Annotated in this window: 50 protein-coding genes and 3 pseudogenes; 20 read left to right on the forward strand and 33 right to left on the reverse strand. The window is 60.2% G+C overall.

All coding sequences use genetic code 11. From position 1 onward, the window contains the following. Window positions 1-66 precede the first annotated feature (66 nt). The 3 genes and pseudogenes from AWB69_RS32955 to AWB69_RS32965 form a co-directional block, all read left to right on the forward strand. Window positions 67-441, forward strand: a pseudogene (locus AWB69_RS32955) (SRPBCC family protein); the annotation flags it as partial. An 81-nt stretch (window positions 442-522) separates the two neighbouring features. Next, a complete protein-coding gene (locus AWB69_RS32960; protein WP_197500377.1) occupies window positions 523-1,803 on the forward strand; it encodes a DmpA family aminopeptidase in 1,281 nt (426 codons plus the stop codon). A gap of 231 nt (window positions 1,804-2,034) precedes the next feature. Beyond that, a complete protein-coding gene (locus tag AWB69_RS32965) occupies window positions 2,035-2,700 on the forward strand; it encodes a c-type cytochrome (RefSeq protein ID WP_082913685.1) in 666 nt (221 codons plus the stop codon). A 539-nt stretch (window positions 2,701-3,239) separates the two neighbouring features. On the opposite strand, the gene AWB69_RS32970 is transcribed toward AWB69_RS32965, so the two are convergent. Then, a complete protein-coding gene (locus AWB69_RS32970; protein WP_197500378.1) occupies window positions 3,240-3,941 on the reverse strand; it encodes a glutathione S-transferase in 702 nt (233 codons plus the stop codon). Window positions 3,942-4,098: 157 nt separating this feature from the next. Here AWB69_RS32970 and AWB69_RS32975 point away from each other — a divergent pair, with 157 nt between their 5' ends. Further along, on the forward strand, window positions 4,099-4,674 hold the full coding sequence (locus AWB69_RS32975; RefSeq protein ID WP_197500379.1) for a TetR/AcrR family transcriptional regulator: 576 nt from the start codon (window positions 4,099-4,101) through the stop codon (window positions 4,672-4,674). Window positions 4,675-4,817: 143 nt separating this feature from the next. Next, window positions 4,818-5,162, forward strand: a complete 345-nt coding sequence (locus AWB69_RS47250; RefSeq protein ID WP_082913686.1) for a hypothetical protein — start codon at window positions 4,818-4,820, stop codon at window positions 5,160-5,162. A 111-nt stretch (window positions 5,163-5,273) separates the two neighbouring features. On the opposite strand, the gene AWB69_RS32980 is transcribed toward AWB69_RS47250, so the two are convergent. The 4 genes from AWB69_RS32980 to AWB69_RS32995 all read right to left on the reverse strand — a co-directional run bounded on the left by AWB69_RS32980 (window position 5,274) and on the right by AWB69_RS32995 (window position 9,547). Beyond that, window positions 5,274-6,608 carry a YncE family protein gene (locus AWB69_RS32980; RefSeq protein ID WP_062091012.1) on the reverse strand — a complete coding sequence of 445 codons (1,335 nt, stop codon included), beginning with the start codon at window positions 6,606-6,608 and terminating at the stop codon, window positions 5,274-5,276. Window positions 6,609-6,745: 137 nt separating this feature from the next. Beyond that, entirely contained in the window at window positions 6,746-7,657 is a 912-nt protein-coding gene (locus AWB69_RS32985; RefSeq protein ID WP_062091056.1) for a sterol desaturase family protein, read from the reverse strand. A 118-nt stretch (window positions 7,658-7,775) separates the two neighbouring features. Continuing rightward, complete coding sequence (locus tag AWB69_RS32990) at window positions 7,776-8,477, reverse strand: LytR/AlgR family response regulator transcription factor (protein WP_062091013.1); 702 nt, start codon at window positions 8,475-8,477, stop codon at window positions 7,776-7,778. Further along, a complete protein-coding gene (locus AWB69_RS32995) occupies window positions 8,465-9,547 on the reverse strand; it encodes a sensor histidine kinase (protein ID WP_062091014.1) in 1,083 nt (360 codons plus the stop codon). The genes AWB69_RS32990 and AWB69_RS32995 overlap by 13 nt, the downstream gene beginning before the upstream one ends. A 347-nt stretch (window positions 9,548-9,894) precedes the next feature. Between AWB69_RS32995 and AWB69_RS33000 the strand changes: the two genes are divergently transcribed. From AWB69_RS33000 to AWB69_RS33010, 3 genes are all read left to right on the forward strand, one after another. Beyond that, window positions 9,895-10,212, forward strand: coding sequence for a hypothetical protein (locus tag AWB69_RS33000; RefSeq protein ID WP_062091015.1), 318 nt, complete (start codon window positions 9,895-9,897; stop codon window positions 10,210-10,212). Between the two features lie 186 nt (window positions 10,213-10,398). Then, window positions 10,399-11,301 (forward strand): DMT family transporter, encoded by a 903-nt coding sequence (locus tag AWB69_RS33005; RefSeq protein WP_082913691.1) that lies wholly within the window; start codon window positions 10,399-10,401, stop codon window positions 11,299-11,301. A 168-nt stretch (window positions 11,302-11,469) separates the two neighbouring features. Continuing rightward, window positions 11,470-12,369: a DapH/DapD/GlmU-related protein gene (locus AWB69_RS33010; protein ID WP_062091017.1), complete on the forward strand. Its 900-nt coding sequence runs from the start codon at window positions 11,470-11,472 to the stop codon at window positions 12,367-12,369. A 79-nt stretch (window positions 12,370-12,448) separates the two neighbouring features. On the opposite strand, the gene AWB69_RS33015 is transcribed toward AWB69_RS33010, so the two are convergent. Further along, the gene (locus tag AWB69_RS33015; protein WP_062091018.1) at window positions 12,449-14,269 is read right to left on the reverse strand and encodes an ABC transporter transmembrane domain-containing protein; all 1,821 of its coding nucleotides are present in this window, start codon (window positions 14,267-14,269) and stop codon (window positions 12,449-12,451) included. Window positions 14,270-14,485: 216 nt separating this feature from the next. Here AWB69_RS33015 and AWB69_RS33020 point away from each other — a divergent pair, with 216 nt between their 5' ends. Next, entirely contained in the window at window positions 14,486-14,677 is a 192-nt protein-coding gene (locus tag AWB69_RS33020) for a hypothetical protein (RefSeq protein ID WP_062091019.1), read from the forward strand. Window positions 14,678-14,684: 7 nt separating this feature from the next. Here the strand turns inward: AWB69_RS33020 and AWB69_RS33025 are convergent, their stop codons facing one another. The 3 genes from AWB69_RS33025 to AWB69_RS33035 form a co-directional block, all read right to left on the reverse strand. Further along, a complete protein-coding gene (locus tag AWB69_RS33025) occupies window positions 14,685-15,365 on the reverse strand; it encodes an O-methyltransferase (protein ID WP_062091020.1) in 681 nt (226 codons plus the stop codon). 252 nt (window positions 15,366-15,617) lie between these two features. Continuing rightward, window positions 15,618-16,004, reverse strand: coding sequence for an ester cyclase (locus AWB69_RS33030; protein ID WP_062091057.1), 387 nt, complete (start codon window positions 16,002-16,004; stop codon window positions 15,618-15,620). Window positions 16,005-16,295: 291 nt separating this feature from the next. Next, window positions 16,296-17,195, reverse strand: a complete 900-nt coding sequence (locus AWB69_RS33035; protein WP_062091021.1) for a LysR family transcriptional regulator — start codon at window positions 17,193-17,195, stop codon at window positions 16,296-16,298. 117 nt (window positions 17,196-17,312) lie between these two features. Between AWB69_RS33035 and AWB69_RS33040 the strand changes: the two genes are divergently transcribed. Together AWB69_RS33040 and AWB69_RS33045 are read left to right on the forward strand one after the other, a co-directional pair. Continuing rightward, window positions 17,313-18,296 (forward strand): aldo/keto reductase, encoded by a 984-nt coding sequence (locus AWB69_RS33040; protein WP_062091022.1) that lies wholly within the window; start codon window positions 17,313-17,315, stop codon window positions 18,294-18,296. A gap of 145 nt (window positions 18,297-18,441) precedes the next feature. Then, on the forward strand, window positions 18,442-19,188 hold the full coding sequence (locus AWB69_RS33045; RefSeq protein ID WP_062091023.1) for an SDR family oxidoreductase: 747 nt from the start codon (window positions 18,442-18,444) through the stop codon (window positions 19,186-19,188). 91 nt (window positions 19,189-19,279) lie between these two features. On the opposite strand, the gene AWB69_RS33050 is transcribed toward AWB69_RS33045, so the two are convergent. Next, a complete protein-coding gene (locus AWB69_RS33050; RefSeq protein WP_062091058.1) occupies window positions 19,280-20,026 on the reverse strand; it encodes a glucose 1-dehydrogenase in 747 nt (248 codons plus the stop codon). Window positions 20,027-20,286: 260 nt separating this feature from the next. After that, window positions 20,287-20,904, reverse strand: coding sequence for a TetR/AcrR family transcriptional regulator (locus AWB69_RS33055; RefSeq protein WP_062091024.1), 618 nt, complete (start codon window positions 20,902-20,904; stop codon window positions 20,287-20,289). Between the two features lie 83 nt (window positions 20,905-20,987). On the opposite strand from AWB69_RS33055, the gene AWB69_RS33060 reads away from it, so the two are divergent. Continuing rightward, window positions 20,988-22,121, forward strand: coding sequence for an MBL fold metallo-hydrolase (locus tag AWB69_RS33060; RefSeq protein WP_062091025.1), 1,134 nt, complete (start codon window positions 20,988-20,990; stop codon window positions 22,119-22,121). A gap of 59 nt (window positions 22,122-22,180) precedes the next feature. Here the strand turns inward: AWB69_RS33060 and AWB69_RS33065 are convergent, their stop codons facing one another. Further along, on the reverse strand, window positions 22,181-22,726 hold the full coding sequence (locus AWB69_RS33065; protein WP_062091026.1) for a DUF1697 domain-containing protein: 546 nt from the start codon (window positions 22,724-22,726) through the stop codon (window positions 22,181-22,183). 15 nt (window positions 22,727-22,741) lie between these two features. Further along, window positions 22,742-23,434, reverse strand: coding sequence for an HAD family hydrolase (locus AWB69_RS33070; RefSeq protein ID WP_062091027.1), 693 nt, complete (start codon window positions 23,432-23,434; stop codon window positions 22,742-22,744). A 141-nt stretch (window positions 23,435-23,575) separates the two neighbouring features. On the opposite strand from AWB69_RS33070, the gene AWB69_RS33075 reads away from it, so the two are divergent. Further along, window positions 23,576-23,977 (forward strand): hypothetical protein, encoded by a 402-nt coding sequence (locus AWB69_RS33075; RefSeq protein ID WP_062091028.1) that lies wholly within the window; start codon window positions 23,576-23,578, stop codon window positions 23,975-23,977. 6 nt (window positions 23,978-23,983) lie between these two features. Here the strand turns inward: AWB69_RS33075 and AWB69_RS33080 are convergent, their stop codons facing one another. From AWB69_RS33080 to AWB69_RS33090, 3 genes are all read right to left on the reverse strand, one after another. Then, window positions 23,984-24,532 carry an AAA family ATPase gene (locus tag AWB69_RS33080; protein WP_062091029.1) on the reverse strand — a complete coding sequence of 183 codons (549 nt, stop codon included), beginning with the start codon at window positions 24,530-24,532 and terminating at the stop codon, window positions 23,984-23,986. 98 nt (window positions 24,533-24,630) lie between these two features. After that, entirely contained in the window at window positions 24,631-26,382 is a 1,752-nt protein-coding gene (locus AWB69_RS33085) for a methyl-accepting chemotaxis protein (RefSeq protein WP_062091030.1), read from the reverse strand. A gap of 272 nt (window positions 26,383-26,654) precedes the next feature. After that, window positions 26,655-27,620 (reverse strand): chemotaxis protein, encoded by a 966-nt coding sequence (locus AWB69_RS33090; protein WP_062091059.1) that lies wholly within the window; start codon window positions 27,618-27,620, stop codon window positions 26,655-26,657. Between the two features lie 540 nt (window positions 27,621-28,160). Here AWB69_RS33090 and fliM point away from each other — a divergent pair. From fliM to AWB69_RS33115, 5 genes are all read left to right on the forward strand, one after another. After that, entirely contained in the window at window positions 28,161-29,159 is a 999-nt protein-coding gene (fliM, locus tag AWB69_RS33095; protein ID WP_062091031.1) for a flagellar motor switch protein FliM, read from the forward strand. A gap of 81 nt (window positions 29,160-29,240) precedes the next feature. Next, window positions 29,241-29,501 carry a hypothetical protein gene (locus AWB69_RS33100; protein ID WP_062091032.1) on the forward strand — a complete coding sequence of 87 codons (261 nt, stop codon included), beginning with the start codon at window positions 29,241-29,243 and terminating at the stop codon, window positions 29,499-29,501. A 402-nt stretch (window positions 29,502-29,903) separates the two neighbouring features. Then, window positions 29,904-30,470, forward strand: a complete 567-nt coding sequence (locus AWB69_RS33105; protein WP_062091033.1) for a DUF2760 domain-containing protein — start codon at window positions 29,904-29,906, stop codon at window positions 30,468-30,470. Then, window positions 30,467-32,314: an Hsp70 family protein gene (locus tag AWB69_RS33110; RefSeq protein ID WP_062091034.1), complete on the forward strand. Its 1,848-nt coding sequence runs from the start codon at window positions 30,467-30,469 to the stop codon at window positions 32,312-32,314. The genes AWB69_RS33105 and AWB69_RS33110 overlap by 4 nt, the downstream gene beginning before the upstream one ends. A gap of 5 nt (window positions 32,315-32,319) precedes the next feature. Next, on the forward strand, window positions 32,320-35,082 hold the full coding sequence (locus AWB69_RS33115; protein WP_062091035.1) for an Hsp70 family protein: 2,763 nt from the start codon (window positions 32,320-32,322) through the stop codon (window positions 35,080-35,082). Window positions 35,083-35,119: 37 nt separating this feature from the next. On the opposite strand, the gene AWB69_RS50935 is transcribed toward AWB69_RS33115, so the two are convergent. The 16 genes and pseudogenes from AWB69_RS50935 to AWB69_RS33190 all read right to left on the reverse strand — a co-directional run bounded on the left by AWB69_RS50935 (window position 35,120) and on the right by AWB69_RS33190 (window position 52,496). Then, a complete protein-coding gene (locus AWB69_RS50935) occupies window positions 35,120-35,347 on the reverse strand; it encodes a LysR substrate-binding domain-containing protein (protein WP_407923068.1) in 228 nt (75 codons plus the stop codon). A gap of 319 nt (window positions 35,348-35,666) precedes the next feature. Next, window positions 35,667-36,512, reverse strand: coding sequence for an ATP-grasp domain-containing protein (locus tag AWB69_RS49770; protein WP_231937314.1), 846 nt, complete (start codon window positions 36,510-36,512; stop codon window positions 35,667-35,669). 276 nt (window positions 36,513-36,788) lie between these two features. After that, a pseudogene (locus AWB69_RS50940) lies at window positions 36,789-37,067 on the reverse strand (tetratricopeptide repeat protein); the annotation flags it as partial. 313 nt (window positions 37,068-37,380) lie between these two features. After that, entirely contained in the window at window positions 37,381-37,905 is a 525-nt protein-coding gene (locus AWB69_RS33130; protein WP_062091038.1) for a GlcG/HbpS family heme-binding protein, read from the reverse strand. A 210-nt stretch (window positions 37,906-38,115) separates the two neighbouring features. After that, a complete protein-coding gene (locus AWB69_RS33135; RefSeq protein ID WP_062091039.1) occupies window positions 38,116-39,996 on the reverse strand; it encodes a DUF3857 domain-containing transglutaminase family protein in 1,881 nt (626 codons plus the stop codon). 201 nt (window positions 39,997-40,197) lie between these two features. After that, entirely contained in the window at window positions 40,198-41,856 is a 1,659-nt protein-coding gene (locus AWB69_RS33140) for an AMP-binding protein (protein ID WP_062091040.1), read from the reverse strand. Between the two features lie 35 nt (window positions 41,857-41,891). Then, the gene (locus tag AWB69_RS33145; protein ID WP_062091041.1) at window positions 41,892-42,287 is read right to left on the reverse strand and encodes a RidA family protein; all 396 of its coding nucleotides are present in this window, start codon (window positions 42,285-42,287) and stop codon (window positions 41,892-41,894) included. Further along, window positions 42,284-42,748, reverse strand: a complete 465-nt coding sequence (locus AWB69_RS33150) for an acyl-CoA thioesterase (RefSeq protein ID WP_062091042.1) — start codon at window positions 42,746-42,748, stop codon at window positions 42,284-42,286. Before AWB69_RS33150 ends, AWB69_RS33145 begins: the two co-directional genes overlap by 4 nt. Next, window positions 42,748-43,953 carry an acyl-CoA dehydrogenase family protein gene (locus tag AWB69_RS33155; protein ID WP_062091043.1) on the reverse strand — a complete coding sequence of 402 codons (1,206 nt, stop codon included), beginning with the start codon at window positions 43,951-43,953 and terminating at the stop codon, window positions 42,748-42,750. The genes AWB69_RS33150 and AWB69_RS33155 overlap by 1 nt, the downstream gene beginning before the upstream one ends. 1 nt (window position 43,954) lies before the next feature. After that, a complete protein-coding gene (locus tag AWB69_RS33160; protein WP_062091044.1) occupies window positions 43,955-44,803 on the reverse strand; it encodes an enoyl-CoA hydratase family protein in 849 nt (282 codons plus the stop codon). 34 nt (window positions 44,804-44,837) lie between these two features. Continuing rightward, window positions 44,838-45,377 carry a MarR family winged helix-turn-helix transcriptional regulator gene (locus tag AWB69_RS33165; RefSeq protein ID WP_062091045.1) on the reverse strand — a complete coding sequence of 180 codons (540 nt, stop codon included), beginning with the start codon at window positions 45,375-45,377 and terminating at the stop codon, window positions 44,838-44,840. Continuing rightward, window positions 45,374-46,156 carry an SDR family NAD(P)-dependent oxidoreductase gene (locus tag AWB69_RS33170; RefSeq protein ID WP_062091046.1) on the reverse strand — a complete coding sequence of 261 codons (783 nt, stop codon included), beginning with the start codon at window positions 46,154-46,156 and terminating at the stop codon, window positions 45,374-45,376. The genes AWB69_RS33165 and AWB69_RS33170 overlap by 4 nt, the downstream gene beginning before the upstream one ends. Continuing rightward, window positions 46,153-48,483: a bifunctional salicylyl-CoA 5-hydroxylase/oxidoreductase gene (locus tag AWB69_RS33175; RefSeq protein ID WP_062091047.1), complete on the reverse strand. Its 2,331-nt coding sequence runs from the start codon at window positions 48,481-48,483 to the stop codon at window positions 46,153-46,155. Before AWB69_RS33175 ends, AWB69_RS33170 begins: the two co-directional genes overlap by 4 nt. A gap of 400 nt (window positions 48,484-48,883) precedes the next feature. Beyond that, entirely contained in the window at window positions 48,884-49,312 is a 429-nt protein-coding gene (locus AWB69_RS33180; RefSeq protein WP_062091048.1) for a VOC family protein, read from the reverse strand. Between the two features lie 466 nt (window positions 49,313-49,778). Continuing rightward, on the reverse strand, window positions 49,779-50,693 hold the full coding sequence (locus tag AWB69_RS33185; protein ID WP_062091060.1) for an alpha/beta fold hydrolase: 915 nt from the start codon (window positions 50,691-50,693) through the stop codon (window positions 49,779-49,781). A 438-nt stretch (window positions 50,694-51,131) separates the two neighbouring features. Then, on the reverse strand, window positions 51,132-52,496 hold the full coding sequence (locus AWB69_RS33190; protein WP_062091049.1) for an aldehyde dehydrogenase family protein: 1,365 nt from the start codon (window positions 52,494-52,496) through the stop codon (window positions 51,132-51,134). A 112-nt stretch (window positions 52,497-52,608) separates the two neighbouring features. Between AWB69_RS33190 and AWB69_RS33195 the strand changes: the two genes are divergently transcribed. Next, window positions 52,609-53,604, forward strand: coding sequence for a GlxA family transcriptional regulator (locus tag AWB69_RS33195; RefSeq protein WP_062091050.1), 996 nt, complete (start codon window positions 52,609-52,611; stop codon window positions 53,602-53,604). 246 nt (window positions 53,605-53,850) lie between these two features. Here AWB69_RS33195 and AWB69_RS33200 read toward each other — a convergent pair. After that, window positions 53,851-55,003 (reverse strand): annotated as a pseudogene (locus AWB69_RS33200) (ATP-binding protein). Between the two features lie 180 nt (window positions 55,004-55,183). Between AWB69_RS33200 and AWB69_RS33205 the strand changes: the two are divergent. Continuing rightward, entirely contained in the window at window positions 55,184-57,625 is a 2,442-nt protein-coding gene (locus tag AWB69_RS33205) for a hybrid sensor histidine kinase/response regulator (RefSeq protein ID WP_082913689.1), read from the forward strand. Window positions 57,626-57,671: the final 46 nt, after the last annotated feature.

A 57,671-nucleotide genomic window follows, 5' to 3' on the forward strand; every position in this document is an offset into this window, starting at 1 on the left:
GGCTACACCTAAACCCTAAAAATAGCCGAAACCCAATGCTAGCGGAGGTTTCGGCTAATTGATGGGGAAAAGTACGGACTAGCGAAGTGGCTTCCTCCCTACGGGTTCACCTGTCAGGTACACCACCTGGATGCCCGCGTTGGCGGCACCCACAAGATGTCCTTCCGTAACTTCAGCACCGGCAACAGCCATTCGTTCGGTGGTGAGTACCTCGAACTGGTGCCGTTCGAGAAGATCCGCTACTCGGACCAATTCGACAACGCGAACCTTCCCGGCCAGATGCACACCACCATTTCATTACGGCAGGTGTCCTGCGGAACCGAGCTCACCATCGTGCAGGAAGGCGTGCCCGAGGTCATTCCCGTGGAGATGTGCTACCTCGGCTGGCAGGAGTCGCTGGTTCAACTGGCGAAGCTGGTCGAACTCGATATCCCCGACTGACTACGCCGGCAAACGATGTTGCGACGGATTTTTGATGGAGCAACGTTAAAGGTTCGTTGAGGCACATTCACGGAAAGGGGTATGTCTGAAAGGCCAGCGATTACAGGCGATGAAGACGACATAGCTGCGTCGGCGCCAGGGCGCCGACGTTTTCTGGCAGGCCTGCTCATGATCGCGCCGGCATATGGGCTTGCCGCAAGCGCAACTGACACCCTCCCGAACAATGACAAGCGTTTTCCAACCGCCATGGATACTCCCGTGAACCTCCCACTCGCCGACCGCGTGCGCGCCCGTGACATTGGCATCCAACCCGGCATTCTTTCCCCGGGGCCGCTGAACGCAATAACGGATGTGCCCGGCATCATGGTGGGCCACGTTACGTTGAGCGAGGGTGACGCGACCAGGACCGGCGTCACTGCAATCGTGCCGCACGCGGGCAACCTGTTTCAGGACAAGGTCCCCGCGGGCTTTGCGCTCGGCAATGGCTTCGGCAAATTCGCCGGATCGACGCAGGTCGAGGAACTAGGTGAAATCGAAACGCCCATCGTCCTCACGAACACCCTTTCGGTGGCGGAAGGTATCGCCGGTGCAGTCGAATGGACCCTTGGGCAACCGGGTAACGAGCAAGTTGTGTCCGTCAATGCCGTGATCGGTGAAACAAACGACGGCTTTCTGAACGACATCCGTGGCCGGCATGTTACGAAGCAGCACGTGCTCCAGGCCATCGCGGCAGCAACCAGTGGCCCGGTGCCCGAAGGATGCGTTGGAGCCGGAACCGGCACACAGGCATTCGGCTGGAAAGGGGGTATTGGCACCAGTTCGCGCCTGCTGCCACGCAGCCTTGGCGGGTATGCGGTCGGCGTGCTTGTGCAGACCAACTACGGCGGCATCCTGTCAATCAACGGCGCGCCGGTCGGGAAGGAACTGGGACGCTACTACCTGAAAAACGCGGTTGACGATCACGGCGGAGATGGTTCAGTCGTGATTGTGGTCGCTACCAATGCACCCCTCTCGGATCGCAACCTCAGCCGTATGGCACGCCGGACATTTCTCGGGATTGCCCGTACCGGCTCGTCAATGGCAAATGGTTCCGGCGACTATGCAATCGCGTTCTCGACGGCCCAGTCAGTGCGTCGAACACGCGAGCAGCGTACGGCGGTGGGGACAGTCGAAGACCTGCCAAACGACGCGATGTCGCCTCTTTTCCAGGCGGTCTCCGAAGCCACTGAAGAAGCCGTCTATAACGCGATGCTCAAGGCCGTTTCCACTACAGGATTCCAGGGACATCGTCTGGATGCGATTTCACCGGCTGCGGTAAAAAACATCATTGACCGTCATGGTTTAAATGTCAGCAAGACTTAGTGGCGGAATAGACGAGCAATTCGCGCGAACGGCAGCTTCAACTCTCACTTGACCCAAGCTCCGAAGCAGACTCGCAACCGAACGTGCGAGCCTGCTGCGAGCAGATCAGTAATTGTCTTAGATAACAAATTCGTAATTCGCTTGACGCTCACTGGTCAGAATCATCCCCGCAGAATCGCCTCATAGCGTCGTTCACCAGATGCTTGTCCAGAGGATATCGGGAAGATCACGATGATGAGTTCACGTTCCATCAACATGCTGCGCGACGCCTTGCGCCCGCTTTCGGTTGCGGCGCTTCTCAGTTTCGCAAGCACCTGTCCTGCACAATCCGCAGTGAATGCGCAGGATACCGCCGGGGAGGCGAAAGCGCCGTCCATCGCATCCTGTGTCGCGTGTCACGGCGCATTGGGCGCCGGCACCGCAACGGGTGGACCGCGGCTTGCCGGCAAAGATCCAGATTATCTCGCGCACGCACTGTCAATGTTCAAGGCGGGCACGCGCGCAAGCGCTGTCATGCAGGGGGTCGCACACAATCTTTCCGACAGCGAGATACGCGAGCTCTCGATCTTCTTTTCGAGGCAGGACCCGCCGCTTGCCGAAGCTCCGCCGCCGCAGCAGAGCCTGGTGGTTGCCGGACAGCGGCTCGCCCAGATGGGTGCTGGATCAGGCATTCCCGCCTGTTTCAGCTGCCACGCGGCCGGTGGCAAAGGTAATGGCGCGCGATTTCCGGGCATCGCAGGCGAACCGGTGGCGTTTGTCGTTGCCCGGCTACACGAATTTCAGGCACGCGCGAAGGGGAAAACGCCGGCACCGGGCTCGATGACAGCCGTCGCGGCCACGCTGAACGACGCGCAGATCGAGGCGGCTGCAGCTTACCTTTCGGTAATCCAACCCTGACGACCGGCAAAGCGCGATCTGCGCGTCAACATTGCGTCGATTGACGTTGCGACTCAACGCCTGACAGCGTTTGCGACGGATATCCCCGTACCGCAACCCATGCCCTTTGAGTCCAGTACATATGCGATTTCTTGTGTGGAGTAACGTCGTCGTGATATCAGGTCTGTTAGTAATGCTTAGCGGCTGCGCCGTGAGTGGTGATGCCTCAAATTTGAGTGTAGCGCAGAGTCTGCAGCTACCGGAATCGTATCCTTGCCAGAACTTGCATGTTAAGGCGATGAGTTGCCCGCCCGGATAGGACGGCAGAGACACGCTCGGCTTCGTCAAAGTTCGCCGCAACCTGAATAGCATCAGGTGAACCGGGCATAGCAGCTTCCCCAGTCCTATTTGCGTTGCCCAATGCGCGCGTTGCTTAGGTGAGGACGCCCGTGCTTCGAAGTTCTTTGCATCCGCCGAGTATCAGAGTTGAACAAGGGTAAGGCGAGAGTTCCACCGGATCGCTATCTGGTGGAGCGAGCTTGCGTGCGGGACAACGGTTTTCAAACACACGCTTCGGTCGGTTCTGACATCGTCACACGGTTCTTCACGCTGGGACGCTCCTGCATCCTTGCGTACCAAGCTTGAAGCGCTTCGCACTCCGCAGGCGCCGGCAGATTCACCAGCCCTGCAAAGATCAAACCGCCTATGACCGTGATGTCGGCCATCGAGAAAACCTCACCGGCGACGAACGGCTGTCTTTCCAGAATGGCATTGAAGTAATGCATACCCCTTAGGGCTTTGTCGCGCTGACGGAAGCCCCACTCGGCGTTCTGATAAATCTCGACGTCGGGTCCAAGCCCCGGTGTGGCGTGGTGAAAATAAACACTGATGGCGTCGAGCAACTCCAACTCGGCGCGCTTGCTCATCATGTGAATCAAGCCCTTTTCGCGCGGTGTTTTACCGGTCAGTGTGGGAACGCCGTCAAGCGCGTCAAGGTATTCGGTAATGGCCGTGCACTCGGCAATAAAGGTCCCGTCGTCGAGTTTGAGCACCGGCAGCGTGCCTGAGTAATTCTTGGCGAGGAACCCAGCCGTCTTGTGCTCGCCTTTCCAAAGATCCACCGAGACAAACTGGACCCGCGATTGCAGGTTCTTCTCGGCCAAAGCTATGCGGACACGCGCCGGATAGGGGCCGGTGTGCCAATCGTAAATCTTCATCATGGCCAGTTTGGTTACGTCGAAATTGATGATGCCGGAACTCATTGATTGCCTCTCTATGGTTTGGTTACAGCGTGATTGCAACGGAAAAGATGACGCCGGAACTCATTATCTACGATCCTACCGAACGTTTGGTAGGTTGCAATATAGGAGTTATAATCGGTTGCGTCAATACCGTTTTTCATTTGCGAGGGCGGGATCAGTGAAGAATGAAGTGAGCTCGAACTCCCGGGAGAAAATCCTGGCGGCCGCCAAAAGGATCGCGCAGGCCCATGGCTACAGCGGGTTGAATTTTCGTGATCTCGCGGAAGATGTCGGCATCAGGGCTCCGAGCATCTTTCACCACTTTGCAAGCAAGGCCGATCTCGGCGCAGCGGTAGCGAGGCGTTATTGGGAAGACTCGGCGGCGTCTCTGGACGCGCTGCTGGCCGAATCCCAGGATCCGCTCCTCTGCCTGCGCGAATATCCCGATACATTTCGCAAGGCGCTCGAGAACGATAATCGCATGTGCCTCTGCAGTTTCATGGCCGCCGAATATGATGACCTGCCGGAAGCGGTGCAGAAAGAGGTCCAGATCTTTGCTGATGTAAATGTTGAGTGGCTGGCCAAGGTTCTGTCCGCTGCTGCCGTAGTCAGTTCCAAAGAGAGCGAACCGCGGGCTCGCGCCATCTTCGCCGCCGTCGGCGGCGCTCAGCTCATGGCGAGGAGCCGCTCGGATATCTCGCTCTATGACGCCTTGATCGAGAGCTATCGCGCGGCGGGTCTCCTACCGGCATAGCGGTGCAATCTTCCATGCCGTTCATTACGATTCTGCCGCGCGACATCGCTATCAGGATGACAAAATCAGGCATGTAAACTGCTACGGCTTATATGCCTAACGCATCAAGGGTGTCGATCAGGGACGAGAGCGGAGGCCTAAAAATGAACGTACTTGAATTGGCCCGTGAGTCGGGGTTGGCCGTTCTCCTGGACGGACGGATCGGATGTCAGGAATACACAAGCGTGTCCGGTTCGATCGATGCATTGTTGCGCTTCGCGGCGGTCGTGCGCATGGCTGCGCTGCGAGAACGCAAGCGCTGCCGGCGCCGCGCCAGTTGCGGTCGATTAGGAAGGCGTAAACAACAACTCTCAATGGACCTGCGGCTTCGCGAAGAAACTCCGCTAACGGACAAGCGCAAACGCCGCACTGTCAGTTATTTGCCGAACACCGCCAGCTGCCGAATGGAGTCGCATCTAAGGTCGCTGCGGCCTGCCCTGTGCCGATAGCACAGCGCAATTTGAGGGCTCGCTCCCGATCCGGGAGCGAGCCCTCTCTATATTGGAAAAGCGCATGGTGAGCTGCTTGCAGATTGCTGCCCCCTGCCCGCACCACGCCGCTCAGGTCTCCACGAGCAAGCCCTTACTCTTCATGAACACGGCGACCGCGGCGACCCGAATCTCCCCTGGCGGCTGCAAGGATGAAACGGACACATCGAAGTCTGCATGTTTGGCGCCGGCGGGAATCGTGATCCGTGACGCCACGACCGCGTCCGGGAACGCCCCGGTAAAACCCGGCCAAACGTACGTTGGCCGGGATAGCGCATGCTCAATAAAAACTCGCGCTGTCGTCGAGTTCCCTCTCACTACCGGCGACTGCACCTCGATATCCGTGAGCACTCCGATCTCTTCCCGATTGATTGGTGCACTTACGAACACCCCAACGAATTGAGGCACGACAAGGGGCGCCAGAACGCTCAGGTCGATCGTCTTGATCACCGTATTTTTATGCGGACCCTCAGTGGCAATCTGCACCAGACGCGCCGGCGTCGACGCGCTGGTCGGCGCACATAGTACCCAGACGTATCGGCTATCCGGCGTCACCGCGACAGCACAGGTACCGTCGAAGGCGGGGATCGATACCTGGCCCGTGCCCGGGTTGGCGGGATCAATCGCGCGCAGCGTATTGGCCGGTGCGCCGTGGGCCACATACACATGTTTGCCATCCGGTGCGACCGCGATGCCTTGCGGGTTCGCAGCGACGGCAAACGTGCTCGTCGCGAGCGAGCTTGCGTCAATAACGGAAACGGTGCCGTCGGCACCATTCGCTACGTACGCGTGCGCGCTGTCCGGCGTGACTGCCACACCCTGCGGGTTGTGACCGACCGGCACCAGGCCGACAAGCGCCGGGGATCCAGTGGGCGAGACTGTCGGGTTCAGTACCGAAACCGTGCCGTCCGTTGCGTTTGTGACATAGACCCGGGTGCCGTCCGGGGAGACCGCGACCCCATACGGACCGTTGCCAACACCCGTTCCGCCCGCGAAATCAAACCTGTTTATCGTATAGAGATTGTCGAACGCCAGAAAGGTCTGCCCGGCATCGGGTCCCACCGCCATACCCCCGCTCACCTCCGGCGGGGAGCCGCCGGATTCAAGCGGGAAACTTCCGAGGGTCGCCGCTTTCGGGTGGTGCTCCTGCATATCGATGACATAAGGAAAACAAGCCTCGCCTCCGGGCAGCGATGACCACGCCACTAGCGAGACCGAGGCGCCGCCGGGTCCGGCCGCAAGCGCGGTGACCTTCATGTCCACCGCAGGAAAGGTACCCCCGAGCTCGGGAATTTCTATTGTCAGTTCCGGCCGATGGTGTCCCGTTTCCGCGTCGAACACATAGACCGCACATCGCTTGGGATGCGACTGCAAATTGACCGGTACAAACACATGCGCGTGTTCCATGGCTTTTCTCCGACGAAGAGATGCAGTTCGTTCAGTCCCTCATGCAAAATAAAACGGCGATCCGTCATCTGATTCTAGGTCGGGATGTGGCAATGTACCGGAAGAAATCGGGTGCTAGAGTCGTCATCACTCATACCCTATTGCTGCCCCGCGCCGAAGAGCCGTGGATCTGCACGACGCCTTAGATCTTCGGTAGTTTCCCCTTTGTCATTTGGCCGCCAGCCAGGTGGCTTGGCTACGTAGCCATATACCTCGCGTATGGAACGCGCGGTCAAGAGGTCGCGCCACAACGCGCGCCAGTGATCGAACTCGATAGTCAACAAGTTATAGGTCGTCATCGGCTTGACCAGACCGAAGCGACATCGCACGCCGCGCTTTTCTGCAATGTAGGTACCGAATAGCCGATCGAACACGATCAGCACACCACCATAGTTTCCATCAAGGTATTCGAGGTTGGACGCGTGATGCACGCGATGTGCAGAAGGCGTGTTGAAGATCCATTCAAGCGGCCCGAGGCGTGGAATCCAGGTGACATGTAACCAGAACTGATAGAGCAAATTGAGCGTCAGCAGCATCAGCACAATCTTTGGTGGCATGCCAAATAGCGGCGCGAGCACGAAGAACAGCGTCGAACCGGTAAGACGGCCGGTCCAGCCAAAACGGTACGCAGCGGAAAGGTTGAGTTGATTGGGTGAATGATGGACGGCGTGGGTGCACCAGAACCAGCGCGTCCGATGAGCCGCACGGTGGAACCAGTAATAGCAGAACTCCTGACCAACGAAACAAGCCAGCCATCCGCTCCAATGGTTCATCGGCAACGTCCAGAGCCGGTGCTGCCAGAACCAGTCCATAAAATGGCTATAGAACGCCAGTGGCAACAACCAGCGCAACGGATACTCACGAACGAGAAAGTCGGCCACTGACACACTGGCTGCCTTCCAGTCGTAGCCTCGCCAGCCGTGCCGGACAGCAAGCACCAGTGCCTCGACCAATGAGGCAACGAGGATGCCGATATTTGCGTACTTGAGTAGGGTGAGCAACATAGCCATGGCCGGATCATCCATAGGGTGATGCCGGTCAGCGTAGTTTGACGCCCCTTGAGCCGCAACCGGACTGGGACGAACCGGGTCCGCCGTGGGGCGGATTGGGCGGGTTGGACGGTCTGCGCTATTGCTGAAGGCGTTGCATCAGCGTTTCCCGATGCTGCCGGCTGCAGGGCACCTCGACGCCACTGCGCAGCACGACTGTGGCATCGCCCTTCCCTCGTGGCCGCACAGCAAGCACGGCGGCCAGCGCCACCGCGGCGCCGCGGTGCGTGCGGACAAATGCGGGGTCGAGGTCATTGAGCAAGGCAGCAAGCGTGCGTCGTATCAGCAGGCTGCGTCCGGGCAGATGGATATTGACGTAGTTATCGGCGGCCTCCAGCCATTCGATATCCGCGCAGCGCACGACATGCGTTTGCCCGCGATCGGCGACCATCAGTTGCGCGGGCATGCCAACGCTCGGGCGCACTGCACCGCGGACCGGCTCGCGCAACCGCTGCACGGTGCGCGCGAGGCGCTCCGGCTCGACAGGTTTCAACAGGTAGTCGACTGCCTGGGCGTCGAATGCCCGCAACGCATACTGGTCGAACGCGGTCACGAATACCAGCGCTGGACCGTCGTCCGGCAAGGACGCCGCCACGTCGAAACCGTCGACCTCCGGCATCTGTACGTCGAGGAAGATCACGTCCGGCCGCAACTGCGCAGCCAGCATCAGCGCCCCCGCACCGTCGGCGGCGCCCGCCACCTCGACATCGGGAAACACCCGAAGCATACGCAGCAGCTTGCTGCGAGCGAGTTCCTCGTCGTCGACAATCAGTGCGCGCATGGCAGGCTCATCCCAACGATCAGGCCACCGCCAGGTCGCAATCGCAAGTCGAGACTTGCCTGGGTGCCGTACAACGATTGCAGACGGCGCTCGAAGTTGCCAAGACCCACACCACGATTTTCAGGAAGCTGCTGCAAATCACCATCGTCCTCAATCTCGATCTGCAGCCGGCTCACGCTATGCGTTATACGTATTGCGATGTGCGTCAACGCGCTGCGTCGTTCGACAACATGACGGAAGCAGTTCTCCAGCAGCGGTTGAAGTCCGAGCGTGGGGACCTGGCAACCCTGTGCCGTGGCATCGACTTCCCATGAAATCCGGACGCGATCGGCGAACCGCTGGACCATGATGTCGGCATAGGCGTGAAGCAGCATCAGTTCATCGGCCAGTGACTGTTCCGGACGCTGGCTCGCGTCGGTCGCCGCGCGCAACAAGGTCGCCAGACGGGTGAGCAGGATATCGGCCGCGTCGGGGTCCCGGTGGATCAGCGATGAAACGGTGTTCAGCGCGTTGAACAGAAAGTGCGGTTGCAGTTGCTGTGTCAGCTGTGCGAGTTGCGCCTGGCGCGCCAGGTTAGCCTGCTTTTCGGCCGTCAACCGCGCGTCGGCCCACGCCCCGTAGAAACGAAGGCCGAAAAGGATACCGCTGAACAACGCATAGAACACGACGAAGTTCGTCGCTTCGTAGACCATCACTTCGACCCACGGTCCATGCGGGTACCTGGCGCCTGCCAGTGCGTAGATGCCGAATCGCAACGCATACATTGCAGTGACGTAAGGGACCATTAGCAGCGGCATCGACGCCAGGGAGCGAAGAAACCATTTCAGCGGCTGGTTGAGAAGACTTTTGAACCGGTCCGCGCGCCTTATCTGCACCGCAATCAGCACCGTCGCAGCAAGCGCTGAGGAGCCGCTGTTGACTAGCGGCCGCCAGAACTGCAGTTTGCCTGTCCACAGGCTTTCCTGGATGCCAATAGCCAGCATCAGCAGCCAGAACGCCGCCCACGGCCACACCAGGCGCCGCCACGGGATTGGCGGTTGGGATTCACCGAAGAGGGAGCTAGTGTTCATTTTCCCGGCTCATTCGCGCTCGTCCCCTGCGCTGGTTTCGCATCCACGCCCCACATTTCGACCTTGCCTGAAAGCGGCCCCCTTCTCACCCAACTCCGGTGAGCGCTGATTATGGTAGCTGTAAAAACTCGTCCCGGTCCAGAATGGACTCCGGCCTTTCATCGACGATCAGCTTATGAAAAGTATTCCTGAAGTCCAGTTGGCTCCGGACAGAACAAGTTGAATCCGAAAGTGCAAAGGTTTTCGCCAACTCCGTAGATCGCCTAAGTCAGACAAATCCCCTTTCACGGCATCACTGATCCGCAACGGCGCTACACTAAGGGGCAAGCCGCACGCAGGAGAAAGCCATGACAGACCTTGACCCTGATACCACCTTTCGGGGATTGCCCCTCACCCCGGAGCAGGACGCGGAAGTGAGGCATTACATCAAGTTGCAGACGCAGCGCGGCCTGCCTTGGGACACGCCGGAGCTAAGCGCGATGCTTAAGGACATGCTGCAGCCGCCAACTGAAGAAAACGACGAATTCGACACCTCGGCAGACGAGACGAAAGCGGCCGCCGAGCGCGCAATGGGTTCCGTTGAAGAGGAAATGGATCCCCTCGAGGCGAACGAGGAGTGGCATGCCGCGATGGAGTCGGAAATTATGAAAGGGCCCAAGCGGTAGGGCGCGCGCAGCGCGGATTACGAAGTTGCCCTGACGAAGGCATACAGAAATTGGCGACGAAAGCGATTGGCTAGTGCATTGCCGGAAATATCTCAAAGCAGGCGCTTTCGATAAGCCGGAATGAAATCCCGCATGCCATTGGTGCGCAGGTGCCAAATAGCTGCTCCTTTCCCCAGGACAGGCCTGATGAAACTTATGTATCCTGCCTTTGTGTTGCTCGGCCTTATCTGGGGATCGAATTTTATCTATATGAAATGGGCTGCCGCCTTTATCAGCCCTGCGCAAATAGTCCTTTTGCGAGTATTTTTCGGCTTCCTGCCATTGGCATTTGCAGCTTGGCATAAACGCGTGATCAAGCGTAGCCAAGCCCGTCATCTGCCGCATTTCCTCGTCATGGGCGCTGTGGCTACGGCCTTCTACTACTTTGCCATCGTAAAGGGAACGGCGTTGCTCCCCTCGGGTATCGCGGGCGTTCTGGGCGGGTCGATCGCTCTATTCACCGCCATCTTCTCGCTCGTGCTCCTGCGAACCGAGAAACTCAACGGGTTGATGGCGGCTGGGGTCGTTCTGGGTTTTGCCGGTATCGCCCTGATAGCGCGTCCCTGGGAAGGGTCAGCCATTCCTATCAACCTTGCGGGTGTTTGCTGGATGCTGGGCGGCTCAATCATTCTTGGGCTGTCATACGTTTACGTCCGTCGTTTTCTGGCGCCGGCCAACTTGCCGCCCCTCGCGCTCGCCACCTGGCAGGTCGGCTTGGCCCTGCTCATACTTCTTTTGCTGACAAACTTCACCGGTATGGGGCAGATACTTCAGGATTGGCGCGCAGCCATGGGTGTGGTGATCGGACTTGGCATTCTGGGAACCGGCACGGCCTTTTTGATCTACTACTTCTTGCTCCAGGAGCTCGGTGCGGTTGCGGCCTCGGGCGCCACTTACATTACCCCCACGGTGGCTCTGCTGATCGGTTGGGCCGCCGGCGAGAAGGTTGGCATAGTGGAGGTGGCAGCCGTCGTCCTGATACTTGTCAGTATCGCGATGCTGCAGATCGGACGGCAACGCGCCGCTCGCGAGACCAAACAGGCAGTTTGAAGCCCTCTGGAAATTGCGGAGACAGACCAAAGCAGACATGCGCAATGTGTCGCCCGTCGGCGCCGGATGTTCGTTCCGCTATGATCCTCCGAGCCGCCCGTTGCAAGCTATCGCTTCCACAACCGGCGTATTTACATTAACCGCCGCATGACAAAAGAGGAATCTTCGATGGCTATCCAGCGAACCGGCCACAGGTACCGTGATAGTGCTACGGGCAAAACTATCGACGTCTGGTTTCCGGCTTCCGGCGCCGGGAAAAAGCGCAGTTGCCTCGCCGAAAAGGTTGGCCTGATTTCGGGGGATCTCGTCGACGTAGTGATCGAATCGCTCGAATCCCCACCCGTTTCGACGGAGGACGCTTACTTGCGCCTGCACCTGCTTTCCGACAGAACCGTCAAACCCAACGAAATCAATCTCGATGGCATTTTTGGCCTGTTGCCCAATGTTGCGTGGACATCGGCAGGCCCCGTGTTTCCCGGCAATGTCGATGATCTGCGGGACCGGGTGGCGTCCGAATACCACCATCTCACGGTGTCGTCGGTCGATAAATTTCCGCGAATGACAGACTACATCGTGCCCGAAGGCGTTCGGGTTGCCGACGCGGACCGTGTGAGACTCGGCGCCCACCTGGCAGCGGGTACGACCGTCATGCATGAGGGTTTCGTGAACTTCAACGCGGGTACGCTTGGAGAGTCGATGGTCGAGGGCCGCGTGACGCCGGGTGTGACCGTTGGCAAGAACTCCGACGTAGGCGCCGGCTCGTCCATCATGGGAACGCTGTCGGGCGGCGGCAAGACCAAGAACTCCATCGGCGAGCGCAGTTTGCTTGGAGCGAACGCCGGCATCGGTATTTCACTTGGAGACGAATGTATTGTCGAAGCCGGTCTTTACGTCACGGCCGGTACGAAGGTGAAGATGCCCGACGGTAAGGTCGTTTCAGCAAGAGAGTTGTCGGGGAAATCCGGCCTGCTGTTTCGTCGAAACAGCCAGACCGGTGCAGTCGAGGTTCTGCCGACCGATTCCTCCCGATGGGGCGGGCTGAATACGAGCTTGCATAGCAACGACTGACCAAAACGTTTGAACTCTTCAGCCACGGCGCTCAACGCGCCGCGAGCCAGAGCCTTGCGGACGCTTGCGAATCGCGTCTTCACGCAGAGCCGACGGAATCTCGCACGGCCCCGCTCTGCCCCGTCTGCCCCATTGGCTCGCCGAACTGCAAGGCAGCCAACTGCGCATACAGCGGCGAGCTCAGCAGCAGCTCAGTGTGACGGCCCTGCGCGACAATGCGGCCGTGTTCCAGCACGACAATACGGTCCGCTTGCTGCACGGTCGCCAGACGGTGCGCGATGACTAGCGTCGTGCGGTTCTGCGCGGCATTGTCCAGCGCCTTTTGCACCAGCCGTTCGCTTGCCGCATCGAGCGCGCTGGTGGCCTCGTCCAGCAGCAGGATGGGCGGATTCTTCAGGATCGCCCGGGCAATCGCAATGCGCTGGCGCTGTCCGCCAGACAGCCGCACGCCGCGCTCGCCCAGAAACGTGTCGTAGCCTTGCGGCAGCTCTTCGATAAAGCCGGCCGCAGCCGCCATATCGGCAGCTTGCTGCACTTGCGCGAGTGTGGCGTCGGGCGCGCCGTAGCGGATATTGTCGAGTACGCTGCCCGAAAAAATCACCGATTCCTGCAGCACTACCCCGATCTCCCTGCGCAATTCGACGAGCGGCACTTGCCGTGTCGAGACGCCGTTGATCAGGATGCTGCCGCTCTGCGGGTCGTAAAAACGCAGCAGCAATTGGAACAACGTGGTTTTGCCCGCGCCGGACGGTCCAACCAACGCCACGTGCTCACCCGAGCGGACGTTGAGTGAGAGACCGGAGAGCGCCGCAGTGCCAGGGCGGGACGGATACGAGAAACTGACGTTGTCGAAGCGGATGCCCTCCCCGCGCGTCGGCAGCGACACGGTCGTCTCGGCTTCCACCACGGGCGAGCGTGCCGACAGCAGTTGCAGCAGGCGCTCGGTGGCGCCGGCGGCCCGCTGCAGATCTCCCCACACCTCGGCGACAGCCCCCACGGCGCCGGCCGTGAACACCGCGTAGAGGATGAACTGGGACAACTGGCCGGCGGTCATGCGCCCGGCCAGCACCGCCTGCGCCCCGAGCCAGAGCACAAACACAATGGCGGTGAACACCAGCACGATCACCACGGCGGTCAACCAGGCACGCGCCCGGATCCGCTTGAGCGCTGTCTCGAAGGCCAGCTCAACCGCGCCGCCGAACCGCCGCGCCTCAAAAGGCTCCTGCGTGTACGACTGCACGGTCGGCATGGCATTGAGCACCTCGCCCGCCACCGCGCTCGTGTTCGCTACCTTGTCCTGACTGGCGCGCGAGAGCCGCCGCACGCGCCGACCAAAGATTACGATAGGCGCAACCACCACGACCAGCGTTGCGATGATGTAAGCCGACAGCACGGGGCTGGTGACCGCGAGCATCGTCACGCCGCCGGTCAGCAGGAAGAAGTTGCGCAACCCCAACGACAGGCTGGTGCCCACCACCGTCTGGATCAACGTGGTGTCGGCGGTGAGGCGTGACAGCACCTCTCCGGTCTGCGTGGTCTCGAAGAACTGCGGACTCATCGCGAGCACATGGTCGTAGACCGCACGCCGCAAGTCGGCCGTGACTCGCTCGCCCAGCCACGACACCAGATAAAAGCGCGCCGCCGTGGCGCCGGCCAATACCAGCGAAACAACGAATAGCGCGAGAAAATAGCGATCGATGTGCGCCCGGTCGCCCGCAGCGAAACCACGATCGATCAGGTATTTGAACGCCACCGGCAACGCCAGCGTGGCTCCTGCCGAGGTCACCAGCGCCAGGAACGCGAGTGCCCAGCGCCCTGCATAAGGCCGGAGAAAGGGAAATAGCGCAAATAGCGGGCCGATAGCCCGCGAAGGCGGCGAAGCGGGTGCGGCGTCTGACATGAATGAGTATTCCAGGTGGATCGAAGATCGCCTTGATTGTGCCAGTGCAGCGGATCAGAAGGCATTCCGCGTAAAAGCCCGGCGCTGATATAAGTACCTTTGTGTTCGCTGCTTACCCTCGCGCAACGTGACGGCCGGGAAACAACTTCCGCGTGCTTGCCGCAACTGCCCGTATGTATCAAGATCAAGTCGATTCATCAGGAATAAACCAATCCCATGACAGACAAATCCGATCCCGACAAACTGAAGGGTCCCGGCGGATTGACGTTGCGCCAGATCCACGAACAGGTTCAGAAAAGCGTCCAGCGCGACCGCGAAGAGCAGGCAACGCGTAAGACCAGCGCTCCGCCGCAGAGCAAGTGGCAACGTTGGGTACGCTACGTGTGGGGCCGCAGCGGCCGTCGCTAGAGCCTGCTCAGGCTATTTTGACCGAGAGTTCCGTACCACCCTTGATGGGTAAATTGATGGACAGAAAGCCGTTTGCAGGATTCCGAATGAATTCGATGTAGTCCGGCTCACCGTTATCGTTCATCAAAAAACCACCGGTCCGGATCTGTGGCGCCACGATCTCGATGACCTGCCTGGCCAGCGACGGTTCCGACTCCAGCGGCCATCCATCGATAAGCGCGAAATCAACCGGGCCGCCAAGATCCCTGAGGGTCTGGCGACCATCGCCCTCGCGAATGTCCACATAACCGGCCAATCCGGCGTCGGCGGCATTTTGTCTTGCAGTCGCTACCTTTGACGGAACGAGCTCGGAGCCAATCACCGTGCCGCCGCCGTTGTCGCGCATCGCTGCCGCGAAATAGAGCGTCGAGAATCCGACGGAAGTTGCGAACTCCACGACCCGGGTCGCACGAATAGCGCGGCACAGCAGATAGATCACATCGCCTTGAGCGGGAAATATCGAAAAGCCGTAATCAGCATAATCGGCCGGATCGCAACTCGGATTGGCACGCGGACCGCCGTCGTCTGGATAGCGTTGCGAAGCCCACACCCGATCGATCACCGCATTGATTTTTGCGTCTTTAAGAGGACTCCGGCCGTTTGAGGTCCGGGCTTCACGAAGAATATTTTCAATCGTTTTGGTATCCATCGGGAGATCTTCCAGTGAAATTGAAAAGGCGTGTCATGTCCAGAAATCGGGGCGATGCAGGATCGAACAACTGGTCCGGATCCCTGCAATCAAAGACGTTTCAAGCGCGGAAATATTGTGGACAAACGAGAATTAATTGACCGGTGGCCATTCGGGGTGCCGAAAACGCAGGCGTCAGCGCAATCAGTTCAGGCGGGCTAAGCGCCTGAAGAAGAGACAGGGGCAACACAGAGATACAGGTAACTAATGGCACTAAAGCTGAGCTTCAATAGCCGCTTTATCTATAACGGACCATACCTGCTCAATCTTGTCGCCGCGGAATTGATAGAACACATTCTCTGCGAAGGAAACTTTCTTGCCGTTTACAGCAAGGCCAAGGAACGTTCCCTTTGGCGTGCAGTTGAAGTCCAACCGGCTGGCCACATAAGACGAATCGGCAACCAACAACTGAATGTGGAAATAAAGATCCGGAATTTCATGAAAGTCTCTCACCAGCATCTCGCGATAACCTGACAACCCGATCCGCTGACCGTTGTAATGTACGTCGTCATGAACGAACTGTCCGAGATTCACCCAGTCCTGCTTGTTCAGGCACGCAATATAGCCACGGTAGACATTGGACAGGTCGGTTTTATTCACGGCAATTTCCCTGACGAGTTGAAATTCCACAGCCAAGAATAACATCGTGGAAATCGAATCGCCGCGCCACGGCGACGAACGCGGGCAAGTCATTGGGATTCTCGCGGGCCATTCATGAATCCAGCTCATAGGGCTTTGCCGGCTCTACCGTCTAGTCAGGCGCTGACGCAGCCCGTAAATTTAACGCTATAGGCAAAGCGGTCCGGATACCGATCGAAGGACGACGAGCCGCTTAAAACCAGCGCTCGAAAAAAGATCGGCGGCAATGACTCGAGCTCAATCCGGGTATGGCTATTGGCTATTCACCCAGTCACGCACGGCTTGTGCGAACAATCTCAGCGCGGTCGGCGGGTGCCGGTTGGCCGGGTAGTAAAGGCACAGGCCGGGAAAGGCGGGACTCCATTCGGGAAGAAGCTGGACCAGCCGGCCTGATGCCAGATGGTCTGCCACCTGGTAGTCCGGGACCCAGGCAATGCCAATGCCCGCGAGCGCCGCCTCAACCATCACATTGATATTGCCAAGCGTCATTGGCCCGTCGACATCGATGCTGGCGGTTTTGCCGCGATGTTCAAGATCCCAGCGGTAGAGCGCGCCGCTCTCGAACCGGAAACGGATGCAACGGTGCTGCGCCAGATCGTCCGGTGCCTTGGGCGGCTCATGACGCGAGAGATAGTCCGGCGACGCCACTGCGGCAAAGCGCATGTCGGGGCTGAACCGGATGGCGACCATATCGCGCGGTACGTCCTGGAGCACACGTATGCCGGCATCGAAACCATCGGCCACGATATCGACAAGCCGCGTGTCCACGACGAACTCCACGTGGATGCCGGGATAGGAGGCAAGAAAGTCGGGAAGCACATGGCGGACGATGTATTTCGCCCCGTTCTCGGACGCGCTGATCCGGATCGATCCCGAAGGCCGGTCGCGTGTTGAGACCACCTCGTTCACCGCATCCGCGAGCTCGGCCATGGCCGGTCCAACTCGCTGCAGGAGTTGCTCGCCGGCCTCGGTCAAAGCGACTGACCGCGTCGTGCGATTGAACAAGCGCACGCCAAGGCGCTCTTCCAGACCGCGCATGGAATGACTGAGCGCCGACGGCGAAACGCCCAGCGTGCGCGCCGCCGCACGGAAACTGCGCTGGCCGGCAATCGCAACAAAAGCCGTGAGTTCGGATAGACCGGCACGCAACATAGATGAATTCTCCTCAACACCCCGTGCAAGTCTAGCCGGATTGTTGAGCGCAACACAACAGCCTAAGCTTGATGACTGTCGAATAGCGGTTCGCGGCATTCTGAAAGGAGAAACATCATGCAAAAACGCAAACTTGGAAACAGCGGTCTTGAAGTGTCGGCAATCGGCCTGGGATGCATGGGTCTGAGCTTCGGTTATGGCCCAGCCACTGAAAAGTCCGATGGCATCAAACTGATTCGGGCGGCCTTCGAGCGTGGTGTCACGTTCTTCGACACTGCCGAATGCTACGGCCCGTTCATCAACGAAGATCTGGTCGGAGAGGCACTGGCGCCGTTTCGTGACCAGGTGGTTATCGCCACCAAGTTCGGCTTCCAGGACGGCGACTCGAAGCAGCCCCTCGACAGCCGCCCCGAACGCATCCGCGCCGTGGCCGAAGCCTCGTTGAAGCGTCTGAAGACCGATCGCATCGACCTGTTCTATCAGCATCGTGTCGATCCGGATGTACCGGTTGAAGAGGTGGCCGGCACGGTCAGGGATCTGATCCAGGAAGGAAAGGTCAAGCACTTCGGCATGTCCGAAGCGGGCGCGCAATCGATCCGTCGCGCCCATGCCGTGCAGCCGGTGGCGGCGTTACAGAGCGAGTATTCGCTATGGTGGCGTGAGCCGGAAACCTCCGTGCTGCCGACGCTCGAGGAACTGGGCATTGGCTTCGTGCCGTTCAGCCCGCTCGGCAAGGGTTTCCTGACCGGCGCCATCGACGAGAAGACCTCCTTCGACAAGACCGACTTCCGTAACATCGTGCCGCGTTTCTCCGAGGAAAACCGCAAGGCGAACGCGGGTCTGGTCGAGGTGCTTGGCCGGATTGCCGATGGCCGTGGCGCGACGCGGGCGCAGATCGCCATTGCGTGGCTTCTCGCGCAAAAACCGTGGATCGTGCCCATTCCCGGTACGACCAAACTGCATCGTCTGGAAGAGAACGTCGGCGCGGCTGCGGTCGAACTATCGGCTAATGATTTGTCTGCGATTGAAGCGGCGCTGCAGCAGATCACCGTGGTGGGCGATCGCTACCCGGCGGCGCTTCAAAAGCGCGTCGATCGCTAAACCAACCGTCGCTGCAATCCGCACGGCGCCCGGCTTCACGTGCCCGTTGCCGCAGTCACGCCTGACGGCGTGGAAGCGGCAGGTCAGTAAAACCACGCGGCTTTGATCAAGGGTCGCATCACGCGCCAAATGAAGGAGTCAGACCATGAGCTACAACATTGAAGGAAAAGTCGTCGTGATCACCGGCGCGAGCAGCGGACTGGGGGAAGCGACCGCCCGGCATCTGAGCGCACAGGGCGCACACGTCGTGCTGGGCGCGAGGCGCATGGATCGCATTCAGGCGCTTGCCGATGAGTTGACCCGTAGCGGGGCAAAAGCAATCGCCGTTGCAACCGATGTAACCCGCTTCGACGACGTCAGGAAACTGGTCGATACCGCCGTGCAGGCCTTCGGGCGCGTGGACGTCATGATCAACAATGCGGGGTTGATGCCGCACTCACCGCTCGAACGTCTCAAGGTCGACGACTGGAACCGCATGATCGATGTGAACATCAAGGGAGTGCTGTACGGCATTGGTGCGGCACTACCGTACATGAAGGAACAGAAAAGCGGCCAGATCATCAATGTCTCGTCCGTGGCCGGTCATAAGGTCCGGCCCGGCAGCGCGGTTTATGCAGCCACTAAAAGCGCGGTGCTGATGCTGTCCGAAGGATTGCGTCAGGAGGTCAAGGCCTACGATATCCGCACGACAGTGATCTCGCCGGGTGCCGTGGACACGGAATTGCCGAACAGCATCACCGAGCCGGATGTGGCCGGCTATGTCAATAAGTTCTACGAAGAAAATGCGATTCCGGCTGAATCATTTGCACGGGCGGTCGCATTCGCGATCAGCCAGCCGCCGGAAGTCGATGTGAACGAGATCCTGTTCCGCCCCACCCATCAGGAGCTTTAATCGGCGCGGATCACGGAATCCAGCGGGCCATGACATCAGAAGCGCCCGACGAGACCCTGGTGGGTCCGCGCCGGGCAGGATCACTTCCAGATCAGCGCATGCCGCCACTCGCGACAAGGTGTTCGCCCGTCATCCAGCGCGAGTCGTCTGACGCAAGGAACACTACGACCGACGCGATGTCATCCGGTTGACCCAGCCGGCCCAGCGGCGTCTGGGCGAGCGCCCACGCATCGAGGTCGGACCCGATTATCCCCGCGCTTTGGGTACCCTCAGTCACCACCACGCCGGGATTGACCGAGTTCACACGAATTTTCTTCGGCCCGAGTTCGCGTGCGAGCACGCCGGTGATTGCATCGACCGCGCCTTTCGTGCCGCTATAGACGGCGCTTGCCGGAGGTGTAATGCGGGTGACAACCGAACTGACATTGATGATGCTCGCGCCCTCGCCGAAATGACGAACAGCGGCCTGCGTGGTGAGCAGCACGCCCAACACGTTGGTGTTGAACTGTTTATGGAAGTGCTCTTCGGTGATCTCTTCAATAGCCGAGAACTCGTAGATTCCCGAGTTGTTGACAAGAATGTCGACGCGCCCAAACGTGTCGATGGCCGCTTTGACAATACCTTGCGCATCTGCTGCCTTCGAAACATCGCCGCCAACCGCAACTGCGTGGCCGTCGGCCGCGGTAATCGCTGCGACAACGGCTTCGGCGCCGGCTTTGCTGCTTGCATAGTTGACAACCACCGACGCGCCCTCTGCTGCGAGCGCCTTGGCAATAGCGGCGCCAATACCCTTGGACGCGCCCGTGACGACGGCCACCTTACCGGTGAGCTTGCTCATGATCGTTTCCTTGAAGAGAGTGAGTACCGTGGACATTGACTGGCTGTTTCCGGAGCCAATCAACCTGGGGTGGTGCCAATCTAGACATCTCTTCAGCCGCGATAAAGCGGCGCAAAACGAATTGACTGATGGGATTTGACGAATAATCGAAGGACAGCCGCTGTACAGGACATCGACGATGATCGCCGAAGGCTGGCGATTTTCGGCTTGAAGATCACAGACGACAAGGACCACAAGGGGTCACGCTCGTCGTGCACCAATCATGACGCATAGCGCGCCAGGAACATATCGGCTGCGGATTCCGCTACCTGCTTTTGTTCATCTTTGTTTAAGGTGCACTGCCCCATTGTGACCTGCGGCCAGAACGCAAATGCTTTCACGAGGCCCTGCAACTGCAGCGAGGCGAACACGGGGTCCGGCGTCTTGAGCCGGCCATCGGCAGCGGCTGCGCGTATCCACACGGTCAGGTCTTCTTCGCGCTCACCCATGCGTGCCACCATGTCGCGCGCGCGCTCCGGCGAGTGAATACCCGCCGCAATCGCCACGCGCGCGAGCGACAGGAATGCCTCGTCATTTAAAAGCCGCAGTTTTTTCAACAGCAATTGAAGCAACTGCGCGCGCAGCGGCTGGGCGTTGGAATAAGCGGGCGCCTCTCCCGTGTCGCTCGCGTCCCACAACTGCCGCAGGATTGCAGCGAACAGCGCTTCCTTGCTTGGGAAATGGTTATAGACCGTCCGCTTCGAGACGCTCGCGCGGGCCGCGATGCGGTCCATGCTGGTTGCGTCGAAGCCCGCAGCAAGAAATTCCTCAATAGCCGCAGCAATCACGGCGGCGCGCTTGCGATCGGTCAGGCGTAGCGGATTGTCACTGGCGTTCATGGTTAAATTTTACACCAGGCAGTTTACTTTTTTCTACGATAAACTACACTGCACAGTCTACTTTTCGTATCGGGACGTCTTACATGACATCGTTTACCGGTTCTATCCGCCGCGCCTTGGGGCTGACAGCAGCGCGCCGCGGGCGTGAATCATTCGACACGTCGACTCAGCATGACGGCGAGCGTTTTCGTAATGTCAAACCTCGTCCCGTCGAAGGAATCGGCAAGACCCTCGGCATCATGTGGAATTTGCTGTTCAAGAAACCGGACGGGACGGCGCCTGCAAGCACCCTGCCTGTCGATGCGGTGACGCGTGAACAGCTTGAGGCGGCGCCTGACCGCAGCCTGTATCGGCTCGGGCATTCGACCATGCTGCTCAAGTTGCGCGGTCAGTTCTGGCTGACCGACCCGGTCTTTGCCGAACGTGCGTCGCCGTTCCGGCGGTTCGGCCCAAAACGTTTTCATGCGCCGCCCATTGCGCTCGCCGACTTGCCGCCGTTGCGCGGCGTGATTCTGTCCCACGACCACTACGACCACCTGGACCGCGAGACGGTGCTGGCGCTCGCCGCTACCACGAGCGTGTTTCTGACGCCGCTGGGTGTGGGCGACCGGCTGATCGAGTGGGGAATCGACGCCGCGAAGGTACGCCAGTTCGACTGGTGGCAGGGGGTAGAGATCGACGGTCTGTCGTTCACGGCAACGCCGGGCCAGCATTTCTCCGGCCGCAGCCTTTTCGACGGCAACAGCACCCTGTGGGCGTCGTGGGTCATCGTCGACGGCGATCTGCGCGTGTTCTTCAGCGGCGACACGGGCTACTTCGACGGATTCAGGACCATTGGCGAGCGACTCGGTCCATTCGATATAACGCTGGTCGAAACGGGCGCCTACGACGCCCAATGGCCGTACGTCCACATGCAGCCCGATGAAACCGTCCAGGCACACGTCGATCTGCGCGGAAACTGGCTGATGCCCATTCACAACGGCACGTTCGATCTGGCGATGCATCGCTGGCAGGAACCATTCGAGCGCGTAATAGGGCTCGCCGCCGCGCGCGGCATTCCGCTCGCCACGCCGCGCATGGGTGAGCGGCTGGATCTGGCTGCGCCGCACCGCGGTGAGCGATGGTGGCGTGAGGTCGCCGAGACCGTGCAAGAGCCCAGGACGCTGCGGAGCCGCTTCTCCTGCCGCAATGCGAGCCAAGCTAATTCGCAAAGCTAATTATTGGCTTGGCAATCGCTCGTCGTCATTCCGGTCTCCCAGGAGCGCGCTGCAAACGCTCAGGCATGCTTTTGCACCAGACGAACGACGGTATTCCAACTGCGTGTCGTGACGGGAAGGCCCAGGAGTTTTTCGAGAAATGCGTTGGGACTTCCTGGTGTATTACCGACTTTGATGCTGACGCTAAATGCCTCGGAATCGGTCAGTTGCAACACCTTTACGTCGCGTCGTTTCGATTCCAGGGGAAGCTGCGCAGCGGACAAGCCATGCGTTGTATCAAGGAAGGACGCGCAGCACGCGTAGACACCGCTGGACTCCATGCCTGCAAATGGGTCGAGAGTGACGATCTGAGTCAGATAATCAATAGTACGAATGAATCCCGGCTCTTTGAAACCACACGTTTTACGAAGTATCTCGCAAGCGCCATTGAACACCCTTTGCGATTGAGTGACGGAGCGTGTTGTGAAGACCATCGTTCCATTTGTCAGGAACGAAGACGCTGACACTGCGCCCGCGGCAACGAACGCCTCTTCGAACTGGACCTTGGTAGGACAATTCGGCCGTCCGAGATTCAAGTTGCGAAAGAAGGCGGCGTGCTTCTTCATTGTGGTCCTCGCTTCTCAGCGGGCGTGATTATTCCATTCCAGGAGCAAGGCGGGCAATTCGGCCATGTTGTGAAAGACCTGAACAGCGCCCGCTTGGCTAAGTGCGTCCGGCTCGCTGTGGCCGTACTCGCTCGGGCTGTACCCGAAAACCGTAGCACCCGCAGCAACGCCGGCGGTCACACCTGTGACAGTGTCTTCCACGATCGCGCAGCGCGCCGGGTCAACATTTAACGCCTTGGCCGCGGCCAGGTACACGTCCGGGTATGGCTTGCTGCGTGCCATTTCATGGCCGCTGAAGATTCGACCTTCGAAGTGGTCGAACATGCCTACCTTCGACAGTTGCATCTCGACCTTATGCCGGTCGGCACCTGACGCGACTGCAATGCGACCATTGAACTGGTCGTGTACCGCTTGTACCGCCAACAACGCGCCAGGAATGGCTACGAGCTCACGATCGAGCACCTCATTGCGCCGCGCCCGAAATTGCATGAGCCATTCGGAAGTGATAGCCACGCCGGTGCGGGATTCGATGAGCGGCGCCTCATCTTTCACGGCCTTGCCGACGAAGATTTGCATTGTCTCCTCAACAGTGATGCTCCAGCCCAGTTCACCCAGCATGGAGGTCAGTACACGGTTGGTGATGAGTTCCGAGTCTACGAGTACGCCGTCGCAGTCAAAGAGTACGGCGTCGAAAGAAAGGTTAGCCATCTGACGGATAGAGGAAGCGGTTTTAGAAGCAGGCAAGGATACCGCACGAGGCAGCGAAGGGGTTTATGCGGCCGATCCTGACTCCCGGGGCAAGATGCCATTACAATCCGACACTTCGATCCGACAAGCGTGATTTGCACCATGAGATACCTTCTTGCATCAACACTCGCGGCGGTCGTCCTGGTCGCGAGCACGGCTGCAAAAGCCCAAACCCCCGCGAGCAGTGACACACCCAAGGAGCAGTGCGCCATTGGGCATGTCACGGGTGTCGGTGGATCGGCGCAGAGCGTTCATGAATACCTTGCGACCCCCGACAGGGACAAATATCGCTACCTTAGAGACAACCCGATCCAATGCCGAATCTCCGACGAGGGCACCGCGTCTGCCTGTACCGGCATCACAGACCTGCGGAATGAAAAAGTCAGCGTGTACGACGACGTCGACAGCGAAACAATGGCCGTGGTTGCGCGCGTGGAACTCGATCGGGGGACCTACCCGGTGATCATCGTGGTGCCAAGGAAGGATGTGAAATGCGAGGAATGAATGCCCTCAGGAAGCGGGATGTTCCGTACGCCAGGGCGTTCGAGTATCCAGAGGCGATATAGACAGGCGATGAATTATTGTTTCGACGGCATGCTCAACCGAAACGTTAGCCGTGTCGACTACAAGATGCTCTGAATCCCATGGATCGTATTGACGTTCACATACGCCTTTCCATGTTGGCAGCTTGTGGCCAGGAATATCGGCCGTTCGCCCCTCCACCCTCAGACGGTGCGTCGTTGTGTCAGAGCAGATCAGCTCAATTTCGAAGATCCGCACCCCGGCCTTGTGCGCCACATTTCTCCAGGCGCTGCGCGTAACATCCAACGGATTGACCGAGTCTGCAACCACGGTCAAGCCGAGGCGTAAATTATCGTTCGCAACGGCATATCCGGCCAGATAGCCCAAGGGGCCAATATCCGTCCGGCCTTCTCCGGACCCCATGAGTGCCTGTTCCAACGTATCGATACGTACATAAACCGCGGCGAGCCTGCGTACGAGCGCTTGAGATACGGTCGTCTTGCCGGTACCCGGTAGTCCTCCGAAGGCAATCAACATTTCCAACGCTCCCTATGTAGCGGATAGTGTTTGATTGTCGCGGATTCCCATGGCGACCTCCAGTGCCGGTGTTGATCTCGCTGGGCGTGAACGATGAGTTAAAACGCTTCCCACGCCGCGCTGGTGGACGCCGTGACACCTGCGGGGGCGAGTACGGCTCGCGCGGCGGGCCGTTTGGCGACCGGAGCCGCTGTCTTGGTGGCCGGCGCCGTATGGCGTTTCGCGGGCGCCGGGCGGCGGGGTGCCACCGTTGCTCGATCGGCTGCGTGTCCGGGGGTCGCCGCACCAAGACGGAAAAAGGCCACGGACTCCGTTAAACGCCGTCCCTGCTCTTCCAGCGATTGAGAGGCCGCCGCTGCTTCTTCCACCAACGCAGCGTTTTGTTGCGTCACTTCGTCCATCTGCGTGATTGCCTGATTGACCTGCTCGATTCCCCGGCTCTGCTCCCCGGACGCAGCGGCTATCTCGCCCATGATGTCAGTCACGCGTGAGATGGCCTGCGTGACGTCCGACATGGTCCTGCCCGCGTCTGCGGCCAGCGCCGAACCATCCTGAACCTTTTGCACCGACGTGGCGATCAAATCCTTGATCTCCTTCGCCGCACTCGACGAACGTTGCGCGAGGCTGCGCACTTCGCTGGCAACAACCGCGAAGCCACGCCCCTGCTCACCTGCGCGGGCGGCTTCGACCGCCGCGTTCAGCGCGAGGATGTTGGTCTGGAAGGCAATCCCTTCGATGATCCCGGTGATGTCCGCGATCTTCGTGGAGCTTTGGCTGATTTCGCTCATCGTGTCGACGACCCGGCTCACCACCGCATTGCCCTTTTGCGCCACTTCGGATGCGTCGGCGGAGAGTGAACTCGCTTGCTGCGCGCTCTCGGCGTTCTGCTTCACCGTGGACGTCAATTCTTCCATGCTGGATGCCGTTTCTTCGAGCGATGCCGCTTGTTCTTCCGTGCGCGAGGACAAGTCCACGTTGCCCGCAGCGATCTGACTGGACCCGCTGGCGATGCTCTCAGCCGCACTCCGAACCTGACCGATCAGCTTGACGAGGCTGCCTTGCATTTCGCCCATGGAAGCGAGCACGCTACCGGCCGGCGCGTGCTGCGCGCCCGGCACGGGACTCAGATCTCCACTGGCGATACGTTCGGTGACCTCACCCAAGGTGGCAGGCTCAGCACCCAAGGCACGCGTCAAACCGCGAGTGATGAGCACACCCGCCAACGCGGCCGCCGCGACCGCGGCCAGGCAGATTGCGATCAGCAGATTGCGCTGGCTCGCACCGTGCTGCGCGGACTCCTCGACAATCTGCACCGCACGACTAGCGGTGAAGCTCGAATAGTCGTTGGTCGCCTTGATCAATGCCGCAAGCAGCGGTCTGCCTTCGTCATTCATCTTCGCGACAGCTTCGTCACGCTTATTGTCGAGAGCGAGATTGGCACTTGCCTGCGCCACCGGGCCATAGGCTGCTTCGACACGGTTGATCTCGCCAACAAGACTGCGGGCCTTATCGCTCGGGTCAGTCGCGTTGGCCATCATTTCATTAAGCTGCCTAAGGCGGGACTGGACATCGTCGTTGGCCTGGGTAACGGCGGCCTTCTCGGTTGCGATGTCCGCAGGCGTAGTCACCAGCACGAGATTGCGAGCAGCAATGGCGCGCCGGTCAACCGCGGTCCGAACGCGTCCCGCCATATCAGCGCGCGCGCTGATGCCCGCGACATAGCTGGAAAATCGCTCGTTCGAGTCGTTCAATGCCTTCACTGACAGGCCTGATACAACCAGGACGATCCCGGCAAGCACTCCAAAACCCGCGCTCAGCTTCGCCTTGACGGTCATCTGTTTGAGATTCATTTGTTGTTGCTCCGGTCTATATAAAAAGAGAACGCCCTAGTTGCCCGGCACACGCTTTTGTCCTGTCAGCATGCGTGGTCCATCTGACACGACAGCACTCTTTGCGGCAAACAGTGGGTGATACACCTGTGTCTCTGCTTTACGGCAGCGGAGTCCTCTCTCGGCAGAGGAACAAACCCTCGGGCAAGCCTATGCAAACAAGCAAGTGAAATGGAATTCGTGGCCCCGATGCACTCGCCACGCCGCCATAGCTCAGCCAGGCTTTCAGCGAATCACGCTGCGACGGTGTGCCCCAGAGTTTCACGCAATACGGTGGCCAGTTCCTGCGCAACAAACTTCGAGATATACGCATCGGCGCCGACTTTTCTCACGTGCTCCTCATTGGCAGATCCGGACAACGACGAATGGATGACGACAGGGATCGATCGCAGCGCGGCGTTACCCTTGATCTTGCGAGTCAAGGTAAAGCCGTCCATTTCCGGCATCTCGAGGTCCGTTAAAACCAGTGCGATTTCGTCACTTACCGCGCGCCCCGACGAGTGCGCGCGTTTCTCCGCCGCCTCCAGCAGGTTCCACGCTTCGAGCCCCGTCTTCGCCATGATGAACGGCAAGCCCATTGCAGTGAGACTTTGTTCAATCAAGCTGCGCGCTACGCCCGAATCATCAGCCGCGAGAATTTTGGCGCCGCGCGCAATAGTGACGCGGCCCACGGTAGCCTCAGTAATAGCAGGCTCGCTTCCCGGAAGCACGTCGCGCAAAATCTGCTCGACGTCGAGAAGTTGAGCCAGACGCGAGCCGTCTACGTTGCCGTCAAGACGTGCGATGCTGGTCACGGTCTTTCCGGTCGAATGGGCTTCCGCTGACAGCACCTGGTCCCACTCAAGACGAACGATGTCATCGACCTCTTCGACTGCAAAGCCTTGGGTCGTCCTGGCAAACTCGGTGACGAGCAAGATCCGTGGCTTTCCCCTCGGTGTACAACCCGTCAGCTTGGGCAAGTCAATGACTGGAATGATTTGCCCGCGAATATCAGCAATGCCGAGGATATTGTCCGATGCACCTGCAATGACCGTGAAGGCAGGCATCTCAATGATCTCCCGAACTTTGAACACGTTGATGCCGTAAAGCTCGCGCTGCGTCGAGTTTGGCGCCTCACCAAGGCGGAACAGCAGTAGTTCGAACCGGTTGTTTCCCGCCAGGTTTGTCCGTTGCTCAACATCATGCTGGGAACTACTCATCTGATTCGCCTCGATTCTGTTCGGCGTGACCGTTTGTTCGGAGCACGCTTCGTTATGGTTGATGACGCAGCTTTCTGCCCCGGCTGAAAACGGGCTGTGCAAGGTGGGAATCCGCAATGCCGACGACGCGCTCCGTAAGCGTCGGTCGAACTTCGAATTCTATTGTTCAGACGTATGTCGCTTAGCCATTCTTAGCCATTGCTTCATATGTGTTAACGACACGCAGTTCAGCAGCTTGACTTTTGATTTTCTTAAGACCCCTCACGTTTTCCCCAATAAAGCGTTCGTGAAGATTCAACGTCTGGTGTCCGCCATACCCGCGCCATACCCGGTTTCTGCGTCAAGCCGGTGAACTAAGCCACAATCGCGCCCCTCTTTGCGGTCTTGTGATCCCTGCATTAGGTTAAGCTTGGCTTACGCTGCGAATGAAGGATCGAGAGCGTATTGAATTAAGAGCATGCTGCACAAGGCGCCGGTCTTTCCCCGAAACGACAACGCACCGCTCTGGAAAACCGCGAGCAATCAAAACAAAGGGCAGGAATGGGCCACGAAGAGTTCATGTCGCAGGAGGAGGTTGATGCGCTGTTGAAGGGCGTCACCGGCGAGACCGACACGGTTGTCGAGCAAACTTCTTCGTCTGTCGCACGCCCCTACAATCTCTCCGCCCAGGAGCGGATAGTCCGCGGCCGGATGGCAGGTCTTGAAATTATCAACGATCGCTTCGCCCGCCTCCTGCGCGGGGGGATCTTTCACTTGATGCGCCGCACCGCGGAGATTTCGGTCGGAGCGATCAAGGTTCAAAAGTACAGCGAATTTACGCGCAACCTCCCTATTCCGACCAACCTGAATCTGGTCCATGTAAAACCGCTGCGCGGTACCGCGCTTTTCGTGTTTGATCCGAATCTGGTGTTCTTCGTGGTAGATAACTTGTTTGGCGGCGACGGACGGTTTCACGTTCGTGTAGAGGGGCGCGAGTTCACGGCCACTGAACAACGCATCATTGGCAAGCTGCTCGACGTTATTTTTGAACACTATATGGCGGCGTGGATGAACGTACGTCCCCTGACCCTTGAGTACGTTCGATCAGAGATGCATACGCAGTTCGCGAACGTGGCGACACCCAATGAGATCGTCATTGTCACCCAGTTTTCCATCGAGTTTGGTACGACCGGAGGAACGCTCCACGTTTGCTTGCCGTATTCAATGATCGAACCCATTCGTGATCTGCTATTTTCACCGCATCAAGGCGAGACGCTTGACGTCGACCAGCGATGGGGACGCGTGCTCGCCACGCAATTGCAGGCCGCCGAGCTCGAGGTGACGGTTGATCTTGCTGACATACCGACGACGTTCGAGAAGATCCTGAGCCTGCGTGCAGGCGATGTGATCCCGATCAACCTTGGCCAATACGTCACCGCAAAAGTTGACTCCGTGCCGGTCATGGAGTGCGGCTACGGAATTTTCAACGGCCAGTACGCGTTACGCGTGAACAAAATGATCGCTTCGGAAGAAGTGATGATAAAGGCGGCGGAATATTAGCATTTGTCCGAATTTTCCTTACCGCACCTGCGTTTTGTCCCCACTGGGAGCTCATTCGCGATTGCAGTTAGACTATTTGCCATGAACGAATGCCGTTACTGCCGAAAAATGCGTGACGAATGGGATTGCCACGGGCAGGAGTGCCGCACGGCCATAGCCAAGGCTCTGCGGAGGCAGCGCCTTGGCCTGCCGATGGTGCCGAATCTCATCCGCAACGAAATTCCCGCTGGCGCAAGCACGGGCGAGGTCATTACCGTCCTGTGGCGCCAGCGCGTACGCGCTCGCCGCGCCAACGAAGAGCGCCGGAATCGCAAATCAATAGACGATTTCGAAGGCGGCTGACGGCGAACCGTACGTCAGTCGTCGGTTCGCCTCCCGCAACCGAAACTACCCGCGCCCCGGTCCGACGCAGGCGGCAAATCCCGACCTCGTGCGCACGTTCAGTTGACGCGGCGCAAGCCTGTCGCTCCCTCCTGTCGCTCCCTCTTTTGCCGATGGTGAAAGCGACGTATCGATACCGTCAGGCGGGCCCCATGCACTCGCGCAAGCAGCATCTCAATCGCAACAATTGACTGCCACCATTCGCATATTGAAGGGCTCTCGGCCACATCAAGGCAAAATACGGGTTTTGGCCCCGCTGGACTCACCTGTTAAACGCCGGCACCCGGTCTCGCAGGCTCTCCGAGTCCGGCAGGACAGCTCGTCGTTCAGGCCAGCCTACCGAAGCAATTGGAGCAATTTTTTATGACCGAATCGAACCTGTCTTTCTTCGGCAGACTTTCCCTCGCCGTCGGGACCTTTTTCGCTGTCGTGGGTGACCGCGAATTCGCGGGCCAGGTGCGCCGGCTCCGCGACGGGGCAGCCGTGACGGCGCCAGTCGCAGCGCGCGAGCCCGTGGCAACGCCCGCACCCACGCCCACGATCAAGGAGGCGAGCCCTGAGTCGGCGCTTCAGCTTTTGGGACTTCTCCAGCGCGGCGCACGCTTCGTTGACTTCGTCGAAGAGGACATCGCGGGCTATTCCGATGCCGATATCGGCGCCGCCGCCAGACTCGTGCACGATGGTTGCCGCGCGACGCTGCGCGAGCATTTCACGCTCCGCCCGGTACGCGAAGAAGCCGAAGGCAGCCGCGTGACGCTCGCCGACGGCTTCGATGCGACGGCGGTCCGGCTGACGGGCAACGTGGTCGGCAAGCCGCCGTTCAACGGCAACATCAGTCACCGCGGCTGGCGGGTCGAGGAGGTCAGGCTCCCGATGCTGACGAAGACGCATGACGCGACCGTGATTGCACAGGCCGAGGTGGAACTATGAGTGAGCCGCGCTATTCGATCGGCATCGACCTGGGCACCACCCACTGCGCCCTCTCGTACGTCGACCTCTCCGCCAGTGACGGCGAGAAAACCATTCAGGGCGTGCTGCCTATCACGCAGCTCACCGCGCCGGGGGCTATCGAAGAGCCTGAACTGCTGCCCTCGTTTCTCTACCTCCCCCATCCGAACGAACTGACGCCGGGTGACCTGGCCTTGCCGTGGACTACCGAGCGCGACTTCGCTGTGGGTGAAATGGCGCGCAGCCGAGGCGCCGGGACGCCCATTCGCCTCGTGTCGAGCGCCAAGAGCTGGCTCTGTCACCCTGGTGTGGATCGCCGCGCGGCGATCCTGCCAAGCGACGCGCCGCCCGAAGTAACACGTGTCTCCCCGCTTGAAAGCTCGGTTCGCTATCTCACGCATTTGCGCGAAGCATGGAACCACGCGCATCCCGATACACCGTTCGACGAGCAGGAAGTCACCGTCACCATTCCTGCTTCTTTCGATCCGGCCGCGAGAGAATTGACTGCCGAGGCAGCGCAAACAGCTGGCTACACCCACATGACGCTGCTGGAAGAACCGCAAGCGGCGCTCTATAGCTGGATCCAGAAAAGCGGCGGCGCGTGGCGCAAGGAGGTGAAGGTCGGCGACATCATCCTGGTCGTGGACGTGGGCGGCGGTACGACCGACCTGTCGCTGATCGCGGTCGTCGAACGCGAAGGGAGTCTCGAACTGCATCGTGTCGCGGTTGGCGAACACATCCTGCTGGGCGGCGACAACATGGATCTGGCGCTTGCGCACGTGGTCGCGCGCAAGCTGGCGGCGCAGGGGACGCAGGCCGACCCGTGGCAGTTGCGTGCCCTCACCTATGCGTGCCGCGCAGCGAAGGAAACTCTGCTGACCGACCGTAGTACGGACACGGTGCCGCTGGTCGTGCCGAGCCGTGGATCGAAACTGATTGGCGGCTCGATCCGCACCGAACTGACCCGTGCGGAACTCACGCAGACAATACTCGAAGGCTTCTTCCCGCAAGTCGATGCCTCCGCGCGCCCGATGAGCCGGACGCGAGCCGGCCTGACCCAGCTCGGTCTGCCGTATGCGCAGGATGCGGGCATCACGCGGCACCTCGCCGCCTTCCTCGGCCGGCAGGTCGCAGCGCTCGCCGAGCTCGACGGACTGCAGCACGTGCCGGCCGGGAACGCGAGCTTCCTGCATCCGACAGCGGTCCTGTTCAACGGCGGCGTGTTCAAGTCAATGCTGCTCGTCGAGCGAATCCTTGACAGCCTCAACGGCTGGCTTGCAGCGGAAGGCGCGCCGCCCGCACGCCTGCTCGGCGGCGCCGATCTCGACCTCGCGGTCGCGCGCGGCGCGGCGTACTACGGCTATGTGAAACGCGGCAAGGGCGTGCGCATTCGCGGCGGCACGGCGCGCGCTTACTACATTGCTATCGAGTCGGCCATGCCGGCCGTGCCCGGCATGGAACCGCCTGTCCAGGCGTTGTGCCTCGCGCCCTTCGGGATGGAAGAAGGAACGGACGCGGCGTTGCCGGCTCAGGAGTTCGGTCTCGTCGTCGGCGAGCCCGTGCACTTCCGTTTCTTCGGTTCATCGGTACGTCGGCAGGATCAGGTCGGCACGATGCTCGACTACTGGTCGCCCGACGAGTTGCAGGAGCTTGAGGAAATCCAGGCGACGCTGCCGCCCGAAGGACGCACGCCCGGCGAAGTCGTGCCGGTGAAGCTGCATGCGAGGATTACCGAAGCCGGCACACTGGAACTCGAAGCCGTGCCACGCGGCACGAGCGAGCGCTGGAAAGTCGAATTCGATATGCGCGGCAGCGCGAACGCCTGAGTGCGATGAAGCAATACATCGTCGGTATCGATCTCGGCACGAGCAATACGGTCGTTGCGTACGTCGGGGCGGATGCTGACGAGATCCGCGTCTTCAATATCGATCAGCTCGTGGGTCTCGGAGAGGTCAGTGCGCAAGACCTGTTGCCGTCCGTGCGCTATCACCCGGCGCGGGGTGAGCTGGCGCCGGGCGATCTGCAATTGCCGTGGAGCGGCACCGGTGACCGGGAGATGCAACCGGCCGTGATTGGCCGTCTCGCTCGCACGCTGGGCGCGCAGGTGCCGGGCCGGCTGGTGACCAGCGCGAAAAGCTGGCTGTCGCATGCGTCGGTGGATCGTCTCGCGCCAATTCTGCCGTGGGGCGCAGGCGATGAAGTCGGCAAGGTTTCGCCGGTGACCGCAAGCGCCAGCTATCTGGCTCACATGCGTGCCGCGTGGAACCGCCGTTTTCCGCACGCGCTGCTCGAAGATCAGGACGTGGTGCTCACCGTGCCCGCATCGTTCGATGACGGCGCGCGTGCGCTTACGCTGGAGGCTGCGCGCATCGCGAAGTTGCCGGCGTTGCGCCTGCTCGAAGAGCCTCAGGCCGCGTTCTACGACTGGCTGTTTCATCATCGCGCGACGCTTGGCGCCGAGCTCGCCGAGACGCGCCTCGTGCTGGTCTGCGACGTGGGCGGCGGCACGACGGACCTCACACTCATCAAGGTGTATTTCGAGGACGGCGAGCCGCAACTGACCCGCATCGGCGTGGGCAACCACTTGATGCTCGGCGGCGACAACATGGACCTTGCGCTGGCGCATCTGGTCGAGACGCGTTTTGCCAAGGAGCAAACGCGCCTGTCAGCGGCGAGCCTGTCCCAGCTCGTCGAACGGTGCCGCGCCGCGAAGGAACAATTGCTTGGTGCGGAGGCGCCCGGCTCCGTCGCGATCACGCTGCTCGGTGCGGGATCCCGGCTGGTCGGCGGAGCACGCACGACCGAGTTGAGCCGGGAGGAAGTCGAGCAGATCATCGTGGAAGGGTTCTTTCCGATGGGCAACCCGGACGAATTGCCTCGACGGTCGCGGGCGGGCATCGTCGAGTTCGGCTTGCCCTACGCGGCCGATGCGGCCATCACGCGGCATATCGCGGCGTTTCTGAACAGGCTCAATGCGCAGTCGCGCGAGGCGTTGGGGGTATCTGATGCGGCGCAAACCTCGATGCCCGATACCCTGCTGCTCAACGGCGGCGTCTTCCGTGCCAAAGCGCTCTCCGGGCGTCTGGCGAGTGCGCTCGGCGCGTGGCGGCAGCGGCCTCTGCACGTGTTGCAGAACGATCATCCCGATGTGGCTGTCGCGCGTGGTGCGGTTGCCTATGGGCTGGCCCGCGCAGGACACGCGCCGCGCATTGGCGGCGGCGCGCCACGCAGCTACTTCCTTGTCCTCGACGACGACAAGGAGGCCTCGCGCGGCGTGTGCCTGTTGCCACGCGGAACCGAAGAAGGCCACGAGGTGCATCTCGAGGATCGCGTGTTTGCGCTGCGGCTTGGGGCACCGGTGCGTTTCCATCTGGTCACGACCATCGCCGACACAGCCTGGCAGCCAGGGGAGCTTGTCGACCTCACCACCGGCGACTTCGTCCGCTTGCCACCGGTCGCGACGGTGGTCCAGCAGGACGCTGGTGGTCCCCGCGAGCGACGGGTCAGACTCACGACATCGCTGACGGAACTCGGCAGGCTCGAGATGCACTGCATCGCAACCGACGACGCTACGCAGCGATGGCTGCTCGAATTCCAGTTGCGACGCGACGACGCTGAACACGACGTCTCTGCAGCTATACGTCATCCTGCGCTCGACAAGGCCATCGAGCTCATCGACCGCACGTTCGGCGCGCGTTCGGCGAATGTCGATCCAAAAGAAGTAAAGCGCCTGCGTGCAGGACTTGAACAGCTACTGGGCCCACGTCAGGGTTGGGATAGCGCCCTGCTTCGCGAACTGTTCGGAGCGCTCTGGGAACGCGCGGGGCGGCGGCGCCGTTCCGCCGATCATGAACGCCTGTGGCTGAATCTGGCCGGCTATTGCGTGCGGCCCGGGTTCGGCTATCCGCTCGACGAATGGCGCATTGAACAGCTTTGGTCACTATTCGATGACGGCATCCAGTACGTCAACGAGGGGCAAGTCTGGTCGGAATGGTGGACGCTGTGGCGTCGCGCGGCGGGCGGCCTGCATGGGGAGGCGCAGCTCCAGGTGCTCGACGCAATGGCCTGGCTTCAGGCCGCTGCGGGCACGAAGCGGCACAAGCTGCCCTTCGATCCGACAAAGGTGGGTTACGCGGACATGCTTCGCCTATCCGCGTCGCTTGAACGCATCCCCGTCGATCGCAAGGTTGAAATCGCGGAACAGCTTCTGGTGCGGCTTCAACGGCCCTCGGAAAACATCCAGGGCTGGTGGGCGGTTGGACGCATTGGCGCACGCCGGCCGTTCTATGGCAGCGCGCATGGTGTTGTCCCGGCCGACGTGGCGACCCGATGGCTGGACGCAATCTTCGCGCTGGACTGGAAAAAGGTTGAGCCGGCCGTGTTTGCCGCCGTGCAAATCGCACGTATGACAGGCGACCGCTCAAGGGACCTGCCGGAAACGGTCCGGGAAACTGTCGTGCGACGGCTCGAAGCCGCGAACGCACCGCCAACATGGACCGCCATGGTTCGTGAAGTCGTCACGCTCGATAACGCAGACACGGGGCGAGTATTCGGAGAGTCACTGCCTGCCGGATTGAAATTGATTGGTGGATAACGCCGGGCTTGAGGGCAGTGGCGGGCCGCGGGAACTTTCAAATATCGGACTCGGGAAAGTTTCCGAATCGCTCCACGACAAAGTCGATGAAACTGCGAAGCTTCGGCGACATCTGGCGATCACGCAAATAGAGCAGGTTGATCGACCGGACGGGCGGCGCATAATTCAGCAGTACCTCGATCAACCGGTTTGCCTTGATATCTGCATCGACCTGGATGGAGGGCAGAATGGCGGTGCCCATGTCAGCGAGTACGACTCTGCGCAACGCGTCCTAGTTGTCGATCTTCAAGCGGCCGTTGATAGGGACGCTTATGCTCCCATTCGGGCCGGACAGCGTCCACTCAGGTTGCGCCGCGTGCATTTCTGAACGTAATGGATAGGAATACGTTAGACATTGGTGAGAGCGCAGATCCTCCGGCGCTGCCGGCACGCCGTTCGAATCGAGGTATGCGGATGACGCACAAAGCACAAGGCGATACGGCTGCAAAGGACGGGCTGTCGGCACCCCCAGTACGTAACTTGATACCGTGGCCGTCTTTTCTCCTGCAGGACCGCACGCACGTTAAGCGCTTTATTTCAAAAGGCTAACAAGCTGACACCATTCGCCTCAGCATGGCCTCGAATCTTTCTTTAATAAGGCTTACTGATTTATTTTTGTAATAAAAATGTTCGTTATTCGAATGTACCAGCATGCAAGCGTTGACTTCGAACACGACGACCCGACCGTTCAGATCCAGCGCGCAATCAATGCCGAAGTAATCGAGGTCGATTTCCCGCTGGATCGCCCGAAGCGCATGGAATTGCCGGGGGCCGAAGACGCTGTGAGGATCCGCGAGGAAAGCTCTTTCCTCGTCCTGCATCCAGTGCTGATTGAGCATATCCGTGTTGGCGTGGTGAACCTTCCATTCGTCATGGATTGCAAGGTGATAGGGATAGATCCCGCCGTCGATAAACATAAACCGGTACTTTCGAAAGAAACCATCGGCAGAGCGGTAATCGAAATACTCTGTCAGGTAAAAGTCAGCATCTGGGAACTGAGCGACGAAGGCGTCGACTTCGTTCTCGTCATGAACCTTCTGGAAGTCATCGCCATTGTGCGTGCCGGCCAGCCGGATGAGCCAGGGCCGCGAGAACGATGCCAACCTGGGATCGCGCTCGAGTCCGAACGCGCGCTCGCCGGAAACACGCAGTGTCTGCGGAATATGACAGCCCGATACTGCGGTCAGCCGACGCGCGATCGAGTCCCGGCTGGTTCGCGCGATCTTGCCCGGATGATTAACCACAGGCTTGCCTATGAGGTCGACGAGTTTCGTAGCGGGCGCAAGCAGAGCGCGGCCTTGATCTACATCAGCGACGAGATTCACCACGACATCGGCGCTGTCGCGCAACATGTCGGTATCGTAAGCAACATCGGGGAGCAGATTGAGCACGTGGGTCTCGTACCCGACCTGATGAACGAGATGTTCGAACGGTGTATTGCCTGCACCGGGTGCGAACAGCATGAGGACGCGAAAGGCTGGCGGCGATTTGATTGCTTCGATCGTGACGAACGGTTTCAACGCGAGGCCGCGGCGATAATGCTCGCGCGCCTGCGGCGTCTGCCCCAGCGCCTGCTGCAAGTTGGCGACGAACTGCAAGGCGCTGGTGTCGTCGGGACTTTGCGCGAGTACGCGCTCGAAGCGATCCAGCGAGAGCTCCAGACGGTTCAAGCCGGCATAGGCGAGGCCAAGCTGCGCGTGAACAGAGACGTCTTCTTGCCATTCGTCCATGCGTTCAGTCAGCAACGTGACTGCATCCTCGAACCTGCCGGCGCGGATAAGAACTTGCGCGAGGCTCTTGCGCACTCCCCAATGACCTGGGTCAATGCGCAAAGCCTCTTGATAGAGCGCTTCGGCTTCGTCGAGCCTGCCTGCGCGGTGGTGCGCGAATGCTTCATCGATCAAGGAAATTATCGATATAGCCGGACTCGGCGTGTGGCGCGTCATGTAGCCTCGTTGCAAGGAAAGGAACGGGCGGGAGGGGAATCCCGCGCCTGGCGCAACGAGGTTGAGTTTAGCTCGTCGGAATCCTTTTATCGTGCGACGCGTCCGAAATATGCGTGAAGCTGAAGGGCACGAACTCGGTCGAGCTAACGTTTTACTGACGCAATGCTGACCGTATTGCAAGTAACGAAATGTGGCTCGCCGGTCGAGCGGGCAGTTACGTGCGCCGCTAAGCGCTGCAGATTTAACGTTGCAATACTAAGGACTTATTCAGGTTGCAGTTGCGTCATCGGCTACTGTGCCCAGCAGCTTCGCGCTATTTGATCGTATCGGCGGCGGCCTTGCACACTGACGCGTCCTGATCGCCTGTGCCGCCACTACAGCCGATAGCGCCGACGAGCTTTCCTCCTTCTACAAGCGGAAACCCTCCCGGCGCTGCAACCAGTTCCGCATCCAGCGTGCCCACGTAGGCGTGTCCGGTCTCAAACTGATTGTAGAAAACCCTCGTTTCCCGACGAAATCTCGCTGACGTGCGCGCTTTGTTCTGCGAGATAGCAATCGACGCGAACTGCGCACCGTCCATTCGTTCGAACGCGAGGAGGTCGCCATGCATGTCGACGACAGCAATATTCATTTTCCAGTCGTGCTTCTTTGCTTCGGCTTCCGCGATCGCGAGCAGCCTCTTCGCGGTGTCGAGATCAATCGTGGTCCCATAGGGAATGTCGAATGGCATCTTGTCAGGCGTGCCGCCCGCGAGAGGCTGTGAGGCTGGGGTTTGAGCTGCCGCAACGGTTGCCGCGGCGAGGCACGCTGAACATGCGATCTGGACGAGGTTTTGCATCACACCACCTCCTGTTTTGGCAGGCCGGATGGTTGTCAACGTAGCGCGACGAGGGCTGGTGCGCAAGGGGATTTTGCGCGCAATCCAAGCTGCGCCAAGCCACGAAACTTGCGCTTGACGGCCGGGCCAATCCACCAGCAATTGAAGTGCATTTGCCGGGTGGCCGGATCGATGGGGCTAGCTGCTTACGTCCACAGCAAGCGCTCAGCTTCACCTTGATCCGTAAACTATTTGTGCTGCCAGATCGTGTTTGACTGCCACCGCCATTTTCCTCAGGCCCTGCCACTGGTCAGGTTCGACATACGGGCTGTGCATGGTGATATCGAGCGTTCGCGTGACGGTAATAACCTGGCCCGAGGTGGCATAACTCGATGTGTACGTTCCGAACGTCGACGTAATTTTCGCCGGCTCGGGAAGGCTGGATACCTTGACTGTCCCAGGCAATTCTATCGTCGTCGTTTCGCTGATATGCCGGCCGCTAAACAGCAGCGGGTATCTACGCCGGCTCGTCGTCACCAACTCGAATGCGCCAGCAATATTCGTAAAGCTGTTCAAGCCCTGCGGCACCCGTATCGCGCCCGGGCCCGGGAACTGAGCGTAGTCGGGAAGCTCGAACCTCGTCTCGTATTGAAAGGGATCTTTAAGATTGTGCAGATCACCATGAATGTATCTGCCTGATCCGTCCGCGCCGCTCATCGTCAGCATCCGTTGCGCGAACACAGGCTCTACCCCTGAACGCAATGAAGCGAAAACAGATCGGGCGATCCAGTCGGGGTCCCCCAGGTTATCGATCCGGGTTGTGCCCCTGGCAGTCCCGTCGCTGTCAAAGAGGACCGCTGATTGAAAGGTTACGCGGTCCGTGTCGGGACTCGCCAAGGGCAGGGTCACCAGCGTGGCGCCGCCGCTGCCGTTATCCGTGACCAGTGCTGATTTTCCGCCCTGGTTGCCAGGAAGTACGCCGAACCTGGCCATGCCGGCAGTCGAGTCCGCATAAATATCAAACTCGGGAATATAGGTAATCGTATGGTCGAAGACCGCCAGAGGCTCAGCAACCTTTGGGAGCCAGTAGCGATTGTCGCCATTCACCAGCACGACGCTGCTCTTGATCCCCTTCGCCGCAAGCAACGCTTCGAGAAGCGTTGTGTGGTCTTTGCAGTCGCCGTATCGCGCATCAAGCACGGCCTGAGCACTGTGCGGGACAACACCGCCAAAGCCGAGGTAGATTGCGACATAGCGAATGTTGTTGCTTACCCATCGATAGATAGCGTTCGCCTGATCACGCCGGTCAGTAATCCCCTTGGTCAGTTCGTCTGCCAACTCCTGTATTCGCGGTGTGACAGCCGCTTGCTGACTTGCCCGAGCGACATACGCCTGCCCTACCGCTTCGTAGTTCGGAAAAGTGGAAAGCGTCAGACGCGGACTGCGATCGTTAATGCTGGGCGCACCCGGTTCCGGCGGTTGAGCCTGGGTATCTTTAATAGACCACTGCCACATTTGCTTACCATTGTTGTCCGCAGCAACAAGCCCACCCTGCATATCGATAGCCTCGGCGTAGAGCTTGATTGCAGCCGGCGCATAAACCGTGACTTTTGCTGACTCGAAGACCTTGTCATCCAAAAACGTATCGGTTGTAAAGAACTGCCCCGGAAACAAGGGTTTTATTTGAGTTTCACGCGTATGCGTTGTGATAGTTGCACCGACCTGGACGCCAGGGAAAACAATGGTTTTTACCCGGCCGTCGGCAAATATTGGGGCATATGCGCTCGCAGGGCTTTGTTGAGCCAGGATTGCGTCCGGCGAAACGTCAATCCGCTTGCCGTCTTGCGTCGTTGTATAAGCTTCAAGAACTTCAAACGACTGCAGTGCATTGTTATAACTATGCGCTATCTGCCCGTAGGACTTAACCCCTTCGTCGGTATCGATGCGGATCGACCGGGTCGCGTCGAGCGTAAAGCTGCCATCGGCGTTCACGTTATAAACGTTGTCGTCGCTCAGGACCGTGGTGCCCGGCTGATAGTCCACTGCAGCGGCGCTAACCGCGTAACCAGCCACGGCCAAAAGAATTATTGTTTTGTAAACGGGGCTCCGCATCGACTTTCTCTCTCCGATTATTATTCTGATGTGGCTTGATCATATTGATGCGAACAGGCCACGTTTAAATCGAAGCTGATTATAGGTCGAACAAGCAAGCGCAAATAGAAGATACCGCCGCCGGCAAGTGATGGGGGTAGCTACGCTTACGCAACGATTACGAAAAGAACGCGGGCGCCGGACAAAAGCTACCCGCCTGTATCAATACGCCGCCAATGCCCGCAATGCAAAACGCTTCAGCTTACCCGTCTCGGTGCGCGGCAAAGCCTCAATAAATTCAATCGCACGCGGATACTTGTACGGCGCGATCTGTTCCTTGACGAAGGTTTGCAACTCCACCACCAGCGCGTCGCTCGCTACAAATCCCGCGCCAAGAACAACGTACGCCTTGGCAATCTGCCCGCGCTCGTCATCGGCAACGCTGACCACTCCGCACTCCGCCACCGCTTCATGCAACAGCAGCGCGCTTTCCACTTCAGGACCGGAAATGTTATAGCCCGCCGAGATGATCATATCGTCGGCACGGGACTGATAAAACACGTACCCATCCGCATCGATACAAACCGAATCGCCCGGAAGGTTCCATCCATCGCGGACAAAACTACGCTGCCGCGGATCACTCAGATAACGGCACCCTGTCGGTCCCCTCACGGCAAGCATGCCGATCTCGCCGACAGGAACCGGCTGCATGTCGTTGTCCACTGCCTGCACCACGTAACCCGGCACCGCGCGCCCAATCGCTCGATCACGTGTCTGCGTTTCTGCGCTCGACACAAAGATATGGATCATCTCCGTGCTGCCAATTCCATCGATCATCTGCAAACCCGTGGCCTGCCGCCAGAGCTTGCGTGTGGCATCGGGCAACGCCTCTCCCGCCGAGACGCTTTTTCTAAGGGTTGCCAAATCAAAACGCGACGCGAGCCCCGCCATCTGCCGATAAAACGTCGGCGCGGTGAACATGATCGTTGCGCGAAAACGCTCGACCACGTGCAGCAGCGTCTCCGGACTCAACTTCTCGATCAACACCGTCGATGCCCCCGCACGCAGCGGAAAACACAGCAGGCCACCCAGCCCGAAGGTGAACGCTAGCGGAGGCGTACCGCAGAAGATATCGTCCGCGGTGGGCTTGAGAATATGGTGCGGAAACAGGTCGCACATGGCAAGCACGTCACGATGAAAATGCATGCAACCCTTCGGCATTCCCGTTGTGCCGCTGGTAAATGCGATCAGGCAGACATCGTCGGCAGCGGTATCCACCGCCGTGTAATCGACGGGCTGAAGCAAGGCGATGGTATCGACCGAGTCCGGGCCATCGTCATGAAAGAGCCTTGTTTGCAGCAGGTTTTCGCAAAAGTACGCGCTGGCGGGGTCGCTGCATTGCGCGAGTTCATCGACCAGGCGCGCGTCGCATAAAGCGGCTGAAACCTGAGCCTTGTCGATGATCTGCTTCAGCTCCTTGGCACGCAGAAGCGGCATGGTAGGCACCACCACGAGCCCCGCCTTCAAGGATGCAAGCCATGCGATCGCCATATGCAGCGTGTTCGGTCCACGCAGCAGGATACGGTTACCCGGCACCAGTCCCATTACCCCGGTCAGCACATGCGCGGCCTGATTCACGCGCGTGCGCAATTCACTGTACGTGGTCGCATGCGGAGCACCCTCCACGTCCGACCAGATCGCGGGTCGCCCGCCCTGCCCGCGTTCCGGATGGTCATCGATTATCCGGTCGAGCAATTCGACTGCGCAATTCACGCGTGCGGGATAAGAGACGTCGGGGTTGTCGAGCAGAAACTGCGGCCACTCGCCGGGCGGCGGCAGGTTGTCGCGGGAAAACGTATCGACGTGAGCCGAAGGTTCCATGGTGAACTCCCAGAACAACGAATAAGCAACGATGGTTAATCCGGAATGACAGCGGTGGCTTCGATCTCCACCTTGGCTTCGTCTTCAATGAGCGCGACCACCTGCACAGCGCTCATCGCAATGTCGTAGTTGCCGATCAGTTCGCGAAACGCGCTGCCCACGTCCCTCAGCGCAGCGATGTATTCGCGCTTGTCGGTCACGTACCAGGTCAGGCGCACAAGGTGCTCCGGGCGCCCTCCCGCAGCGGCGAGCACGGCGACTATGTTCGCCAGCGCCTGATGCGCCTGCGCAGCAAAGTCGCTGCTCTGGAAGCGCCCTTGCGCATCCCAGCCTATCTGCCCTGCCATGAAGACCTGCGTGCCACGCGCGGCCACGCCGTTCGCGTATCCGCGCGGCTTGACCCAGCCGTCCGGGAGCAATGCTTTTTTCATGATCGGGTCTCCTTCACTTCGTCCTTTGCTTCGGCGAGCGCCGCGGGATTGAAACGTGTCAACGCAGCGCGGATGTCATCGGGAATATCGATCGACACACCCGATTCAAGCGACGTTGTCACGAGTATCTGGCGCGCATGAAAACGCGTCTCGCCCTGCGCCTGCGCGTCGATGACAATGCCAACGGAACGCGCGCCGATGCGCTCAAGCGTGAGCGACAGCATGAGCGTGTCGCCCATCTGGCTCGGCCTGGAGAACGTGCAATCAAGCTTGACGATCGGCAAGCCGACGCGGCGTTTGCTGATCATCGCCGCATAATTGATGTCGAGTGCTTCGTTGAACCAGTCCTCTACAAGCGCGTTGGTCATCACGAGATACTGCGGAAAAAATACGATGCCGGCGGGATCGCAATGTGAAAAGCGAATGCGCACCGGCCGTTCGAAATGGGTCGATGGTTCCATCATGCGTTCCTCGCGGCATGCGCCTTGAGCAGATCGCGTCCGACGATCAACTGCTGCACTTCGGTCGCGCCTTCATAGATCCGCAGCGCACGAATCTCCCGATACAGTTGCTCGACCGCCGCACCGCTTTGCACCCCGCTTCCGCCCCACAATTGCACGGCCGCATCAATAACCTGCTGGGCGCCCTCGCTCGCATGCCACTTCGCCAGTGCAGCTTCACGCGTGACGGACTTGCCCTGGTCGCGCAACCACGCGGCCCGATAAACCAGCAATGCGGAGCTGTCGATAGTCAGCGCCATTTGCGCGAGCTTCGCTTGCGTCAGTTGGAAGTCGCCCAGCGTCTGCCCGAACATCTTGCGCGACGCGGCGCGTTCGATCCCTTCGCTCATTGCTCGCCGCGCAAAGCCAAGCGATGCCGCCGCAACCGACGTACGAAAAATATCGAGGGTTCGCATCGCGAGTTTGAAACCTTCGCCCGGATTGCCAAGCAAAGCAGTGCGCGGCACGCGTGCGTTTTCGAAAGCGAGACGTGCCAGCGGATGCGGCGCGATCACGTCGAGCCGTTCGGCAATGCGCAATCCCGGCGTATCCGCATCGACGATAAACGCGCTGATGCCACGCGCCCCCGCTGCCTCGCCGGTACGCGCGAACACAACGTAAAAGTCCGCGATGCCGCCGTTCGAGATCCACGTCTTCTCGCCATTGAGCACATAAGAATCGCCGTCTTCTCGCGCACTGAGCGCAAGCGCGGCGACGTCCGAGCCTGCATCGGGTTCGGTCAACGCAAACGCCGCAATCGCGTCACCGCTTGCCACGCGCGGCAGGTAACGCTGCTTTTGCGCCTCGTTGCCGCCTAGCGAAATTGCGCCCGACCCGAGTCCTTGCATTGCAAGCGCGAAGTCCGCGAGACCGCTGTGACGAGCAAGCGTTTCGCGCAGCAGGCAAACAGCGCGCGTGTCGATAGTGTCGCCGTGTCCGCCGTAAGCGGTGCCGCCTATGCCATAACGTAACCACCCTGCCGCACCAAGCTCGCGTACGAGACGGCGGCAGATTGCATCGACGTTCGCGTGGTCGGCATGTGTATCGCCAAGATGTTCGGATGCCCACGCGTCAATGCGCGCGCCGAGTTCGCGATGCCGTTCTTCGAAGAACGGCCATGCGAGAGCGTCGTGGAAAGCGTCAGAAGTTGTTTGAGGATTGGCCAACTCAATCTCCCTCGAACACGGGCCGCGTCTTCGCAGCGAATGCACGATACGCGCGGCCGAAATCATTGGTCGCCATGCAGATTGCCTGCGCCTGCGCTTCGGATTCGATCGCCTCGTCAATGCTCATGCTCCACTCCTGATGCAGCATTTTCTTCGTGATGCCATGGGCGAAGGTCGGTCCCGATGCGAGATCGAAAGCGAGCGATTGCGCTTCGCGCAGAACGTCGCCGGGCTCGCATAGACGGTTATAGAAACCCCACGCGAAACCTTCGTCGCCGCTTGCGGAGCGTCCGGTGAAGAGCAGCTCGGCCGCTCTTCCCTGGCCAATGATGCGCGGCAGGATCGCGCACGCACCCATGTCGCAGCCCGCCAGTCCCACGCGGGTGAACAGAAACGCAAGCTTGCTGCGTGCGGTGCCTAGCCGCATATCCGAAGCCATTGCCAGAATTGCACCGGCACCGGCGCAGATGCCATCGACGGCCGCGACGATCGGCTGCGGGCAATGGCGCATCGCTTTGACAAGGTCTCCCGTCATGCGCGTGAACATGAGCAGCTCGGGCATGGGCAAGTCGACGAGCGGCGCGATAATGTCGTGCACGTCGCCACCGGAGCAGAAGTTGCCTCCGGCGCCATGAATCACGATGCTCTTTACGTCGGTGGCGTAAGCGAGCTGGCGGAACAGGTCGCGCAACTCCGCATAGGACTCGAACGTCAGCGGATTCTTGCGCTCGGGCCGGTCAAGGGTGATCGTGCCAACGCCCTGCTCTATCGCCCAGCCGAAGTGCTCTGCGTGATAGTTGCCAAGGGCCGTGCGGTTGCCGGCAAAAAGCGCGGCGGTGTTGTCGTTCATCGACTGTCTCCGTATCTGTGTGCTTTGCCAGGCGTCAGGAATCCGTACGCTCGCGCAGGTGCTGCTTGAGCTTGCCCAGCTTCTGATGCATGCGCGCCTTGTCGGCAAGCGGCAACCCGCCGAACAATTCGACGACCCATTGTTCATGCGCACGCGCCATGCGATCGAACGACTCGCGGCCATGGGCGGTGAGGCGCACGGCAAACGAACGGCGGTCGTTCGGATCGGTATCGCGCACGACAAACCCTTCCTTCTCCAACTGGTCGGTGAGCCCCGTCACGTTGCCGCCGGTGACCATCAGGCGCCGCGAAAGCTCGTTCATCTTCAGGCCTTCGGGATGTCGCTCGAGTTGCGCCATCAGGTCGAAGCGCGGCAGCGTGGTGTCGAATTCGGCGCGCAGGCGCTTACGCAGTTCGGCCTGCACAAGATTGGTGGTGGTGAGCATGCGCAGCCATAAGCGCAGTCCCATGTGGCTGTCGACGCCAGTGCTCATCTCAAGGTCGACAACGTTGCCGGCGGCCTTGGTCTTCTCGGGCGCGGCAGGTTTAACCGTGCGGGCAGCGGGCTTGTTCACATTACTTCTCCACCTGAAATAGAAATGGTCTGGCCGGTGATCGATCGCGACTCCGGCAAGCACAGCCATAACGCGGAACTGGCGACTTCGTCCGGCATCACGAAGCGACGTTGCGGATTCGAACGCAGCAGCGCTTCGCGGGCCTCGTCCTCGCTACGCCCTGTCTGCGCGATGATCTTTTCGATCGACTGGTCGAGCAGTCCGGTTTCCGTGTAACCGGGACAAACGGCATTGACGGTCACGCCGCGCGTGGCCACTTCCAGCGCAAGCGAACGTGTCATGCCAATCACGCCGTGCTTGGCCGCGCAATACGCGGCCACATACGCGTAACCCACCTGACCCGCGGTGCTGGCTACGTTGACAATGCGCCCGCTGCGGCGCTCCAACATTGCCGGCAAGACCTCTTGCGTGCAAAGGAAGACGCCCGTGAGATTCACGTCGAGCATGCGTTTCCACAGCGCCAGATCGGTCTTCGCAAACGGCGCGGCTTCGGCCTGCCCCGCGTTGTTGACGAGGATGTCGATGACGCCGTGCTCGCGCACAGCGGCAAACGCCGCAGCAACCGAGTCGGCGGACGTGACATCGACGCTCTGCACATGCACGGTCCCGGCTTCGCTCAGGACCTCGGCCTGATACGCGAGCCGCGCAGCATCCCGGCCCATCAACGTGACCTGCGCACCGGCTGTCACCAGCGCGTGCGCGATAGCGGCGCCAATACCGCTGCCGCCGCCTGTGACCACCGCGTGCTGGCCGTCGAGAGGATGCGTGTCCGTGTTCATGCTTCACCCTCCGCACGTTGCGCGCGCTCACGCTCATAGCCGCGCTCCAGCTGCGACTTCGCGGCAAAGTATTGCTTCGGCCACTTGATGTCGACGTAACCAATCTTCGCGGCCTGATCGAGCGTCCACGAGGGATTGGCGAGATGCGGGCGAGCCACGGCGCACAAGTCGGCACGCCCCGCTGCAATGATGCTGTTCACGTGGTCCGCTTCCGAGATCGCCCCCACCGCAATGGTCGCAATGCCCGCTTCGTTGCGCACGCGATCCGAGAACGGCGTCTGGAACATGCGGCCATAGACCGGCTTTTCTTCCTTGCTCACCTGCCCCGACGATACGTCGATCATGTCCGCGCCCGCTTCCTTGAACGCTCGCGCTATCTGCACGGCGTCGTCCGGCGTGATGCCGCCATCCACCCAATCGTGCGCCGAGATGCGCACGGAAATGGGCTTGTCCTTGGGCCAGACCGCGCGGATTGCGTTGAACACGTCTATGGGAAAACGCAGACGGTTGGCGAGCGAACCGCCGTATTCATCGTCGCGTTGATTCGTGAGCGGAGAGAGGAAACCGGAAAGCAGGTAGCCATGCGCGCAGTGCAATTCAAGCCAGTCGAAACCGGCGTCCACGGCAAGCTCGGTCGAGCGCACGAACTGCGCCCTGATCTCGCGCAGATCGTGAGCGGTTGCTGCGCGCGACCATTGGCTGATCCCCTTCAAGTACTGTTGCCGCGACGCCGATACGATCGGCCAGTTGCCCTCTTCAAGCGGCTTGTCGGTTCCGTCCCAACTCACGCGGGTCGATGCCTTCGCGCCCGCATGACCAAGCTGGATACCGATCTTTGCGTCGCTCTCACGATGCACGAAGTCGACAATGCGCCGCCACGCGTCGCGTTGCGTCTCGTTGTACAGCCCGGGACATCCCGGGGTGATGCGGCCTTCGGGCGAGACGCAGGTCATCTCCGTCATCACCAGCGCCGCGCCGCCCATGGCGCGGGCGCCGAGATGCATCAGGTGGTAGTCACCCGCAATGCCATCGACAGCGGAGTACTGGGCCATTGGCGAGACCACCACGCGGTTCTTCAGGGTCACGCCGCGCACGGTGAACGGCGTGAACATTGGCGGAACTGAGCGCTTGCTGCCGTCTATATCAAGCCCCGAGCGCTGCGCGATCCAGTTTTCGAACTCGGCGAGATAGGCTGCGTCGCGTGATCGGAGGTTTTCATGCGAGATGCGCTGCGAGCGCGTGAGCAGCGAATAAGCGAATTGCTCCGGTTCAAACGATGCGTACCGGTCCACGTTTTCGAACCATTCCGTGGAGTTGCGCGCAGCGTTCTGGATGCGCAGGACATCGACACTGCGTACGTTCGTGTAGTGATCGAGCGCGGCCGGCAGATCGCCCGGATGTGCCGCGATGCTGTTCGTCAGTTCGATTGCATCTTCAAGCGCAAGCTTGGTGCCGGAGCCGATCGAGAAGTGCGCCGTGTGCGCGGCATCGCCCATCAGGACCACAGGCGTCACGCTGCCATCGCTATTCGTGCGGTTATGCACCCACGTTTCGTTCACGATGCGCGGAAACCGGATCCACTGCGAGGAGCCGCGCAAATGTTGCGCGTTGGACTTGAGCGCATGGCCGTCGAGGTACTTGGCGAAGAGCCGCTCGCAAAATGCGATGCCGTCTTCCTTGCTCATTTCGTCCAGGCCCGCTGCACGCCAGACCCGTTCGGGCGCTTCCACGATAAACGTGGACATGTGGTCGTCGAAACGATACGCATGCGCCTGGAACCAGCCGAACTCGGTCTTCTCGAACGCGAACGTGAAGGCGTCGAACAGCTTCTCTGTGCCGAGCCAGACGAAGCGGCAATTGCGCAGGTCGATGTCGGGCTTGTAGGTGGCCGCGTATTTCGTGCGCACCACGCTGTTCGCACCGTCGCACGCGATGATGAGGTCGGCGTCATACGCTTCGTCGCTGGTCACTTGCGTTTCGAACACCAGCTTGACGCCTAGCGCCTCGGCCCGTTCCTGAAGAATGTTCAACAGGCGCTTGCGGCCGATGCCACAGAAACCATGTCCGGACGAACGCTGCGTGCGGCCGTTGATATGGATGTCGATGTCGTCCCAGTGGTTGAACGCATCAAGAATGGCCGCCGCACTCGCCTCGTCTGCACGACGCAGGTTGCCGAGCGTCTGGTCGGAGAACACCACGCCCCAGCCAAAGGTGTCATAGGGACGATTCCGCTCCACCACCGTCACCTCGTGAGCGGGATTTTGCTTCTTCATGAGCAAGCCAAAGTACAGACCCGCGGGGCCGCCACCAATACAAACGATGCGCATAGTGCGCTCCAGGCTGAAGAGTCCACTTTAATTTAGGCTTCGATAGTTTAGGTGTCAAGTAAATTTATAAAAGAGAATGCTCGTTCGCCGGGTGATTTGATCGTAAAAATTAAAAGTGTCAGCGGAAAATAAGAAGTGTCAAACGTCTTCACAGCTTAGCTGCCATTGGGACGCGCCGGGTTCTACGTCGGCAATACGGCGGTCAGCTGACGATGGCGGCATCAAGCAACTCGACGGCGGCTTCCTGTATTAGCGAACTCACAAGCTCGACCCGTTTCCGCCACCCGGTCCACAAGGACAGCGAGAACCGTTTTCAGTACTTCATCGGCCATTCACTGGGAGCGTATGTTACCCCCGGCCAGATCCGTCACCGCACGCAGGACTGTCACTGTGGCGGCCGTCATTTCTCTTCCCGCATCGATGGTGTAAAAGTGATTCCCACCAGCAATCCTTCCGGCCCGATGAAGCGACTGACGGTCTGGCCCCACGGCTCATTCCGGTTCCTGACCAGCATCCGATACCCTTGTGATTCAAGTTCTGCCGTAGCCGCTTCGACGTTGTCGACATCAAACTCAATCCAGGCTTGCGGGATGGGTACGTCACCAGGCCACGAATCCGTGCCGAAGCACGACTGAGCGGCCTGAGAGAGTGGCCACAAGGCGAAAGTGTTTGCACCTTTCAGACTCTCCGTATGGAGGTAGCCGCCTTTTTCTTCGTTGAAGGGGATACCGAAGACCTGACCGTAGAGCTCTCGGCTTACCTGGGCTTCAATCACAATCGGGCCAAAGCCTGCGATGAACAAGGCCGTGGTTTTTGGGATTTTTTCCATGGCTTCTCCTTTGCCGCAAATGCGTGGCGCCTTGAAAAACGAACATGTCCGCCCGCGCCCGTCGAACTGATGTGGCGAGCGGTATTCAGCTAGCGCGGGGCATGGACAAGTGTAGGCTTGTTTCAGGTGGCCGGCAGGCATCTCCACCCGGCAGCAAACGGCGATCGGGTGGGTTCGGTTGCGCTCGCGGCTCGACTGGATGCGTCACGTCATAGGCGTACTGCTGACGCTTGATTGCCCCTTTCCAACTTTGGTCGAGCGGCCGTAGATGGCCCGGTCACTGCCTGCCGTCGATCGGCAGTACGCGGCCCATACCGGGCGTTCGCGGGACGGCGGCACAGTCGCGGCCCGATTGTGGAGGCCAAGGAATGGATTGCGGTGACTGGTAAACTGGAATTTGTGAATGAATGGGAGAAGACCCCATCAGGCGGGGTCTTCTCACTTGATTGGCAGCCCACACGAAGCCCTATGACTTAAAGAATCCGAGAAGCTCTCGCACAACGGCCTCGGGTTGGTCCTCGGGGACATAGTGGCTGCTGGAGTTGATCTTTACGACACGCACGTCCGAAGCCTGTGTCGGAAGAAGCTCGCGCAGATAAGGGTAATTCCGTTCACCGCCCAAGGCTAGAACTGGCGTTGCTATCTGGCCGTAGTGTTTAGCGTCAATGATGTCCTGTCCAAACGTCTGATACCAGCCGTTTCCAGCGCGAATCGCATCCGGCTGCGAGTACGCGTCGGCGTAGATCGCGCGATCACGCTCCGAGATCGCAGCGAGATTTCGCAGTTGAGAATCGAAGAGCCAGTCGATCAGTAACCTGGACTTCCCAGCCAGCAGTTGTTGCGGAAGATCCGGCAGTTGATTGAAAGCGAACCACCAGAGATAGACCGGCTGAGTTGATTCCCCGGTTCCGCGGACCGCATACCCGGGTGGCGGGAGCAGCGACAGTTTGTAGAGACTCTCTTCGGGGTGCGCAACGTCGATCAGGCAGATTTTGAGCGTCGCATCTGGATAGTTGGCAGCGAAGCTGTAGGCGACCATTGCTCCGATATCGTGCCCGGCGATGTTGACCTGCTTGTACCCGAGCGCTTGGGTCAGCTCGTGAATATCCTTGGCCATGTTCTTCTTGTCATAGCCCAACCCCGGTTTGGCAGAACCTCCCATTCCGCGAAGATCAACTGCGATCACGCGGTGGCGCTTCGCCAGTTCCGGCATGATCTTATGGAACTCCCACCAAGTCTCGGGCCAGCCCGGCAGCAGGAGCACGGGCGTGCCTTTGCCACCCTCGACATAGTGGATGCGGGTGCCGTTCACTTCGGCATAGCCGTTCCTGAAATCACCGGGAAGTGAGGCGACCAGCGCCGCATCCGAAGTATCTGCCATGTTCTGTGGTCCGCGTTCTGTACCTGCAAAGACTGGAGAGGCCGTAGCGATGCCAGCCGCGATAAAGAGTGCGGAAACCGCCATGCGGATCGGAGATCCGAATTCAGCCCATTTGAATGGCGAGCGATTGGCCGAAGTGCCAGTCGATGCCGTGCGCATTTCGCTGGCAGTGCGAGCCGTTGTGACGGAAGGACTGTTGAGGGTTTGCTGTCCGTCTCTTTCTAAGCATATGGAAGTCATAGGATCCTGCGTGGATAGTTTTGTAGTGCGAAGACATTTGACCAACATTGATCACCGCTCAGTGCATGATGTTTCCGTCATCCATGTTCGGCAGTTGCCCTGAGGTGTCGCCGTCGGCGCTGGCAAGGAAGACGGCTACGCCGCTCAGATCTGCCGACTGCACGTCTCGTTTGATGTGGTAGACCCGCCGTGCCCCGGCTAGCCGCCCTGCCAGATGAGCTTCGGATTGACCAGTTCCAGGACTCCGGGGGCGCCGAGTTCGCGCCCGATTCCAGAGGCCTTGACGCCGCCGAACGGCGCACGCGGGTCGGAGTGGACGATGTCATTGATGTACACCATCCCGGCTTCGATGCGGCTGGCGAGGCGATTGGCCCGTTCGAGATCACGGCTCCAGACCGTGGCGCCGAGGCCGAAGTCGGTGTCGTTGGCGAGTTCGACCGCTTTCTCCTCGGTCTTGAACGCGTAGATCACGGCGACCGGACCGAAGAATTCCTCCTTGGCGATTGCCGCTTCCGGCGGCAGATCGATCAGCACTGTCGGTGGATAGAAGTTGCCCGAGCCCGCCGGAATCTCGCCGCCTGTCAGCACGCGCGCACCGGCCTTCACTGCATCCTGCACCTGTCGATGCACGTTGCGGCGCAGATCGGCCCGGGCCAGCGGGCCCAGCTTGACGCCCTCTTGCATGGGATCACCCATCGGCAGCGCCCTGGACTGTTCGACGAACGCCTTGGTGAAGGCGTCAAGCAACGGCTCGGCGACCAGGAAACGCTTGGCGCAGATGCAGCCCTGGCCGTTGTTGATGAGGTAACGCGACACGACACCCATCTGCACGGCTTTCGCCAGATCGGCGTCCTCCAGCACGATGAACGGATCGGAGCCACCGAGCTCCAGCACCACCCTTTTGCCAACTGCGCCCGCCTGGGCGGCAACCGCGCGCCCTGCGCGGACGCTGCCGGTGACCGTCGCCGCCCGCACGCGCGGATCGGCGATGACGGCCGCGCAGGCTTCGACCTGGATCGCGAGGTTGACGTAAAGCCCGTCTGGGCCGCCGGCGTCGCGCACCAGGGTTTCCAGGGCCCGGGCGCAGCCCTGCACGGCCTCCGCATGCTTGACGATGGCGGTGTTGCCGACCAGGGCCGTGGTATTGAAAAAGCGCAGTGCCTGCCAGAACGGCAGGTTCCACGGCTGCACGGAGAAGATCGGCCCTATGGGCTCATAGGTGATCTGCGCGGGCAAGCCGGAGATCGGCTGCGGGTCAAGATAGGCTTTGCCCTCTTCCGCCTTGTGCCGGGCGTCCCGGGCCGATTTTTTGATCTCGGCAATTGCGTCGGCCAGCGGCTTGCCCATCTCGGCGGTAATCAGGCGGGCATAGGGTTCCGCCCGCGCGTCCAGCAGGTCGGCAAGCCGGATGAGGAAAGCCGAGCGCTCGTGCAAGGGCGTGCGCGACCAGCGTAGCCATCCATCCCAAGCGCGTTGAAGGCGGACGTTTGTTTCCGCCTCATCGTGCTCCGGATAGGTTCCTACAAGCTCGCCTGTTGCGGGATTATGTGACTGAAAGGTCATACGGTACTCCTCATTTTCATGGGTAGTGGCGATGGGATGACTTCGTGTTGGCCTAAGTCTCGAACTTTGGTAGGCTGGCAGCAATGCCAACTATCACAGGAAACCTGCCACTATGCCCAAAGCGAACTCGCGCCGCATCGTCTTCACCGCCTACGACCGCATCTCATTGCTCGACCTTGCAGGACCGTTGGAGGCGTTCCGCATAGCCTCCACTTTCGGCGGCTCAAGCCCAAGCGGACGTCTCGGGACTTACGAGTGCTCTGTTGTCTCGGTGCGCGGTGGCCCCGTGAAAACTGCCGACGGCGTGGCGCTGGTCACGGATTCAGTGCGCACCTTGCACAGGACGCAGATTGATACCTTGATCGTGCCAGGCGCTTTTTTGGTGGACGATGTGACCCGCGACCGCGATTTGGTTCAGTGGGTCAGGAAGAAGGCCCCCACATGCAGACGGGTGTGCTCGGTGTGCATTGGCAGTTTCTTGCTTGCCGCGGCTGGAGTGCTGGACGGACGTCGTGCTGCGACCCATTGGATGCACGCCCCGTTGCTGGCCGCGCGGCATCCGCAAGTGGCTGTGGAGCCCGACGCGATATTTGTGCACGACGGCAAGGTGTGGTCTTCCGCCGGCGTGACGACGGGCATCGATCTGGCCCTTGCCCTGATCGAGGAGGATGCCGGGCGGCAAGTCGCAATGAACGTTGCCCGCATGCTGGTGGTGTATTTGAAACGTGCCGGCGGCCAGTCCCAGTACAGCGCTCTTCTGGCCGCTCAAGCCCAGTCCGAATCGGAAACGTTCGACCCACTCGACCGCTGGATAGCCGAGCACTTGAAAGAGGATCTGAGAGTTGACGCGCTTGCGGAGCGAGTCCACATGAGCCCGAGGAACTTCGCGCGGGCCTATGCGAAAAGGCGGGGCCGTACTCCAGCAAAGGCCGTGGAGGCAATACGGGTGGAAGCAGCAAGGCGGCGTCTCGAAGAGACAGGAGACCGGATCGAGTCCGTCGCCGAGGACTCCGGGTTCAACAACGAGGAGCAGATGCGGTGCTCCTTCATCAGGATTCTAGGAATTCCACCACGCGAGTATCGAAAGCGCTTTGCCGCCACCGTCTGATTTCTGCGCCAGTTGTAGTGCGACAGCCAGAATTGTTGGCAATCTGCGCGCCGATCTGAATGTCCCAAAGTGGCCGCCCTCTGCCCGACGGACGATCGACCGTACCCAGCCCATTACCGTCCTTCACGGAGTTTCTGTAGACGTCTCTATCTTGTTGCAAAGCGGCCGTCCGGCTCGCTCCCATAGACCCCACCGGAGCGGCGCGTCAGCGCCGGACCTGCCCAATCGGTACTCCAGTCGAAAGTGCTAGTGTTGGTGTGGTGGATCTTCACGGACGTCGCCAGCTCCACGAGGTAGCCGAACGGTAAAGACGGTTTCCGATTCGTCAGACCGTGCGGCTACTTCGCCGCCGTGAGCATGGGCAATTTCTCTTGCAATGTAGAGTCCCAGACCGAGGCTGTCCTCTGAGCCCGGCCGCGTTTCAGCGCCCGGACCGCGCTCAAGCGGTTCAAACACGCGACGTAGGACGGACGGCGGTATTGCCGGCCCGCGGTTCCTGACGGCGATGGATATCTCCCCATTCCCTCCAGTGACCGTCACCTCCACGGCCGCCGTTGGCTCCCCGTACTTGATCGCGTTTCCCACGAAGTTGCCAAGCATCTGCTGGATCCGCCGGCCGTCGCACAGTGCCCTGGTGTCCCCAGCCACATCGAGTTCCACGCTCTGCGTCCCGTGCGCCACGCGCAGTTGCTCCAGTTCGTCGGCAACGAGAGCGGCTACATCGACGGGCGCAGGCGCGACCCTGATACCCAGACCAAGCTTCGTTCGACTGAAGTCCAGCATGTCGTCGAGCAGCGCCTGCATGCGCGCGCCGCTCCTGATCAACCGCGCCGCAGCGGCGGACACCTGCTGGCCATCGTCAAGCTTTGCAAGTTGATGCGCGGTCATCTGGATGGTGTGCAGGGGACTGCGCATGTCATGCCCGAGCATACCCAGCAGAAGGTTGCGTGACCGGTCCACCTGGCTGCTGAAGAAACTTACCGACTCTGTCAGCGCCTGATCAATCGCTTCGTTAAAGCGAACGATGTCGTCCAGTGCGGGCGGTTCAGCCCCGCCTTCATCCAGCCAGAGTCGAAATACAACAGCGCGCAACGCACGGTATTCCGCGCACAGCTGGTTGATATCAAAACCGTGCCGCGCGCAGGACAGCATGGGTCTGCGCAGCCGTTTCCGGCGCCCCGTCAGATACGGGCGCCAGACCTCTCGACTTGTCGAGCTGCGCCTGTCTCGTCTGCGGCACGGCCAGGTCCCTGGCGACCGCCTCGAGGATCTGCTGGGCATGGTCGCGCAGCTCGAGGGGCGACAATCCCTGCGCGGCAGGCAGCATCGTGGCGGCGAAGGATTCCCATTCCGCAAGAATCGCTTCCATTTCGGCTGAGATAAATTGCGACAGTCGCATTGCTTTCCTGGGGCTACTACAGTACCGACGGCGGACCAACGGCCGGGTCGGCTTCGTATCAGATGAAAACATGGCCGGTCATGGTAGCCGGATCAACACAGCCACCCGCGGCTCGCTTTTTGCTACTGGTTATTTTTCCTCACGCCGCGCGGGAGGAAGGGCCAACATAATGATAGACACATGAATGACATTGACCCCCAACCGGCAGAATTCAGCTCCGTCTGGCTCCAGCTATGGGCTGAATCCACCGACGACTACTCTATCTTCGCGCTCTCGCCCGATGGCATTGTCCTTACATGGAACCCCGGCGGCGAACGCATCCAAGGCTACCAGCCCCAAGAAATTATAGGACAACCATATTCGACCTTGTTTTCCGAGGCCGACCGGGCTGGGGGTGCGCCCGAGGCGGCGCTCCGGGCGGCGACGCAGACAGGGCGCTACGAGGCGGAGGGCTGGCGCGTTCGCAGGGATGGTACAACGTTCTGGGCGAACGTCGTAATGACGGCGCTACGCGACAGCGAGGGCCATCTGATCGGTTTCGGCAAAGTGATTCGCGACGTCAGTGACAAGAAGGCGGCTCACGACGCCGTGCTCAAGAGCGAACGGAACTTCCGCCTGCTGGTTCAGGGCGTTACCGACTATGCCATCTTCATGCTCTCGCCTGATGGGCACATCACGAGCTGGAACTCGGGAGCGCGACGAATCAAGGGGTACACCGAGGGCGAGATCATTGGCTCGCACTTTTCCCGGTTTTACACCCCGGAAGATGTGGCTGCGGGTGTCCCTTTCAGGGGTCTGGACACAGCCAGGCTAGAAGGCCGTTTCGAGGCCGAAGGCTGGAGGGTGCGAAGCGACGGCAGCCGTTTCTTCGCGCACGTGGTCATCGATGCCATCTACGAGGACGGCGAGCTGGTCGGATTCGCAAAGATCACGCGGGACATCACCGAGCGACGGCGCGCGGGCGAGCTTCTTGAGCAGACGCAGAGCGCATTGTTCCAGGCGCAGAAGATGGAAGCGCTCGGAAAACTGACGGGCGGGGTGGCGCACGACTTCAACAATGTCCTCCAGGTTCTGCGAGGCAACCTGGAACTGCTTGAAAGCAGGCATGGCCGCGACCACTGGAGCGCCGAGCGGGTCGGTAACGCAATCGACGCGGTCGATCGCGGCGCCAAGCTCGCGTCCCAGCTGCTTGCCTTTGGTCGTCAGCAACCTCTCGCCCCGGTCGTCATCAACCCCGCACGTCAGGTTCGCGCACTTGACGACCTCCTCCGACGGGCGCTGGGTGAGACGATCGAGATCGAGTCGGTCGTTGCCGGGGGCCTGTGGAATATCAATGTCGATCCGCATCAACTGGAAAACGTGATCCTGAATCTGGCAATCAACGCGCGCGACGCCATGCCCGATGGCGGCAAGCTCACTCTTGAGCTATCGAATGCGACGCTTGACGACGAATATGTATCATCCGTTCCTGACGTCTCCGCTGGGCAGTATGTGATGCTCGCCGTGACGGACACCGGAGCCGGCATGAGCCCGAAAGTGATAGAGCGAGCGTTCGACCCGTTCTTCAGTACCAAGCCAGACGGTCGGGGTACGGGCCTTGGCCTGAGCATGGCCTACGGCTTTGTCAAGCAGAGCGGCGGCCACATCCGGCTGTACAGCGAGATCGGAGAAGGAACAACCGTCAAGATCTATCTGCCCCGTTCCACCGGAATCGCGGTTGACACGAAGCCTGCCACGCCCGGTAGACTGAAGCACGGCAACGAGACAATTCTCGTCGTCGAGGACGACCTGAAGGTCCAGTCGACCGTTGTCGAACTACTCTCCGGCCTCGGCTACGCGGTGCTCAAGGCCAATGACGCCGAGCAGGCACTGACCGTCGTGGCGAGCGGTGTGCACATTGACCTTCTGTTCACGGACGTGGTGATGCCAGGCGCGCTGCGCAGTCCGGAAATGGCTCGAAGGGCCGTCCAGATGTTGCCGGGGCTGAAGGTCCTTTTTACGTCGGGCTACACGCAGAACGCCATTGTGCATGGCGGCCGACTGGATCCGGGGGTGGAACTGCTGAGCAAGCCATACAGCCGCCAGCAGCTCGCCTCCAAGGTGCGGCAGGTGCTCGGCAACAGCGACGCCAAGGCGGGCGAAAGCGGCCCAGGCAGCGCGCGCCCTGGCGACGCGCACGTGTCAGCCGGAGACGGGGACGGCCTGCGCATCTTGGTCGTGGATGACGACGTCGCGTCGCTTGACGCGACGTGCGAACTACTGATGCTGATCGGGATGCGTCCGCAGCCCGCAGCAAGCGCGGCGCAGGCGCTGAACACGCTTGGCGGGAATGACTTTGACGTCTTGCTCACTGACGTCGTCATGCCAGACATGTCAGGCACCGAACTGGCGCTACGCGCGTTTGCGATCCGCCCGGAACTTAAGATTATTTTCGCTTCGGGAAACGCTGTCCCGGATCACGAGAAGTTTAGGTTCCAGTGGTCGGCGCTGCGTAAGCCTTTCACGCTTGATGAGTTGCGTGTCGCACTGCGGCCGGCCAACAGGCTGCAGGCGAACTGTCCTGCCGGTGATGGCGAGTCCGCGACGACCGATGGGACAAGTGAAAGTACACGTTCCCGTTAGCGCGCCGCGCCTATGTGTCTCTTTGGGTGGAGTGCCCGAGGGCGAT

This window comes from Caballeronia udeis, from assembly GCF_001544555.2.
GTDB lineage: Bacteria > Pseudomonadota > Gammaproteobacteria > Burkholderiales > Burkholderiaceae > Caballeronia > Caballeronia udeis.

What these genes read in the sequence shown, in the direction of transcription:
- AWB69_RS32960 (WP_197500377.1), top strand. Translation starts at nt 523, where the DNA reads ATGTCTGAAAGGCCAGCGATTACAGGCGATGAAGACGACATAGCTGCG.
- AWB69_RS32965 (WP_082913685.1), top strand. Translation starts at nt 2,035, where the DNA reads ATGATGAGTTCACGTTCCATCAACATGCTGCGCGACGCCTTGCGCCCG.
- AWB69_RS32970 (WP_197500378.1), bottom strand. Translation starts at nt 3,941, where the DNA reads ATGAGTTCCGGCATCATCAATTTCGACGTAACCAAACTGGCCATGATG.
- AWB69_RS47250 (WP_082913686.1), top strand. Translation starts at nt 4,818, where the DNA reads ATGAACGTACTTGAATTGGCCCGTGAGTCGGGGTTGGCCGTTCTCCTG.
- AWB69_RS32980 (WP_062091012.1), bottom strand. Translation starts at nt 6,608, where the DNA reads ATGGAACACGCGCATGTGTTTGTACCGGTCAATTTGCAGTCGCATCCC.
- AWB69_RS32985 (WP_062091056.1), bottom strand. Translation starts at nt 7,657, where the DNA reads ATGGCTATGTTGCTCACCCTACTCAAGTACGCAAATATCGGCATCCTC.
- AWB69_RS32990 (WP_062091013.1), bottom strand. Translation starts at nt 8,477, where the DNA reads ATGCGCGCACTGATTGTCGACGACGAGGAACTCGCTCGCAGCAAGCTG.
- AWB69_RS32995 (WP_062091014.1), bottom strand. Translation starts at nt 9,547, where the DNA reads ATGAACACTAGCTCCCTCTTCGGTGAATCCCAACCGCCAATCCCGTGG.
- AWB69_RS33000 (WP_062091015.1), top strand. Translation starts at nt 9,895, where the DNA reads ATGACAGACCTTGACCCTGATACCACCTTTCGGGGATTGCCCCTCACC.
- AWB69_RS33005 (WP_082913691.1), top strand. Translation starts at nt 10,399, where the DNA reads ATGAAACTTATGTATCCTGCCTTTGTGTTGCTCGGCCTTATCTGGGGA.
- AWB69_RS33010 (WP_062091017.1), top strand. Translation starts at nt 11,470, where the DNA reads ATGGCTATCCAGCGAACCGGCCACAGGTACCGTGATAGTGCTACGGGC.
- AWB69_RS33015 (WP_062091018.1), bottom strand. Translation starts at nt 14,269, where the DNA reads ATGTCAGACGCCGCACCCGCTTCGCCGCCTTCGCGGGCTATCGGCCCG.
- AWB69_RS33020 (WP_062091019.1), top strand. Translation starts at nt 14,486, where the DNA reads ATGACAGACAAATCCGATCCCGACAAACTGAAGGGTCCCGGCGGATTG.
- AWB69_RS33025 (WP_062091020.1), bottom strand. Translation starts at nt 15,365, where the DNA reads ATGGATACCAAAACGATTGAAAATATTCTTCGTGAAGCCCGGACCTCA.
- AWB69_RS33035 (WP_062091021.1), bottom strand. Translation starts at nt 17,195, where the DNA reads ATGTTGCGTGCCGGTCTATCCGAACTCACGGCTTTTGTTGCGATTGCC.
- AWB69_RS33040 (WP_062091022.1), top strand. Translation starts at nt 17,313, where the DNA reads ATGCAAAAACGCAAACTTGGAAACAGCGGTCTTGAAGTGTCGGCAATC.
- AWB69_RS33045 (WP_062091023.1), top strand. Translation starts at nt 18,442, where the DNA reads ATGAGCTACAACATTGAAGGAAAAGTCGTCGTGATCACCGGCGCGAGC.
- AWB69_RS33050 (WP_062091058.1), bottom strand. Translation starts at nt 20,026, where the DNA reads ATGAGCAAGCTCACCGGTAAGGTGGCCGTCGTCACGGGCGCGTCCAAG.
- AWB69_RS33055 (WP_062091024.1), bottom strand. Translation starts at nt 20,904, where the DNA reads ATGAACGCCAGTGACAATCCGCTACGCCTGACCGATCGCAAGCGCGCC.
- AWB69_RS33060 (WP_062091025.1), top strand. Translation starts at nt 20,988, where the DNA reads ATGACATCGTTTACCGGTTCTATCCGCCGCGCCTTGGGGCTGACAGCA.
- AWB69_RS33065 (WP_062091026.1), bottom strand. Translation starts at nt 22,726, where the DNA reads ATGAAGAAGCACGCCGCCTTCTTTCGCAACTTGAATCTCGGACGGCCG.
- AWB69_RS33070 (WP_062091027.1), bottom strand. Translation starts at nt 23,434, where the DNA reads ATGGCTAACCTTTCTTTCGACGCCGTACTCTTTGACTGCGACGGCGTA.
- AWB69_RS33075 (WP_062091028.1), top strand. Translation starts at nt 23,576, where the DNA reads ATGAGATACCTTCTTGCATCAACACTCGCGGCGGTCGTCCTGGTCGCG.
- AWB69_RS33080 (WP_062091029.1), bottom strand. Translation starts at nt 24,532, where the DNA reads ATGTTGATTGCCTTCGGAGGACTACCGGGTACCGGCAAGACGACCGTA.
- AWB69_RS33085 (WP_062091030.1), bottom strand. Translation starts at nt 26,382, where the DNA reads ATGAATCTCAAACAGATGACCGTCAAGGCGAAGCTGAGCGCGGGTTTT.
- AWB69_RS33090 (WP_062091059.1), bottom strand. Translation starts at nt 27,620, where the DNA reads ATGAGTAGTTCCCAGCATGATGTTGAGCAACGGACAAACCTGGCGGGA.
- fliM (WP_062091031.1), top strand. Translation starts at nt 28,161, where the DNA reads ATGGGCCACGAAGAGTTCATGTCGCAGGAGGAGGTTGATGCGCTGTTG.
- AWB69_RS33100 (WP_062091032.1), top strand. Translation starts at nt 29,241, where the DNA reads ATGAACGAATGCCGTTACTGCCGAAAAATGCGTGACGAATGGGATTGC.
- AWB69_RS33105 (WP_062091033.1), top strand. Translation starts at nt 29,904, where the DNA reads ATGACCGAATCGAACCTGTCTTTCTTCGGCAGACTTTCCCTCGCCGTC.
- AWB69_RS33110 (WP_062091034.1), top strand. Translation starts at nt 30,467, where the DNA reads ATGAGTGAGCCGCGCTATTCGATCGGCATCGACCTGGGCACCACCCAC.
- AWB69_RS33115 (WP_062091035.1), top strand. Translation starts at nt 32,320, where the DNA reads ATGAAGCAATACATCGTCGGTATCGATCTCGGCACGAGCAATACGGTC.
- AWB69_RS33130 (WP_062091038.1), bottom strand. Translation starts at nt 37,905, where the DNA reads ATGCAAAACCTCGTCCAGATCGCATGTTCAGCGTGCCTCGCCGCGGCA.
- AWB69_RS33135 (WP_062091039.1), bottom strand. Translation starts at nt 39,996, where the DNA reads ATGCGGAGCCCCGTTTACAAAACAATAATTCTTTTGGCCGTGGCTGGT.
- AWB69_RS33140 (WP_062091040.1), bottom strand. Translation starts at nt 41,856, where the DNA reads ATGGAACCTTCGGCTCACGTCGATACGTTTTCCCGCGACAACCTGCCG.
- AWB69_RS33145 (WP_062091041.1), bottom strand. Translation starts at nt 42,287, where the DNA reads ATGAAAAAAGCATTGCTCCCGGACGGCTGGGTCAAGCCGCGCGGATAC.
- AWB69_RS33150 (WP_062091042.1), bottom strand. Translation starts at nt 42,748, where the DNA reads ATGGAACCATCGACCCATTTCGAACGGCCGGTGCGCATTCGCTTTTCA.
- AWB69_RS33160 (WP_062091044.1), bottom strand. Translation starts at nt 44,803, where the DNA reads ATGAACGACAACACCGCCGCGCTTTTTGCCGGCAACCGCACGGCCCTT.
- AWB69_RS33170 (WP_062091046.1), bottom strand. Translation starts at nt 46,156, where the DNA reads ATGAACACGGACACGCATCCTCTCGACGGCCAGCACGCGGTGGTCACA.
- AWB69_RS33175 (WP_062091047.1), bottom strand. Translation starts at nt 48,483, where the DNA reads ATGCGCATCGTTTGTATTGGTGGCGGCCCCGCGGGTCTGTACTTTGGC.
- AWB69_RS33180 (WP_062091048.1), bottom strand. Translation starts at nt 49,312, where the DNA reads ATGGAAAAAATCCCAAAAACCACGGCCTTGTTCATCGCAGGCTTTGGC.
- AWB69_RS33185 (WP_062091060.1), bottom strand. Translation starts at nt 50,693, where the DNA reads ATGGCAGATACTTCGGATGCGGCGCTGGTCGCCTCACTTCCCGGTGAT.
- AWB69_RS33190 (WP_062091049.1), bottom strand. Translation starts at nt 52,496, where the DNA reads ATGACCTTTCAGTCACATAATCCCGCAACAGGCGAGCTTGTAGGAACC.
- AWB69_RS33195 (WP_062091050.1), top strand. Translation starts at nt 52,609, where the DNA reads ATGCCCAAAGCGAACTCGCGCCGCATCGTCTTCACCGCCTACGACCGC.
- AWB69_RS33205 (WP_082913689.1), top strand. Translation starts at nt 55,184, where the DNA reads ATGAATGACATTGACCCCCAACCGGCAGAATTCAGCTCCGTCTGGCTC.